This is a genomic window from Streptomyces sp. NPDC104307, assembly GCF_055584045.1.
This window is the reverse complement of the sequence record NZ_JBVJMU010000028.1, coordinates 1-41,312: the sequence shown is the minus strand read 5'-3', so window position 1 is coordinate 41,312 and position 41,312 is coordinate 1. Positions and strand designations below refer to the sequence as shown.

The window sequence follows — 41,312 nt, the reverse complement described above, 5'->3', positions numbered from 1 at the left end:
TCTTACAAAGCAGATGTCGGCAGTTCGAAACTGCCCGCGCCCACCAGCACAGAGAGAAACCCCAGGTTCAGGACCGTCTGACCTGGGGTTTCTTTATGCCCACTTCCTAACCCCCTCCTGAGTACGTACTGCCTACGCGGCCAGTACGCAGTGCCGTCCCCTAAATTTCTCCTACGGGACGGGGGAGAACTCGCAGGCCAGGCGCCGGATTCCCCCGTACGACGAAGCGGCCCGCCCCTGATTGGGGGCGGGCCGCTTCCGTGCGTCCTGGGTCAGGCAGCCGACTCCGGAGGCTCGTCGGTCCGGACATCGATCTCCTCCAGCTTCGGCGCCGCCCGCTTCCACGCTTCCAGCGCGGCTTGGATCTCCTCGGGCGTGCCGCCCTCCTTGCCACGGGCGACAACTACGGCTTGGCCACCGCCGGGCAGTTTGATGACCATGGTGGCGAGAAGCTGGCCGGTCGTCAGCTCCTCCGCGACGAGGAGCGGCAGGCCGTCGGGTACGGGCGCGGACTGTTCAGGCGGGGCCGCGTCAGAGGGTGTGGCCAGGGACGGTTCGCCGCCGGCCAGCACGGTGTCGACGCTGTCCTCGGTCCAGCCGACGAGGCGGGCGTACGCCTGGTGTGACGGCGTGACCTTCCCGAACTCCTTGCCGCGCTCGATGTTCTGCACGGTGGCGCGCGAGATGTCGAGGGCGCGCTGCACGTCGTACTGCGTTAGCCGCGGCGAATGCGTGGTGCGTGCCGTCTTGAAGGCCTCGCCTAGACGTACCCAGTCTCCCATGGTCCCTCATCATGCCCCATCGGTAGGCCTAGCGACAGCCCAGCTTTGAGTCTTTGACCTGCACGAAAGTGAGCATATGCGGCTCACACCGGCGCACGAAGTGGCTCATCTGTGCGCCCCCTTGGCTACCGAGTGCCTACATCGATGTGAAGCGGGGCTCAAAAAGTAGGCATCAGGGGTTGCGTGGGTATGCCTTGAGGCCTACTGTTTGAGCTGTGAGACTGCACGGACCCGCACTCAAGGCCCTGCGGAAGGCTCAAGGGATGAGCCTCCGCACCCTTCAGGCCGCCACCGGAATTGACCGCCGCTACCTCTCCCACCTGGAGACAGCGGAGGTCGACGACGTCGAGGCGGAGCGGGCCGACGCGCTCGCCGGCGCCCTCGGGGTGCCGACCGAAGCCATCGCTGATGAAGGAGACACCGTGACCGCCGAGGCCATCGAGGCACCCGTCATCGACCTCGACGACGAGCTCAAGCGCTACACCCCCGAGCAGGTCTACGCACTCGGCTGGCTGCCCTGGTCCGCCCGCAAGATCAAGGAACTGGCGTACGCCCGCGAGATCTACGCCCACCGCGACGGTGGCCGAATCACGCTCACCCGCGAGGACATCCGGCGCACGTCGGCCCTCGGCGCGATCGAGCCCTTCCAGAACCCCGCCGCCTGACCCATCACGCACAACGGGGCCGCCCCGGACGGATCAGGTCCGGACGACCCCTCGGCACCCTCAATCCCTTCAGAAATCGAGGACACCGTGAACGACAACTCTACCCAGCGGAACAGCTTCATGGCCGCACTCTCCCTGGCCGAGCAAATGATCAGCGAGTCGCAGACGCTGCCGACCGAGTTCACGGTCACGGCGCAGCCGTGGTCGCCGGCAGAGCCCAGGCTTTCCTTCTACTTCCACGACGACATTCCGGGGCTGCGCCAGTTCCGTGATGACCAGATGCTGACCGAGTCCATGGAGACGCGGAGCGACGGGTCGGTGTACATCGAGGCGGCCCGTGAGGTTCGCGGCGTGCGGGTGGTGGCGTGGACGCTCATGCCGAAGAGCGCCGCCCCGGTGCAGGTGGTGACCTTGTCCGACGCGGTGGCCCTGCTGGGCGCCCTGCCGATGCCGATCGGTGTCCCGGCCCCGGGTGAGTTGGCCGAGCAGCGGCACCTGATGGACGCGTTGGACCACGTGCTGGAGCACCTCGCGGATGAGCGTCCGGCGGTGCAGCTGTGAGCGCCCTGGCCATGACGTGCCTGGCCGTGGGCATCTACGCGGCGTCGCTGGTCCCGTTCCTTGCGCTGGTCGATGCGGACATGCCGGAGCACCTGCTGCCGCACGTCGTCCGCACCCTGCCCCTCACCCTCGCCGCGCTGCTGATGCTCCTCGGAGGCACCCGTGTCCGCTGACCAGACCGCTCGCCACGAACTGCGCGACTGCTTCCTGAGCGACAGCCGCGACCGCTTCGATGCTGCTGCCGACGCGTACCATCTCGCGGTCATCGCGGTCCGGCCGCCGCTGTCGAAGGGGCCTGACCCGGTCATCGAGCTGAGCGAGGCCGAGCAGCAGTTCCTGCGGTTCGCGCTGGAGCTGGCCGCTGACCGGATGGCCGAGCACGGCGACGAGTTCGACGCCGACGACGATGCCGCGCTGGAGACCCTGCGCCGCCTCACCGGGGAACAGGAGCAGGCGACCCCGGCGGCCGACTTCTACCAGCCCGGCTACACGTACACGGACACGGACCCCGAGTGGCGGTTCCGCTGCGACACGGTCACCACTCACCCCGAGGACGGCGAGCGCACCGCGCTGGGCTGGCGGCGCTTCCGGGGCGAGTGGGACGCCATCGCTTACGGCGAGGACGACTGGGACCTGGCCAAGTTCGACGGCCGCGCCACGACGGGGGCACCCCGTGGCTGACCGCGACAGCACGTTCGCAGGTACATGGCGGCGCCCCCGGCAGGACGGCATGGGCCACTCCCTCCGCGAGATCCAGGACCGCCGCAGCTTCGACCAGGAGCCCGCGTCCGGCGTGTCCTGCGCCATCACCCTCCCCATCGCACTCGCCGCCTCCGGTGGTCTGTGGTGGGCCCTGTACGAGGGCGGCACCGCCCTGATCGGAGCCATCGCATGACCGACGTCATCGACCTTGAGGCCCGCGTGGCCGAGCTGGAAGAAGAGCGGGATGCGCTCACGGACCAGGTGAAGGGCCTCAAGGAAGAGGCCGACGACCTGACCCGAGAGAACGAAGCGCTGACCGAGAAGATCGCCGACGCCGAACACCTGGCGCAGGAACTCGTTCGGGAGCTGACCCGCCGATGACCGACACCGCGCTGGCCGGGGCTCAGGCCCCGGCCGCCGGACCCACCGTCCTCGGATGGTTCGAGCCCGGCAGCACCGACTGGCACACCGCCCGCGCGGCCGGCATCGGCGGGTCCGAGATCGCCGCCGTCCTCGGGATCAGCCCGTACGAGTCCCGGTTCTCCCTCTGGCACCGCAAGCAGGGGCTCCTCGCCCCCGTCGAGGAGTCCGAGGAGATGTACTGGGGGAAGGTCCACGAACCCGGCATCTGCGCCCGGTTCGAGCAGCTGCACCCCGAGCTGGTCATCGACTCGTCGCCGACGTACTCGCACTCGGCCCGGCCGTGGCAGATCGCAAATCCGGACCGGCTGATCGTCACCGACCTGGCCACCGCCCTGCCCACCGCGATCATCGAGGCGAAGACCGCCCGTGATGAGCACGGCTGGGGCAAACCCGGCACGGACGAGATCCCTGTCCACTACCGAGCGCAGTGCCTCTGGTACCTCGACGTCCTCGGACTCACCACCTGCCACGTCGCGGTGCTGATCGCCGGGTCCGAGTACCGCGAGTACACCGTCGAGCACGACAAGGCCGAGGCGCTGCTGATGCGCGAGGCCGGCGCCGAGTTCATGCGCACGGTCCGGCAGCACGAGCGCCCCGACATCGACGGCCACACCGCCACCTATGCGGCGATCAAGGCCCTGCCCGAGGGCCAGGACGACATCGACATCGAGGTCAGCGCCGAGCGTCGCGACCGGTACTTCGCCGCGCTCGCGGCCGCCAAGCAGGCGGACGAGGAGAAGCGCGCCGCGGCCGGTCTCCTCCTCGACGAGATCGGGACCGGCCGGCGCGCGGTGTGCGAGCGCCGCACGATCGCGACCCGCACCGTTCGCGACGGCCGCACCTACTCCCTTCAGCCCGCCCGGAACCGGAGCACCTCATGACCAACACCACCGTGTCCACCGCTGTCGCCGTACAGGAGTCCGGGCCCGGCGCCCTCGTCGCCCAGTGCCGCGGTGACATCGAGCTCGTCATGCCGTCGCACATGCAGAAGCGCGTCGGTGCCTGGATCCGCACCACGCAGGGCCTGCTCCGCCGGGACCCGAAGCTGCTGAAGGCAGCACAAAACGACGTCGGCCAGTTCATGTCCGTCCTCCTTGACGCCGCGCGTCTCGGCCTGGAGCCGGGCACCGAGCAGTACTACCTCGTCCCCCGCTGGAGCAAGGCCAAGCGGTGCACCGAGGTCACCGGAGTCCGGGGCTACCAGGGCGAGATCGAGCTCATGTACCGGGCCGGTGCCGTCTCCTCCGTGATCGTCGAAGTGGTCTACAGCAACGACCAGTTCACGTACCGGCCGGGCCACGACGAACGCCCGCTGCACGAGATCGACTGGGATGCCGACGACCGCGGCGAACTCCGACTGGCCTACGCGTACGCCGTGATGAAGGACGGCGCCACGTCGAAGGTCGTCGTACTGAACAAGGGCCACATCGCGAAGGCCCGCGCCAAGTCCGACGCCGCGGACAAGGACTGGTCGCCGTGGAACACGGACACCGAGGCGATGTGGTTGAAGACGGCCGCGCACCGGCTGACGAAGTGGGTGCCCACGTCGGCCGAGTACATCCGCGAGCAGCTGCGCGCACACGCCGATGTCGCAGCCGAGCAGGCGCCGGCCGTGCTCGCCCCGCTGCCTCAGCCGCTCGACCGCGGCGACGAGGACGAGGCGATCGACGCCGAGTTCGTCGACGAGGAGGCGTGACCATGTTCATCCTCCGCAGCACGCACGCCGCGCTCCAGGCCCAGTACGAGCGGGTGGTGGAGCAGCGCGACGCCGCCCGCCGCGAGGCCCGCACCGCGCTCACCACCACCCGCACCACGGCCGGCCAGTACACCAGCGCCGACACGATCCTGGCCCGGGTGCGTATGGCCCGGCTCATGGACGCGGTTCGGTACGGCGACCGCATCGACCGCCTGCTGCGGGCGGTCGTCCGCCTCCGGGCCGAGAACGCCCGACTGGTCCGCACCGTGGCCCGGTTGCAGGCCGGGTACGACAGCGCGACCGGCCTCGACAACCCGGCCCTGGACGAGGGCAGGCACTGGCAGCAGCGTCGCAGTGACCGGCCCGTCCCGAAGGCGGTGGAGTCGTGAAGCTCCCCGCGTTCCTGCGCCCGCGCGGCCAGCACCGCGCCCCGGCCACCGCGACGTTCACCCCGCACGGCGTCCTCGACGGCGCCCGCTGGCTGGTCTGCGAAACCACCACGTGCGCCCACCTCACCACCCGCCACCAGCCCGCACACCCCGGCTGGACCTGCACCGAATGCCACACCCTGAAGGGGGACCAGTGAAGCGTCTCGGAATCCTCAGCAACCTGACCCCGCAGACCCCCGACGGCCTACAGCCCGGCGACAACTGGCGCACCGCGGCCGCGTGCAAGGCGGCCACCGACCCGGAGGTCTTCTTCCCTGTCGGTGAAGGGCCGGCCGCTCAGCAGCAGACCGCCGACGCCAAGCGGATCTGCCACACCTGCCCCGTCATGGACACGTGCCTGCGTTGGGCGATCGACGAGCGGCAGGACGTCGGGATCTGGGGCGGGCTCGACGAGCGGGAGCGGCGCCGCATCCACAAGCGCAAGCCGAAGACCGGCGACGCCACCCCGAAGCCGGTCCGTACCCCTGCCAGCGTCCTCGCCGACAAGTCCGCCCCGCTACCCGGCGGACACGTCACCTGGACCGGCAGCAGCCCCGTCATCGTCCACGGCGAGGAGTACACGGCCCCGCAGTTGGCTTGGTTCGTCGCGTACGGCGAGCGCCCCGCAGGGCACCTCACCCGCTCGTGCTCCCAGCGCGGATGCATCACGCCCGAGCACCGTCTCGATGCGGCCGGCCGGAAGGCGCTGCACGGGTCCCGGGCCGGGTACCTGGCGCATCGCCGCCGGGGTGAGAAGGCGTGCGATGAGTGCCTGGCCGCGAACCGGGCTGAGCAGCCGCGCCGCAAGACGAAGGTGCCCGAGTGCGGGACCCGGTCCGGCTACCAGGCCCACCGCAAGGCGGGCAAGACCGTGTGCACCCCGTGCCGCGAAGCGAACGCCCACGCGGACTGGCTCCTCCGCAACACCGGCACCGCGAAGTCACGCACCGCCGCCTGACCCGCCCGGCCCGGGGCCGTGCGCCCCGGGCCACCACGACCGTACGGAAGAAGGACCATGGGCTACGAGCTCCGCCGGCAGATGCGCGAAGAACTGGGACCGGACATCACTGGTCTTCAGCGTGCGGTCGCCCTGGAGATCGCCGACGACGCGAACGAGACGACCCGTGAAAGCTGGGCCACCCTCGAAGCGCTCGCCCGGTGGACCGCGGCCAAGGATGCCAGCGTCGTACGGAACGCCCTCAAGCGGTTGTCCGCAGCGGGCTGGGAGTTCCGGGTTCCAATCGGTAAGGGCAAGGACGGACGGGTCCTGTACGCGGTGCCTGGTACCCGGATGACGTTCCTCGTTCCGCCCCTCCAAGGGGGAGCCACGGCTACCCCTTTGGGGACTCAAGGGGGAGCGGGGGCACCTTCAGAAGGAGCGGGGGCTACCCCTTCACCCCCACAAGGGGGAGCGGGGGCACCTTCAGAAGGTGCCGGGGCTCCTTCAGAAGGTGCCGGGGCTCCCCCCTTCTCCTCACCCCCTCAGCCACCTCATGTAGTTAAAGACTCTTCTCCGGCCGAGCAGCATCTCGAAGCCTTCGGCGCCTTCTGGCTGATCTACCCGAAGAAGAAAGCCCGCGAAGAAGCACGCAAGGCCTGGACCGCCGCCCTCGAACGCGGCGCCACCCCCGAGCACATCACCACCGCAGCCCAGGCCTACGCCCGCGAACGCGCCCAGCAGGACCCCAAGTACACGAAGTACCCCGCCACCTGGCTGAACAAGGGCTGCTACGACGACGAGCTCGAGCCCACCGGCCGCCCCCAGCTGCGCGCCGTCGGCGACTACCAGCCGTGGACCAACCCCGAAGACCAGTCCGCCTACTACGACTCCCTGTGAAAGGCGCACCCATGGACCTCGCGCCCGCGGTCGACTTCACCCGCGACAACTTCGCCCACCTCCTCGCCGGCCGAAACCTCACCGCCGAACAGGTCAACGTCCGCGACGGCAACCCGTACAGCGAGATGAACCTCATTCGCCGCGGCATCGCTCAGGCCCGCACCACCGTCCCGCACATCTACCGCAACGCCATCGCCGAACTCCCCGAAGCCCTCGGCTGGACGGCCGAGCTGTGCACCACCGCCCGCACCGATCAGGAACGCCGCGACGCGATCATCCCGACCATCGGCCGCGGCCGGTCCCTGCTCCTCCTCGGCCCGACCGGCGTCGGCAAAACCCACCAGGCGTACGGCGCGGTCCGGGCGCTTGCCGTGTCCGGGGTGTCGATGACGTGGGTCGCCACCTCCTCAGCGGACCTGTACGCCGCACTCCGCCCGCGCAACGGCGTCGACTCCGAGACCGAGTTCCGCCGCTACGCCCACGCCCGACTCCTCCTCGTCGATGACCTCGGCGCCGCGAAGTCTTCCGAGTGGACCGAAGAGATCAACTTCCGGCTGGTCAACCACCGGTACGAGAACCAGCTCCCCACCCTCCTCACCTCGAACGTGCTGCCCAAGCAGCTCGCCGACCGGCTCGGCGACCGCGTCGCATCCCGCCTCACCGAGATGTGCGACCGCTCCGTCATCACCGGCACCGACCGCAGGAGAGCCGCATGAGCATCAGCGAGCAGGACATGGCCGCCATCCGCAAGCAGGGCGACCTCAAGGAGTTCCTCAAGCAGGTCCAATCGGACGCGCACGCGGAGAATCGGCGCCGCCGCACCCTCGTCCTCCGGTACCCCGACCTGGCCGAGCAGCTGAAGAAGCCCCCACACCGGCACACCACCCCGCAGGACTGGACCGGGTACATCCCGCCGGCCACCGACTGCACGGGCGCGCTCAACACCACGCCGTGCCGGGCCGCGCTGCTGGCGCTGGTGGCCGAGGCCGAGCGCCGCGAGCAGGAAGGGCGGGCCGCCGCATGAACCCGTTCCCGCCGGCCGCCGCGGCGATTGTCGCCGCCGCCATCGACGACTACCGGCTGATCGTCCCGCCCGAGGAGCAGACCCCGGCCGGGCTGACCGACCGGATCGGCCAGTACCTGCTCAGCTCCGGGTACGCGGTCCGGCCCGACGTGCGGGAGGCGGCGTGACGACCGCTCTGGACCGCACCCGCGCACTCCTCGACCAGCCCCCGCCCGATGTGATCCCCGGACAGCTTGCTGCGCCTCACGGGCCCCGCATCGGCTCGTTCTGCACCGGCTACGGCGGCCTCGACATGGCCGTCGAGACAGTGTTCGGCGGGTCGCCGGCGTGGGTGTCGGACATCGACCCCGGGGCCTCGCGGATCCTCGCCCACCACTGGCCGGACGTCCCGAACCTCGGCGACCTCACTACCACCGATTGGTCCACTGTCGAGCCCGTCGACATCGTGTGCGGCGGCTACCCCTGCCAGCCCTTCAGCAACGCCGGCAAGCGGAAAGGAACCAACGATGACCGCCACATCTGGCCCGACATTGCCCGTGCCCTTGGGGTTCTACGACCCCGAGTCGCAGTCTTTGAGAACGTCGGCGGACACCTTCGACTCGGATTCGACATCGTCCTCCGTGACCTTGCCGAGCTCGGGTTCGATGTTGAGTGGGACGTTGTACGCGCGTCGGAGGTCGGCGCTCCCCACCCCCGCCGCCGGCTCATCATCCTCGCCACTGCTCAAGACGCCGACCGCCAACCTCGCGGTGAACGGTGGGAGTCAGCACCCGGAGAAGCGGAAGTCGGGCGGGCACGGACCGACGCTGGCCGACGAGGTGGAGCACCTGCTACCCACGCCGACCGCGACGCCGTACGGCAACAACCAGTCGCCGAGCCCCGGCGCCGCAGTACGACCGTCGCTGAACTCTCTCGCGCCGTCGCTGCTGCCGACACCGGTCGTGGCCGACTCGGCGAACACGGCGAACTTCCGGCCGGACGGGACGCCCTACGGCGAGGGGTACGGACCGACGCTCCTCGATGCGGCACGGACACTGCTGCCGATGAAGCTGCTTCCCACTCCGGACACCGGAACGAGCCCCAACGGGCATGGACGGCGGGGCGGGCGGAAGGGCAACGGGCACCAGTCGGGCGCCTCGCTGGACGTGGTCACAGCATCTCTGACTGGGGCGCCTACACCCCCGCCATCCGACGGTGGGAAGCCGTCCTCGGACGACCCGCCCCATGGGCAACTGACGATCGAAACCGCCTAAGCCCCGACTTCGTCGAGTGGCTCATGGGCCTGCCCTCCGGTCACGTCACCGCCGTCCCCGGACTCACCCGCACCCAGCAGCTCCACGCCCTCGGCAACGGGGTTGTACCCCAGCAGGCCGAGGCCGCGCTGCGGCTGCTCGCCGCACGGGCCGGCATCACCACCCCGCACCCCGCATGAACACGGCTGCGCCCGCCGGCTCGACCCCGGCGGGCGCCCTCCCAGCATCGCATCCGGCACCACCCCACCCACACCCAGGAGCAACCATGACCGACCAGCCCGCCGCCGACCGCAACGGCCTCGCCGCGCTGCTCGCCCACCACGCCGACGTCCTCGCCGCCCGCTGGTACGCCGTCGCCCCCGGGCCGGGAGCCTGGGAGGTCGCTGCCGCACTGGCTCTCCGTGACCACGCCGCCGACCTGACTGCCGAGGAGGAGACCCCGTTCGTCCGGGAGTTCCTGGATTCGGTCCTGGCGTTCGAGGCCGAGCGGTCCCCGGCCCGGCTGGTCCTCGGCACCCCGGCCGACACCCGCGACCGGGCGGCCGAGGTGTCCGACCTGAGCGCCGAGGTGGACAAGCTGATCCGCTGGCACAAGGAAGACGGAGCGCAGGCCGTCAAGGCGCAGACCACCATCGCGCGTCTGCGCGCCGAGCGCACCGAGCTCAACCGCCGTCTGACCTGCCTCCAGGGAGACATGCGGGACATGGAGACCCACGTGCGGGAGCAGGACGCCGAGGTCGAGCAGCTGCGGGCCGAGGTGGAGCGGCTGCGCGCCAACCGGGAGTGGTGGAAGCGGCAGGCACATACCGCCCTGTCGCACCCCGCAGACGCCGACCGGGCCACCGTGCTCCGGGAGGCCGCCGACGCGATCGAGACCACGCAGCACCAGCGCGACGACGAAGCGGCCGAGCAGTACGGCGCGCTGGAGCCCGATGACGAGGCCGAGCACCGCGCCGTTCACCGCGCTGCCGCCGAGCTCCGCCGCCTGGCCGACGAGGCGCAGCAGCCCGACACGGTCGACACCGAGGAGCCGACCCGATGAGCGACACCGGGCTGAACGGTCGTCGGACCGCCGCCCTCCGCTCCCTTGCGCAACGACCCGCCATCCGACCCGCCCAATTCCCCGGCGAAACTCCGCCTGGCGGTGACCTCCCAGACGATCCGGAGCAGGCCGCCCGCTACCTCAATGCCCGCTACCTAGGCCTGCCGTTCTCAGAGGAGCCGACCCGATGAGCGACCGCGAACAGCTGCTCCACCTCGCCGACCGGGCCCGACGCGGCGTCGCACTTCCCGCCGAACACGACGCGCTGGGCGCCGGAATCACCGCCATGGCCGAGCGCCTGAACCTCCTTCAGCGTGGCGCCATCGAGCGGTCCGCCCTCCTCGAAGAAGCCCGCGACGCACTGGAGACAGCCGGGATCACCGAGGCCCACGGCGGTGACTCCTGGCCCCGGCTCGTGCCCGCGATCGAGGAACTGGCACAGCGCGCCGATCGGGCCGAGGCCGCCATCGAACGCGTGCGGGCCCTACACCGCGACGCCTACCCCGACCACCCCGGACGCAGCTGCACCGCAGGCTGCGGCACCTGGCCCTGCCCCACCAACCGAGCCCTCGACCAGCAGCAGCCCAACACCTGACCCCGTCGGCCGCCCGGACCCCACCCGGGCGGCCACCCCCGCACCCCATGACCACCGCACGCCCGCAAGGAGCCACCGTGAACGCCGCTGCTGACCTCCGACAGATCGCCACAACGTGGGCCGACCTCAACGACGCCCTCGGGGCACCCCCCGTCATCGCCGGATTCGGGCGCGGCCTACGCGGCTACCTCGCCGCCATCGAGGACACCGACCCCACCACCGCCGCCGAACTCCGTGCCCTGGAACGGGACCCGGCGCAGCTCGGCGCCCGCCCCATCCCGATCCGGCTCCAGGTGTACGGCGTCATGCGCACCGTCGAAGCCGCACTCCTCGGCTGCGCCGGGGCGGTCGCCGAGCACGTTCAGCGCCCCCCGATCCCCATGCCAGCCCCGCGCCGCGCAGCCCACGCCAAGACGCGCGCCGAGCGCCTCGTGTGGGAGGACCATGCACGCCGCGTCCAAGCCGTCCAGGACGATGCCGCAGACCCCCGCCGATGGAAGTGGACCGGAGCACAGCCCAGCGCCCCGTACACGGCCCTGTGGCTCCTCGGACGGGTCACCGGCAGCCCCGGGCCCTTCCGGCCGCTGGAGGCTGGCCAGCAGCAGCACATCACCCACGTGGCCGCTGAGGCCCGGCACCGCATCGAGCAGGTCCTCGACACCGGGGCCGAGGAAGCGACGCTGTCCGTGCCCTGCCCGCGGATGATTCACCAGGTGTTCCCCTGCGGCGGCACCATCACCGTGTACGGCGGGGCCGGCGCGAGCCCCCTCGCCAACTGCTCGTCCTGCGGCGGGGTGTGGACCGAACTCGGGGCAGCCGCCTGACCGTTGACATAGAACCCTGGGTTAGATACAGTTCTCCCCGTGAACGCGATCCCATGGCGGGACCGGGTCCACGGGGAGGACCAGCTGGTGGAACAGCTCCAACTCCTCGTCTCCGAATCCGCCAAACGAAGAGCGCTCGCCCTGCTCGACGGTGTAGCCGAACTCGGAACCGTGGCCAACGTGGCTCGCGATCTCGGGAAGAGCTGGAACGCCGTCGACGCGGCGATCAAGAAGAACGGGCCAGGCCCGACAACCACATAGAGCAGGGCCGGACGGCAGCTCCCGGGTGGTGGAACACCCGAGGCGCGCGCGCCGCCCGACCCCAGACCGGAACCATCCTGATCTACCCAGGAGGCTCGGCCATGGCCGATCTTTTCACGCCCGCCCCCGTGCGCGAACCCCTCACCCCGGACACGCCCACGGCGCTGCGGCAACGCGTCCATGAGCAGCACTGCACCCGGTGCCGCACCCTCACCGCCGACGCCGACGCCCGTGCCGCTGCGAACGGCGCCTCGATGGCCCGCCGCAACCGTCAGCAGCTCGACCTCCGCACCTGCCGTACGGCGGTGGCCTGATGCCGCGCTGGCCCCACGTCTCCCCGCTCGTCTACCCGGCCGCCACGCTCTCCGCCGCATCCCTCGCCTGGACCACCTGGTCCCTCGTCGACCTCCTCGGCACCGGCGCGATCGGCCTGACCGTCGCCGCCGGCGCGGACGTCGTGTGGGCGTCCGTCATCGTCGCCGAGGCCCGCGGCCTCCACGTCGACGTCAAGGGCCGGAACATCGTGCCCGGCATCGGCTGGGCCGCGCTCCTCGCCGTCGCTGGACTCCTCGTCTGGCACGGCCTGCTCGACGGCAGCGTCCCCATGGCCGCAGCCGGGCCGCTCCTGCCCCTCGGCGCGAAGGTCGTATGGCTCCTCGCCCTCGTCGACGGCCGCGACCCCGCCGCGCTCACCGACGACGAGCAAGCCGTGATCGCCTCCATGGAGCGCGGCATGGCGTTCGAGGAGGAGCAGCACCGGATCGAGATGCGGCGCCGCGAGATGGCCGCCGAACGCGCGCTCGCCGAGGTCGACGTCGACTTCCGCATCGAGATCAGCCGCCAGGACAAGGGCCGCGAACTCGCCCGCCGAGCACGGATCGCGATCAGCCCGATCACCCCCGAGCAGCCCCCGAGCGCCGCGAGCATGCCCCCGATCGCCCCGCCACCCGCACCGGCCCCGACCAGCGCGAGCATTGCCGATCTCGCCCGCGAACACGTCGCGATCACCCCGAACAACTCCGACGCCGTCGACGCGATCCTCGCCCGCCGACCTGACGCCGACCGGCCCTCCGTCGCAGCAGCTGTTCGCCGTGCTCGCCGCACTGCCGACGGCATGGCAGGCGGCTACGGATGACTGCCCTCTGCTGGTTCTTCCCGATCGCCGCCGCGGGCGCCCTGCTCGTCCTCTGCGTCCTCGCCGCGCACGACGTCCCACCCATCACCGGGACCGTCGCCCTCGTGCTCACCCTCGCCGCCCTCGGGCTGGCCATCCTCCACTGAGGACCCCTCGTGACCGATCGCCCGATCACCACCCCGACCCGCATCATCCCGGCCGGGGCCCCGCTCCCAGGACGCCCGCCGCTGCCCGGTGAGCTGCCTCCGTGGTGGGAGAAGACCGCACCGCCCGCGCCGCCCGCTCAGCCCCCGGTCGTGCCCCCGTCGCCCGCACCCGAGCCCCCCCCGCTTCCCGCCCCGCAGGTGCATGTCCACGTCGTCATGCCCTGGGAGCCCGAGCCCGAGCCGACCCGGCGGGAACGCCTCTGGGCCTGGGTGCGGACCATCGGCCGGCCCTGGCAGATCAGCGGCGCCCTGCTCCTGGCCGTGCTCCCCATCCCCGGCACCGGCTACAGCGCCGCCACCACCTGGGCCAGCGCCGTCACCGAGACCCGCGACACCTGGGGCCAGAGCGCCGGATACGCCCTCGCGCTCGCCCCGCTCACCATCGCCGTGACCCGCATCGTCACCAGCGGCGGCACCCTCCGCCGCCTCCTGCTCCTCACCATCTCCCTCGTCGGCGTCACCGGGGCCATCCACCTCTACGACCCCGTCACCTGGATCACCGGAGTGCACCCGTCATGATCACCACCCAGACCGGCGCCACCCTCGCCGCGTGCGCCATCGCCATCGCCATCCTCGGCCTCCAGCTCCGCAAGTGGTGGATCGGCGGGCGCGCCTGGAAAGACCTGCTGCACACCGTCCAGGGCTTCATCACCGGCGCGCTGGGTACCGCGTGCGCTGGTGGTCTCCTCGGCTGGCTCGCCGGATGCACCCGACAGGTCGCCAACGGCGGTGGCGGGAAGGCCGTCACCGGGGTCACCGGCACCGACTCCAGCGCCCCCATTGCCACCGGCTCCATCGGTCAACTCAGCGAAGAGGGCGGTGTCGTCGTCTTCCTGATCGCGGTCATCCTCTTCGCCACGTACAAGGCCGTCGGCAAGGACGAGAAGGGCAAGCTCCTCGGCGCCATGGTCGCCGGATTCATCCTCTGCGCCACGGCGGGGGTCGCCGGGATGCTCCACGGCCTTCCCGAGCTCGTCAACGGGCTCGGTCTCAGCGGGAAGAACATCCTCGGGGGCGACGTCTGATGAGCGGCACCAAGACCACGGCCATGCAGCGTCGCGCCCGCACCCTCACCGCCGGGCAGCGCATCCTCGCCCGGCACCTCACCGCCCGCGCCGCCGCCTGGGTGCGCGCCGGCCGCCGTACCGATCTCGACGGGGTCGCGGCGATCCTCGGCTGCATCCTCCGCCTGATCCTGCTCGCCGCCGGGGCCTACGCGGTGTGGTGGCTGATCCGGCGCTGGCCCGTCATCCTCTGGGCCGTCGTACCGCTCTGGTGCTGGGCCGCGATCCGCGCCCTCGGCACCGACGACGAGCAGGCACCCGAGGAGCCCCCCGCGCTGCCTTCCCGCGACGCAGTGATCCTGCTCCTTCACGAGGTCCTCGGAGACCGCCCCGCCGTACACCTCTCCGAGGTCCTCACCCACCTCCAGTCCAAGGGCCAGGCGAAGGGCTGGACGGTGGCCGACCTCCGGGCCCGGCTGGAGGCCCTCGGCATCCCCGTCGAGCTGAAGGTGAAGGTGGGTCGGAAGGGGCCGACCAGAGGCATCGTCAAGGCCGCTCTTCCGCCCCTCTCCCAGCCCGAGGAGACCGAGCCGTCTCCCGTCCCGTCTCCCACCGTCTGACCTGCACGTCTACCACGCCGTCTACCGGCATCTACCCACGTCTCCCGGCAGATCTGCCGCCGGTCTACCCGCCCCCGAGAGGACCCGATGAGCGCCGAATACGACGAGATGACCACCGCCGACGTGATGAGCGACGAAGAGATGCGCGAGTACGAGCAAGCCGCCGAAGCCCTGCTCGACGCGCAGGACGAGGAGCGGTGGGCCGCCGAGGAAGCGGCCGCGGCCGAGACGGCGCAGCCCGGCGACGACGAGCCGTGGGAAGGCCTCGCCGACGGCGAGGAGCGCTGACCCCAAGACCAACCCCGGAGCGGCCGACTCACTGCCAGGCGACCGGCCGCCCCGGGTCCGTCCCCATCACAGAGACAGGCCCCGATCATGGCACTCACGAAGACGATCAGCATCAAGGATCTCGCACAGAAGAACGAGCGGTCACAGGCGAAGCGGGCCGAGGAGAAGGCCTCCACCGACACCGCCAAGAAGGGATGATGGCGCCCATGGAGACCCTGGACGGCACCTTCGCCGCCATCATCAACCGCGACCAGTCCGACGAATGCCGAGCCCACCCCGGCGCCGTCCCCGCCGCCCACTGCCTGTCCTTCGAGACACCGGAGGGCACCCACCTCGTCCAGCTCGACAGCATCGGCATGCTCCCGATTCCGGAACAGGGAGAGACCATCGTGCTCCACGACCAGCCCGTCATTGTGGACCGGGTCGAGACCGCTTACACCCGCACCGAAGACGGCCGCCCACAGATCTACACGCAGCTCGTCGTCATCCCCGTACAGGGCTGACACCAGACATCTGTCAGTCGCGGTCCGTACCGTGGAGACCACAACATCCGCTGGACTGTGAGCTGGCTGCCACACCCGACGGAGGACTCGAAGCCCCGACCATCACGGTCGGGGCTTCGTCGTGAACTACAGCTGTAGTTGCACAACCCCCAGGCCATGCCCCATAGTGGGCGGCAGATCCGGCGTGCCCGGAAACAGACAGCCCGCCCGACGTGGCGGGCCTTCGCATTTCCTTCACGCGGCACACACCCCCATGACACGATCCCCCCACACAGCATCCCTGGGGGGAATCATGCGCATCCGTACCGCCACCGCACTCGCCGCCGGCCTCCTGCTCGCCCTCACCGGTTGCAGCAGCGACAGCACCCACTACACCGCCGACGACTGCGCCGCCGCCATCACCGCCACGTCGACCAAGACGGACCGGCCCGCCGAATGCGCCGACACCTCCGACGAGGACTACGAGCTGCTGATCACGGCGTACATCATCAAGCAGTCACGCACCGGGAGTTGACGGAGGTGGCGCCCGTGGCCGGCAACCCCCGCAACGGCAGCCGCTACCGCTCGCTCTGCGTCCGGCAACGCGCCCTCGGGCTCCCGTGCTGGCTCTGCGGCCACGACATCCGGTACGACATCCGCGGCCCCGACGCTGGCAAAGACCCCGATGCGTTCACCCTCGACCACCTCGTGCCGCTCAGCAAGGGCGGCTCGCTCCTGGACCCCGCGAACGCCCGATCAGCACACCGACGCTGCAACTCGGCTCGCGGCAACCGCACCTCGGTCAAGCAGCGGCGCGCCTCGCGAAGGTGGTGAGTCCGTGCTCTACGTGATCACGGGACCGCCAGGCGCCGGCAAGTCCAGCTACATTCGGGCACACGCCAAGGCCACCGACATCGTCATCGACCTCGACCTCATCGCGCTCGCCATGGCCGGACCCGGCGCGGACCACCACAACCACAGCCCCGAGCTGCTCCGCGTGGTCCACCGGGCCCGCAGCGCAGCCGTGTTCGAGGCCGAGCAGCTGGCCAACAGGGTCGACGTCTACCTCATCCACACGATGCCGCAGGCGAAGGCTCGCGCACGGTACAAGCGCCTCGGAGCACAGATCATCACCATTGATCCAGGCGAGGCCATCGTCAGGCAGCGCGTCAAGGACATGCGGCAACCAGCCATGGAAGCCGTCGTGACCAGGTGGTATCGCGACCGACGCAAGGGCGGATCACGCCCCGTCACCACCCAGGCATCACGCACCTGGTGACCGCCCCGGGGCACTCAACGGCTCGCTCATCCGAGCGCCGATGGGCCGTGCCGGGGGAGAGTGAGTCAAAAGTCGAGCGCAAGGGGCGGCGACCCAAACGCCCCTGTCGCCGTGATTTTTGCGCGGCCATTCTCAAAGCCGATCTTGACTCGAATCCCAACACTGACCCCAAGATCACCATCACCCTCCGTGATGTAACCCTGCGTGATGGGAGTGCGTGATCATGATCGAAGATGAGATTCGAGATGAGCTTGACAAACTCGGTGTGACCTCGGTGTCTCCGGGCATGTCGGCCGTCGCAATCAAGCTCGCTGCCGCTCTCGACGCCATCGATTCTGGTGACGCTCCGACAGCTCAAGCCGTCGTCGCGGACAAGTTGGCCACGGTCATGACCAAGCTCCGCGCCCTTGCACCACCGGCTGTGACGGGAGACGCTGTCGATGACCTCACTGATCGACGGGCCAAGCGCCGTGGCGCCTGAAGAAACCCCAGGTCAGTACGGTGTGCAGCGGCCGAGGGTGTTCACCGCTCCTCCTTACACGTCGTCAGCGGGGCAGGAAGCTGTTGAACTGGCCGCGCATGCCGGGCTGGTGCTTGACGACTGGCAGCAGCACGCGATGCACGTGGGCCTTGCCGAGCGGTCGGACGGCTCGTGGGCGGCGTTCGAGGTCGCAGTGAACGTCCCTCGCCAGAATGGCAAGGGCGGGATCATCGAGGCCCGGGAGCTGTGGGGCCTGTTCATCGGTGGCGAGCGCCTGATCCTGCACTCGGCGCACGAGTTCAAGACGTCGATCGAGGCGTTCCGGCGGATCGTTGCGTTGGTCACGAACTGTGACAGCCTGCGGAAGCGCGTCAAGGCGGTCCGTCGGACGACCGGCGAGGAAGCCATCGAGCTGCTCACCGGGCAGCGGCTGCGGTTCCTGGCCCGCTCCGGTGGCAGCGGTCGCGGGTTCACCGGCAACACGAACATCTTCGACGAGGACATGATCCTGGGCGATGACGCCATGGGCGCGCTGATGCCGACCATGGCCGCGGTGAAGGATCCGCAGGTCTGGTATTTCGGCAGCGCTGGGATCGGTTCGCCGTCGCAGCAGCTGGCCCGGTTGCGGCGCCGTGCGCTCCTGGCGCTGGAGCGGGGCGAGCCTGACCCGTCGTTGGCGTACATGGAGTGGTCGATTGACCCTCACCTGAAGGAGTGTCCGACCGGGTGCACCGATCACGACGACCCGCGGTCGCCACTGTCGGTGGCGAAAGCCAACCCGGCGCTGGGCTACCGGCTGACGTTGGAGCACACGGAGCGGGAGCGGCTGACCATGTCCGATGAGATCTTCGCCCGCGAGCGGCTCGGCGTCGGCGACTACCCGTCCGACGGCGAGGACACGTGGCGGGTCATCGACGAGGACGTGTGGCGGGCCCTGGCAGACGGCACTTCGTCGATGTCGGACCCGGTGGCGTTCGCCCTCGACACGACGCCGGAGCGCTCGCATACGGCGATCTGCGGGGCCGGGGCGAACGGCGACGCCCGGCATGTGGAGGTCATCGACCATCGACCCGGTACTGGGTGGGCGCCGGAGCGCCTGGCCGAGCTGGTCGTGAGGTGGAAGCCGTGCGCTGTCGTCATCGATGAGGGCGGCCCCGCTGGGTCCCTGGTCCCCGCTGTACGCAAGGCGTTGCGGGACGTCGGGCTGACCGAGGACGAGGTCGACGTCCTGCTGCTCATCCCGAAGACGCGGCAGGTCGCTGCGGCGGCGGGCCAGTTCTTCGACGGGGTGGCCGAGCAGACCATCGTGCACCTGGACCAGGCGCCACTGTCCACCGCCCTAGCGGGCGCGGACAAGCGCCCGATCGGTGATGGGTGGGGCTGGGCCCGGCGCGGCTTGTCGGTGGACATCAGCCCGTTGGTGGGCTGCACGCTCGCCGCGTGGGGCCACGCAGAGCGGGCGGATGCAGAGCCGGAAGGGGCGCCGAACCTGTGGTGATTCTGATGGTGGAGGTGCTGTTCCTGCTGGTCGCTCTCGTCGGTGTGGCGTTGTGGTCGGTGCCGGCCGCGCTGGTGCTGGGCGGAGTGCTGGGTGTGCTGGCGGTTGAGCGGGCGCAGGCCCAACGGAAGGGGACGGCATGAGCCTCTTCGGGCTGTTCGAGGGGCGGGCGTCGCTGGAGAATCCGGCGGTGCCGCTGACGGATCAGTCGCTGGCTGAGTGGATGGGCGGGCCCCAGACGGACTCTGGGGTGCCGGTGTCCGAGACGTCGGCTCTGCACATGCCCGCGGTGTGGCGGTCGGTGGCGGTCATCGCCGGGGTGTCGGCGGCGCTGCCGCTCCATACGTACAAGGCCGGTACGAAGGACCGGACGGACTCGCCTCTGCTTGACGATCCGCACCCGGAGTTGACTCCGCTGGAGCTGTGGCGTCTGGCGTACGTGCACCGGGTTCTGTGGGGGAATGCGTACCTGCAGAAGCTGCGCGCGCCGACCGGGGCGGTCAAGGAGCTGTGGCCGATCAGCCCGTCGCGTGTGCAGGTGGAGCGGGTGCGGCCGACGGCGGACAACCCGGCGGGCAAGGTCTTCTACATCACGGACGACTTCGACCAGTTCCACGCTCTGACCAGCCGTGATGTCCTGCACATTCCGGGGCTGGGGTACGACGGGCTGACGGGGTGCTCGCCGGTGCGTGCGGCGTCGCAGGGCATCGGCCTGGCGCAGGCGGCGGAGAAGGGTGCGGCCAAGCTGTTCGGGTCGGGCAACCTCGTGTCGGGTGTGCTGCAGACCGAGCAGCGGCTGACGGCCGAGCAGGCGAAGGCGCTCAAGTCCAACTGGCAGGCGAAGGTCGGCGGGATCGAGAACGCGCAGCAGGTTGCCGTGCTCGACTCCGGGGCATCGTTTCAGCCGGTAACGATGCCGCTGAAGGACTCCCAGTTCCTGGAGTCCCGCGAGTTTCAGATCACTGAGATTGCCCGCATGTTCGGGGTGCCCCTCTTCCTCCTGATGGAGTCCTCGAAGAGCACGTCGTGGGGTACGGGTCTGGAGCAGCAGGCGCAGGGCTGGGTGACGTTCGACCTCGGTCCGACGTGGTTGGGGCCGACGGAGCAGCGCATCACGAAGGAATTGCTGCCCAAGGGCGAGTACGCGCACTACGCGCTGCAGGGGCTGCTCCGCGGCGACTCGTCCAGCCGGGCGACGTTCTACCGGGCGATGCGCGACACCGGCGTCATGTCGGCAAACGACATCCGCTATCTCGAAGAGCTACCCCCGATCCCCGGGCCCGAAGGCGACACGTACCTGCAGCCGACGTACATGGCCCCGCTGGGGTCCAACCCACTGGCCAACGACGGTGGGGCAGTCCCCGCCCGCGCGGCCGCTCTGATGGCCGAGGCGCGGCGCCTGCTGGCCCAGCATGCTGATGAAGGAGGCGAGGATGCCCACGACACTGACCGGAGCTGAGACGCGGCGCCTGGCCCTGGCGGACGCCGGGGTGCAGGTCCGCGCCGACGACGGGACGGCCCGGTTCTCCGGGTATGCCTCCGTGTTCAACAGCAGGACCGCGATTGGGAACCCGCTGCGCTGGGGGTTCTACGAGGAGATCGCCCCCGGCGCGTTCACCAAAACCCTGTCCGAGGGCGACGCCCGGATGCTCATCGACCACGATTCGTACTACGTCGTCAGCCGCTCGTCGGCCGGCACGCTGGCCCTGTCCGAGGATGAGCGTGGTCTCGCGGTCGACTCGGCCCTCGACCCGGAGCTGTCGTACGTGCGGGACCTGACGGCGAATCTCCGCAACGGCAACGTGTCGGGGATGAGCTTCGGGTTCTACGTCATCAAGGACGAGTGGAATCAGGAGGACGTAGAGATCGAGGGCGCCGACCCGGTGCAGGTCGACGTTCGGGTCATCCGCGAGGTCCGCCTTATCGAGGTGTCCGCGGTGACGTTCCCTGCCTACCCCGACACCGAGGCCGAGGTGAAGGCCGTAGCCCGTGCCCTCGACCACCGCGGCGACCTCGCCGCCCTCGAAGCACGGGCGCACTTCCGGCCCGAGCTGCTTGACCTCGTACACATCGACCGCGAGCCGGGTGGGTCCACTCGCGAGACGGATCCTGCTGAGCCGGCCGTGTCCACTCAGCCGACAGGCATCCCGCTCGATGTGCGCATGAAGGCGCTGGCTGCCCGCTACGGGCTCCCGCGCTGACCCACTCATCCCCTGCAGCCCTGGCATCGGCCGGGGCTGTTTGGCGTGCCGTGAAAGGACACCAACGCCATGACCACTCTTCTTCAGCGCGCCATCGACAGGCGTGCGTCCACCTGGTCCCAGATGCAGGAGATCCAGGCCCGAGCCGAGGGCGAGAGCCGCGACCTGACCGCCGAGGAGCGGGCATCGTGGGACGCGGCCGAGACGGACCTGACCGCCGCGTCGCAGGACGTGGAGCGGTTCGAGCGGCAGGCCCGCCTCGACACCGTTCAGCGCGACGCTGTCGTCGTCGCCGGGGCCGAACGGCCGGCCGAGACCGCCGAGGACCGGCAGGCCTCGGCCGAGGTCGCGTACCGGGACGCGTTCAGCGCGTTCACCCGCCGCGGCATGAGCGGCCTGACCAACGAGCAGCGCCAGCTGCTCATGTCGAACCAGGCCGAGGTCCGCGCCGGTGCCACGTCGCCCGGCTCGGCCGGCGGGTACTTCATCCCGACGGACACGCTCGCGCGGATCACCGAGACGATGAAGGCGTACGGCGGTCTGCTCGGTGCGGCGAACGTCATCACCACGGCGTCCGGGAACCCGCTGAACTGGCCGACGAACGACGACACCGCGAACGTCGGCGCGATCCTCGCCGAGAACGCGCAGATCACCGAGCAGGACGTCACCCTGGGGCAGAAGACCCTCGGGGCATACACCTACACCTCCAAGCTGGTGCGCTTGTCCCTGCAGCTGCTGCAGGACAACGCGTTCAACATGGACTCGTGGCTGGTCCAGAAGCTGGGTGAGCGCATCGGCCGGGCCGTGGCCGCGCACCTCGCGACCGGCACCGGCAGCAGCCAACCCGAGGGCCTGTTCACCAACGCCACCGCTGGCAAGACCGGTGCGGCCGGGCAGGTCACCGCGGTCACGTACGACGACCTGATCGACCTGCAGCACAGCATCGATCCGGCGTACCGGGCGTCGGCTCAGTGGGCCATGTCCGACAGCGCGCTGAAGACCGTGCGGAAGCTGAAGGACGGCGACGGTCGCCCGCTGTGGGAGCCGTCGGTGCAGATCGGTGTTCCGTCGTCGCTGCTCGGAGCGGCGGTGCTCATCGACAACGGCATTCCGGTTCCGGCCGCGTCCGCCAAGTCGATCGGGTACGGCGACATCAATGCCGCCTACGTCGTCCGGCAGGTCGCGGGCGGCCAGATGATGCGGCTGGAGGAGCGATACGCGGACTACCTGCAGGTCGGATTCTTCGGGTTCATGCGCCTCGACGCGAAGCCCGACGACGCGTCCGCGTTCCGCGTGTACGCGCACCCGGCGACCTGATCCACCTGTGCGGCCCCCGGCTTCTGCTGGGGGCCGCCCTCATCGGAAAGGGGGCGCGGGATGCCGCGCATCCGAGTTCTGCAGTCGATCGCCGGAGCCGACTTCTCGTGGGCGCCCGGTGACGTGATCGAGGTCGACGGGGCGGCGGCGTCCGCGTGGGCCGACGGAGAACGGGCCGAACTCGTCACCGAGAAGGCCGCACCGGAGAAGGCGACGCCGCGGTCGCGCGGCGGCGGGCGCGGTTCCCGGGCCGAGACCCGCAGCACGTGAGGAGTTGGCCGTGGCGCTGCTGACCCTGACCGAGGCGAAAGCCCAGCTCGACATCGAGACCACGGCCGACGACACCGAGCTGCAGGCGTACATCGATTCGCTGACCGCGGTCATCGAGGGGTACATCGGGCCGGTGGAGGACCGGGAGGTGGCCGAGACCGTTGACGGCCGCGGCACCCTGCTTGCCCTCCTGCACCCGCCCATCGTGTCCATGACGTCGATGACACCGGTCCTCGACGGCGGGCAGCCCGTGGATGTGACCCGTCTGCACATCGACGGCCCGTCCGGAACGGTGCGGCGCCTCGATGGCGGATCATTCTCCGGCGGCCCGTGGACCGTCGTCTACACGGCCGGCCGCGGCACCGTCGCGCCCACCATCAACCTCGCCGCCCGCATCCTGCTGCAACACCTGTGGCGGACGCAGAACGGGGGGGCCCGCGGCGGAGCCCGAGCCGATGACTTCGACGTCACAGAGCCCGTGGTCGGCTTCGGGTACGCGGTACCGAACCGCGTGCTTCAACTCCTGGAGTCGTTCAAGCAACCGCCTGGGATCGCGTGATGGGCACCTCTGCGGTACCCGCCGCGGTCGACGCCCTGCTCGCGATCCTGCGCGCCGCCCCCGCCCTGGCCGACGTGCGGATCGTGGACGGGCCCCCGCCGTCCACGAACCTCACCGAGCGGCACCGCATCTACGTCGGCTGGTCCCCCGGGTCCGAGCAGGCCGTCGACATCGAGCAGGACTTTGCGTATGCCGGCGCCCGACGCCGCGACGAGGAGGCCTCGGTGTCCTGCTACGCAGAATCGCGGGCGGGCGACACGGACATGTCTCTCCGCCGGGCCCGGGTGTTCGCGCTGCTGGCGGCCGTGGAGGACGCGCTCCGTGCGACCGATGCGGCCCCAGACGCGCCGACCTTGAACGGGACGGTGCTGTGGTCGCAACTGTCCGCTGGCGCTCTGGTGCAGGAGCAGAACCCTGACGGGTCGCTGGCCGGCCTCGCCTTCACGGTGCGCCTGCGCGCCCGCATCTGATCACCCCATCTCACCCGAGGAGTACGCCATGGCGCGAGTGCGCTACATCGGCGCCGAGCCGGTCACCGTGCCGGAGCTCGGCAGGACCGTCCAGCCGGACGAGCTGGTCGAAGTACCCGACAACCGGTTCGACGGCTACGTGTGCCAGCCCGGTACGTGGGAGGCGGCCGAGGAGCCGAAGACGGCTGCGGCCGGCCCGAAGAAGTCCACCCCTGCGGCGAAGCCCGCGACCACCTCGAAGGAGGGCTGACCCATGGCGATCGGCTCGGGCCTGGGCGCCCAGATGGGGATCGCGGCAGAGTCGTCCTACGGGACGTTCGCCACGCCCACCAAGTTCATCGAGTTCACGAAGGAATCCCTTCAGCTCAAGAAGACCACCGCTCAGTCCGCCGGGATCGCGGCTGGCCGTCTGGTCGCTCGCTCCGATCGGCGTGTGCTGACGCAGCGGCAGGGGTCCGGCAGCCTGGACATGGAGGTCACCAACCGGGCGATGGGCGTTCTGCTCCAGAGCCTCATGGGCACCACGGTGACACCGGAGCAGCAGGCGGAGACGGAGGCGTATCTCCAGACGCACATCCTCGCGGACACCGCCGGGAAGTCCCTCACTGTCCAGAAGGGCGTGCCGCTCACGACCGGCGTCGTGACGGACAAGACGTTCCTCGGGTGCAAGGTTGTCAGCGCAGAGTTCTCGTGCGAGGTCGGCGGCATGCTGATGGCGACGTTTGAGCTCGACGCGAAGGACTGCGTCGAGAACCAGACGCTGGCCGTCGCCACGTACCCGGCCATGAGCCCCTTCCACTTCATGCAGATGTCGGTGAAGACCGGCACCTACAGCAGCGAAACCGCGCTCGACGGCATCCGCAAGGTGTCCCTCAAGATCGAGCGCCCCCAGGCCACCGAGCGGTTCTACGCCGGGGCAGCAGGCCTGAAGGCGGAGCCCATCAGCAACGACCAGGTGAAGATCACCGGGTCGCTGGAGGGCGACTATGTCAGCACCGCCCTGGACGACCTGCACACCTCGGACGCAGCGACCAGCTTCGTTTGGGATTTCACCGGGCCGGTCATCGAGGGCTCGAACAACGAGCGCATCACGTTCAAGGTTCCGGCGATCCGCTTGGACGAGGCGCCGCCCACCGTTGAGGGGTTCGACGTCATCAAGCCCACGTTCAACTTCACCGGGTTGGACGACGGGGCGAACCCGATCGCGATCGAGTACATGTCCACCGACGCCACCCTCTGACGATGGCTGTCGGCTCGGTCAGGATTCTCGGGACCGGCCAGCTCCTGGAGCTCCAACGGAAGCTTCGGGCGGCCGGTCACGAGAACATCAGGTCGTCGATGCAGCGGCGTATCCGGCGCGCAGCTGAGCCCCTGCGCAACGACTTGCAGGACACCATGCGCGGCCTGTCGATTCAGTCGGCCGGCCGCGGCTCTGGGAAGCGCGGTGGGACGTCGCCGACGACTCGGCCGCTCAGGGAGACGATCGCTTCAGCGATCCGGATCAGCGTCCGTACCTCGGGCACGCCGGGGGCCCGTGTGTGGGTCGACAAGGGCCTGTTGCCGCGCGACCTGAAGAACATGCCGCAGACCATCAACGTAGGCCGGATCCGGCATCCGGTGTACGGGAACCGGCGTCGGTGGGCGACGCAGACCACCACCCCGTTGTGGTGGGACAAGACCGTGCAGCGGCACAAGTCCCGTATGGAATCCGAGGTGGCGCGCGTCGTGGATGACGTGCGGCGCCGACTCGAATAGGAGCAACCGTGATCATCGTCTTCACCCCTGCTGGTGGCGCGCCAGAGCGGTACGACGCCCGCACGCTGCTGTCGTCGGAGGCGAGCATCGTCGCCCGGACCATCGACCTGAAGTGGCCGCAGGTCAAAGAGGGGTTGGCGGACGAGGACCTGGAGGCAATGCGCGCTGTCGTCTGGGTCCTGAAGAAGCGGCATGCGCCGACGTTGCGGTTCGGGGACTTCGATCCCGGTGTCGACGAGATGGTCACCCGCCACGACAAGACCGAGCTGGAGAGCTGGGTCGACAACGCTTTCGAGGTGCTGGCCGCCGAACCGGAGATGACTCCCGAGCGGATCGCGCACGCGCTGCGGAAGGCGCCCGAGGCATCCGTCGATCCCGAGCACGCCCGCGCGTACATCGCGAAGGTCACCGCCGAGGCCGAGGGAAAAGGCCGCGCCCCGGCCGAGGAAGCAGCGGAGGCCGTAGCCGAGCTGACGACATCTTCGACCGCGACGTCTGCGATCTCCGAGCCGAGTACATCGGACTCTTCGCCCACCTCCTGAACATGCCACCCGACGTCGTCGACCGGCAGCTGGTCGAGGACTTCTACGGGCTCACCGTGTGGATCGACGCCCACCAGCAGGCACAGCAATCCGGAGGTGAGTGACCGTGGCCAGTCGGATGAACTTCATCCTCGACGGGCGGGACCTGCTGTCACGGGTCCTGGACCGGGCCGGGGACAACGCTGACCGGCTCGGACGGCGCCTGCTGGCCGCGTCCATCAACGGCGACGCCGCAGTGCGTCGGATGGCCAACAACACGACGACGTCGATGGCGTCGATGCAGCGGGACACCGACATCGGCGCGAAGGCGGCCGAAGCGCTGACCGGCTCGCTGCTGTCCCTGGCCCCGGCCGCGATCCCGGCTGCTGCGTCGCTGGCGCCGATCGCGGCCGGGGCTGGTGCGGTTGCGGTTGCCACGCTGGCGTTTACGGGCGCCCTGATCCCGCAGATCTCTGCGCTGTCGGAGGCGTCGGAGGCTGAGAAGAAGTACGACGACGCGGTCAAGAAGTCCGGCAAGACCTCTGCGGAGGCGGTGACCGCGCAGCGGGAGCACCAGCAGGCGATGGCGGCTCTGCCGCCGGAGACGCGCAAGGCCGCGGTGGCGCTGGGGCTGTTGAAGGACTCGGCGAAGGCCTGGTCCGACAGCCTGTCAGGCGACACGATGCCGGTGTTCACCAAGGGCCTGGCCATTGCGAATACCCTGCTGCCGAAGACGACCGGGCTGGTCAAGGGCGCCAGCGCCGAGCTGGACCGGATGATGACGGTCGTCGGCGGCGGCATGGAGTCGCCGGGCCTGGACCGCCTGAACCAGAAGTTCACCGGCTTTGCGAACACCACCTTGCGCAAGGTCAACGACGAGCTGATTCACCTGATGCGTGTTGCTGATGGTGGGCAGATCGGCGGCGGGCTGTCGGAGTTCATGGACTACGCCCGTGCGCAGGGGCCGGTCGTCGCGGACACCCTCGGCAACGTGGGCGAGGCGCTCGGCAACATCGTCATGGGCGCGTCCGAGGTTGGCGTGTCGATGCTCGACGTCGTCAACGGGCTCAGCGGCATCGTGGCTGCTGTGCCGCCCGATGCGATCAGTACGCTCTTGCAGCTGTACGCCGCGCTCAAGCTCGCGAAGGCCGCGGCCGTCGGGATGGGCGCGGCCCGGACTGCGGTGGCCGCATTCGGTACACAGCTCGTGGCAATGCAGACGGCTGCTGCTGCGGCTCCTGGCCGTCTGACCGCCGTGACCGCGGCGATCGGGGCCATGTCGCGGGGGGCGAAAATCGCCCTGGCCGGGGCCGGTATTGGCCTCCTCATCATCGGTCTGACTGAGCTACAGAAGATGGGCAAGGCGGCGCCGCCGGACATCGACAAGCTGACGTCCAGCATGGGGCAATTCGCGGACAGCGGGAAGGCGGCGGGCGAGGCAGCCCGGGTCTTCGGCAAGGACCTGAGCGGCCTCATGGCCAGCCTCAACCTGATGTCGACGAAGGACCCGGATACATTCTTCAAGCGGTTCCGCGACAACCCCGTCTCGCTGAAGGATGCGAAGAAGGAAGTCGAGGCGCTCGACGAGAGTCTCGCCGGGCTCGTGACGGGCGGCAAGGCCGACTTGGCGGCGGCGGCCCTGGCCCGGATCAAGAAGCAGATGGGCGAGGCGGGGTACGCCACGTCCGGACTACAGACGAAGCTCACGGAGTACAAGGAAGCTCTGGCGGACAAGGCGTTCGAGGAGCAGCTTGCCGCTCAGTCGCTGGGGCTGTTCGGTGCGCAGTCGCAGCAGGTGCAGCAGAAGCTCGACGCTCAGAAGGCCAGCGCGGACGGGCTGCGGCAGTCGATCCAGGCCCTCAACGATGTGAACAGGGCCGGGCTCGGCGGGATGATCGGGTTCGAGGCGGCCATCGACGCCGCAGCGAAGGCGGCCCGGGACAACGCCGGATCGCTCGACATGAGCAACGGAAAGCTCAACCTCAACTCGGAGAATGCGAGAAACGCAGCCACCGCGCTCAACGACTTGGCCAGCAAGACCGACGAGGCGACCGCGTCCGCGCGGGAGTCAGGTGCGTCTTGGAACACGGTCAACGGGATCTACTCTCGGGGCCGGGAGAAGCTGCTCGCGTCGGCGCAGGCAATGGGGCTGACGAAGTCCGAGGCGCAGAAGCTCGCAGCCCAGATCCTGAAGACCCCAGACAAGACCGCCAAGCTCAAGGGGAACCTGGAGGATCTCCAGGCGAAGCTGGCGGACGCGAAGAAGCGCCTGGCCGCTGCGCCGTCGTCGAAGACGGCGAAGATCCGGGGCGAGATCTCCGACCTGCGGGCGAAGATCTCGCAGGCCAAGTACGCCCTGGACTCGGTCCACTCCAAGACCGTCAGCGTCATGGTGCAGTACCGCAGCAACAAGAACCCGTCGTCGTTCGCCGCGAGCATCGGCGGGTACGCCTCGGGCGGCAAGCCGCGCCCGGGTGAGCTCGCCTGGGTTGGTGAGCAGGGCCCCGAGCTGATGCGGTTCGGCGGCGGTGGGACGGAGGTCTACTCCCACAACGACAGCATGGCGATGGTGTCGGATGCGGCATCGGCCGGCCGGGATGCTGGGCTGGGGCTGCGATCGGGCATGTTCATGTCGACCGGTGCGGTGCAGGCTGGTGGCTCGGCGATGGGTGCCGCGATCCTGACCGGTATCCGGGATGAGCTGGAGATCCGGTCTCCGTCGAAGAAGACGAAGGCGCTTGCGGCCGACGCGGGCAAGGGCCTGATCATCGGGCTGACCGGGTCCAAGGGCAAGATCTCCGCCGTCTCGAAGGACTTGGTCCGGGATATCTGGGCTGCGTGGAGGGGCTCGCGCACGACGAAGGACTCTCGGCTGGTCGCGATGGTCACCCGCGACACGAAGCGTCTGCAAGTCCTGGCCAAGAAGCGGGACGACATTGCCGCGACGATCGCGACGGCGAAGAAGTACGCGAGCACCGTCACCGCGTCGGCGCGTCAGGAGTCGACGCTGGGGCAGCTCGGCATCGAGGACGGCAAGGTCACGGCGGGCAGCATCCAGGGCGGGCTGACGGACAAGCTCGCGCAGATCAAGACCTTCACGTCCTACATCGGCACCCTCGCCAAGCGGGGCCTGTCGAAGACCCTCATCCGGCAGATTCTCGACATGGGCCCGGAGCAGGGGTACGCGTACGCGTCGGCTCTGGCTGGTGCGTCGTCGTCCACGCTGAAGTCCATCAACTCCACGCAGACCGCTCTCAACTCGGCCACGACGTCGTTGGGTCTTGCAGGGGCTGACGCCATGTACGACTCGGGGACACAGGCAGGGAAGGGGTTCCTGAGAGGGCTGACGTCACAGCAGGACGCGATCGAGAAGCAGATGACGACGATCGCGAAGGGCATGCAGAAGGCCATCAAGAAGGCGTTGGGCATCAACAGCCCGAGCCGGGTCATGGCGGTTCCCGGCCGACACAGCACGGAAGGGCTGGCCGTTGGTCTGGTCGAGGGTCTGCCCGCGGTCGACCGTGCGCTCGGCGTGGTGACCGGCCGGATTGCGTCCGCGAGCCCGGTGCTCGGCAGGCCCGCTGTTGTGGGCGGCGGGGCCGGTGCGGGGATCACCATCAACATCGATGCGCGCGGGGCGATGGACCCTGTCGCGGTCGGCCGGGAGGTGGAGAAGATCATGGTCCGGTTCGGTCGGTCGCAGGGTCTGGCAGTGGCGGTGAGCCGCTGATGCCGATCCTCGTAGAGATGGGGTGGGGCGGCCAGATCCAGACACCGGACGAGATCCTGTGGACGGACATCACGCCCCGGGTCGACATGATGCAGGGGGTGCGGATTGACCGGGGCGCCTCCGACGAGCTGTCGGAGACGCAACCGGGCAGCTGCACCATGACCCTGGACAACGCGGACGGGGCACTGACCCCCGGCAATCCGGACTCGCCGTTCTACCCGCACGTGCGGCGCAACGCCCCGGTCAGGGTCAGTCAGGCCGTGATGCCGGTCCGTGGCGGGGCGGCGCCGTACCCGCTGGCCATGCTCGGTGACGCCTTCGACGATGGGACGGTGGACGCCGCCCTGTGGCCCGCCTCCTACGGGGGCGTGACCGAGGTCGGCGGGCGGGCCCGCATCCCGCTGGTGCCAGGTTCGTCCGCGAGCTACCAGTCCGCCCGGACATGGGTGCTCGCCGGGAGCCACATTGCGGTCAAGGTCGCGAAGCTCCCGGCTGCGGGCGGGTCTTCGGCGGCCGCAGCCCGGTTCATGGTCAACGCCCCGACGAGCGGGACCCGCGTCGGGTTCACGTACAACGCGATCACCGGGACCCTGCGGTGCGTGTCCGAGACGGCGTTCTCCGACGGGGCCGGGGTCACCCTCACTTACAACAGCATCGATCACCTGTGGCTGCGGCTCCGCGAGTTCTCCGGGGTGCTCGTGTGGGAGACATCGCCGGACGGGTGGGACTGGACGGTGCGGCGCACGCTGGCCACCCCGGCGTGGGTGACGACCGGGCAGGTTGTGGTTGACCTGCCCGCCAGCCGGACGGGTGGGGCCGCGGACTACGTGGAGTGGGACCTGCTCGGTGCCCGGGTCCGGCCGCGCTTCTACGGCATGGTGAATGAGTGGCCGGTCCAGTGGGAGGGGCTCTTGTCGTCCGTCTCCATCTCCGCGACGGATCTGTTCAAGCGCCTCAACCGGCAGCCGGAGTTGCGGTCGATGCTGGGCATGGAGGTGCTGACCTGCGACACCGTGACCGGGAGATTCAGCTTTCCCGCCGCGTACTTCCCGCTGTCCGAGCCAGTCAACTCGTCGGCCGCCGGATCGGTCGTCGGGTCCGGGATCGGCGCCCTGGCCTCAACCCAGGTCGGGTCAGGCGGAAGCGTGGTGTTCGGCGGGGATGGTGTCCCCGAAACCGACGAAGCCGCGCCCACGTTCACGCCCGCGTCAGCGACGGCCGGTCGGTACCTGGTCGGGGATCTCGGCCCGCAGATGGCAGCGGACGCAACGACGTGGGCGATCAACATTCAGGTGTGGATCAAGACATCGACGCCGGGCCGGGCGATCCTCGGCCTGCGCGACCCGCTGCTGGTCTCGCAGCTGGTGCTCTCCCTGAATGGCAGCGGTGTCCTGACCGTGGAGTCCACGCAGGACGGCTCCGCGCTGGTCGTCGGCACCAGCAGCAGCGGCAACCTTGCCGATGGAGCCTGGCATCACATCGTGTACGACGGGTCTGGGAAGCGCGTCTACGTCGACGGCGCGCTGGTCAGTGGTGTGCTGCTTGCGACGTCGTCACCGGACCTGCGGACCATCAACGTAGGCGGCTACCGCGCTGGCCGCCTGTTCTCCGGGCAGATCGCGCACCTGTCCCTCCACCTTGCGAACGGACCGGTCGGCTCGGTCTACGCCGTGACGTCTGACGCCCGGACCGGTTTCAGCGGGGAGTCGTCGGACTGGCGGGTCGAGCGCCTGGCCCGGTACGCGGGCCTGGACTCGGTGACCGTCCTCGGGTCCACGTTCGACCCCGTCGCGTCGCAGGGCCCGGCCGGGTCAGGGGTTGTGGCCCGGCTGCGGGAAGTTGAGACCACGGAGAGCGGCAAGCTCTACGCCGAGCGGGACTACTACGGGTTGGCGTATCAGTCCCGTGACCTGCGGTACAACCCGAGCTCCTCGGCCGAGGTCTTCGCGATCTCGTACGCAGATGTCGAGCCCGGCATCCAACTCGCTGACGACGATCAGAAGCTGTGCAATCGGGTCGAGGCGTCCCGCCCGAACGGGGCGACGCAGATCGTCACCGACGCGGTGTCCGTCGACGAGTTCGGCGTGTACGAGCAGCAGATCACCGTGCTGAAAACCTCGGATGCCTCGGTCACGGATGCCGCGTCGTGGCTGGTGTCCCGGTACGCCGACCCCGCCCCCGAGCTGCGCGAGGTACCGATTGAGGCAGCCACCATGGGCGGCGCCTTCCTGAACATCCTCGACGCCGACATCTCCAGCTACTTCACGGTGTACGACCTGCCCGCCCAGGCTTCGGCGTCGGAGATGCGCGTCACCGTCGAGGGCTACACCGAGACGATCAAAGAGCAGTCGCATCTGATCACCTTCCGTACGAGCGCCAGCGCCCGTGACTCGGTCTGGATTCTCGACGACCCGGACTACTCGCAGCTCAACCAGACAACCCGCCTCGCCTACTGACGGAGAACCCATGGCTGCAACCGCCCTGCCCGCTGACGCGATCGTGCAGGCCGAGACGTACTACCTGCCACCGGCCCCGCGCCGGGGACAGCCCGCACAGGACTGGTCGCAGGTCCCTGGTGCCGAACTGCTCTACCGGTGGGTGGAGAGCCGGTTCGGGTGGCGGGTGTCGCTGCCCACCGAGTTCATCCCCGACGACCCTGGCCTGTACGCGCGGATCGACGACGGCCGGTGGGTCGCCGAGTGCGGGTGCGGCGCCGCCTGGGTCGTGTCGGTCATCGACGCCAGGTTCGGGTGCGCGCAGTGTCGGCGCGACTGGGTACCGCTGATCGTGCCCGACGACATCGCCGCCGCTGAGGCCGAGGCCCTGGCCCTGGAGCATCGGTTCTGGTTTCACCCCGATGATCCCCGCAACCCGTCGCCGCCCATCGAGGAGCCCGAGCCTCCGGCCGAGCCCGACCCGGAGGAGCAGCCGTGACATTCGGACCGAAGACCTGGGTGGTCGGGGAGACCGTGACGGCCGCCCTGCTCAACGAGCAGATCCGCGACCAGTTCAACAGCATGTTCGGGGGGTGGACGCCGTACACCCCGGTGTGGACGGCGACCGGCACCAACCCGTCCATCGGCAACGGAACCCTGGGCGGCCAGTACATGAAGGTCGGCCGCATGTGCACGGTCGTGATTCTGCTGTCGTACGGCAGCACCACGACCTACGGCACGGGCAGCTGGCGGCTGTCCCTGCCGTTCCAGGCCGCGTCCATTCCGTCCGGCACCCCTGGCGTCCTCAACTGGGTGTACAACACGACCGCCGCCAGCAACTTCATGATGGGCGCCGAGCCGCTGAGTAACTCGTCGACGGGCAACGAGAACATCTGGATGCCGAACCAGTCTCTCGTTGGTGACTGGAACGCGGTGACCGAGTCATCGCCGGTCACCCCTGCGGCCGGGTACTCGCTGCGGGGCTACGGCACCTACCAGACCGCCAGCTGACTGCCCTTTCCCCTCACCCGCCCCGTGCCGACCGGCCCGGGGCTTCGTCATGTCTGGAGAACCCATGGCCGAGCAACAGCCGTCCGTCGGACGGATCGTTCACTACCGCAGCTACGGCACCCCCGGAGATGAGTACGGGTCAGAGTGCCGGGCCGCCATCGTCACAGCCGTGGACGATCAGGACCCTAGGTTCGTCCACCTGGCCGTGCTCAACCCGACCGGCGTGTTCTTCAACGAGTGCCAGCAGGACGAGGACGTTCACCGGGGCGGCACCTGGCACTGGCCGGAGCGTGTCTGATGGCCGGAACCGCAGCCGACGTTGCCCGTATCGCGAAGGCCGAGGTCGGCTACCGCGAGGGCTTCGCGAACGGGCACTGGAACAACAAGCAGAAGTACTCCGGTGCCGTCCCGGGCCTGGAGTGGTCGGACTATCAGGCGTGGTGCTGCACCTTCACCTCCTGGGCGTTTCAGCAGGCTGGGATCGCGAAGGGCTCGTATCCGGTGACGGCGTCGTGCGCGATGGCGACGACGTGGTGGAAGCAGGCCGGGCGCTGGAGCGAGTACCCGGCGATCGGGGCGCAGGTGATGTTCGGGCCCGGCGGCGGGTCGCACACCGGGATCGTCATCGGCTACGACGCGACGACGATCACCACCATCGAGGGCAACACCAACACCAGCGGCTCGGCCGAGGGCGACGGGGTGTACCGCAAGGTGCGGCAGCGCCGTGACGCCTACGTGTACGGCTACGGCTACCCCTCGTACCCCGGCGGCATCAAGTCCGCCGACCCCGACTGGAAGAACCCGACCACCATCGAGGAGGACCCCATGGCGGGCATGACCAAGCAGGACGTGTTCGACGCGGTGTGGAAGACGGACGCCATCGCGGCACCGACGGACGCCGCCGACATCAAGACCAACAAGAACTGGCAGCCGCAGAGCATCCTTCGCGATCTCCAGGGGCGCATCCGCTCGATGGACAAGCGCCTCGCCGCACAGACCGCAGCCATCACCGCGCTGGCGAAGCTGGCCGGCGGCGGCGCGGACACCAAGGCGATCGTCGCCGCGGTGGAGAAGGCCATCGAAAACGCCGTCATCGAGGTCAACATCAACACCAACCCGGAGGCGTGATCATGGCTGCACCGATCGAGTCCAAGGTGACGGCCGCAACCGTCATGACGTTCGTCGTCGGCCTGGCCGCCGCTGTTCTCAACGCCGTGCAGGCGGACAGTTCGCTGCTCGGCCCGCTGCCCGCGTGGCTGCAAGCCCCGCTCCTCTCCCTCGTTCCGGCGGGGCTGGCGTTCCTTGCCGGGTGGAAGGCGAAGCACACGCCGCGCGATGTCGCTGACCCGCTCGCCAAGGGCGTCTGAGCTGCCCACCGAGCACCACGGGAGTACGTATGGACGCTGCCATGGTCGGGGCGCTGGCCGCTGTGCTGGCCTCGCTATTCGCCGCGGCAGCGGCCGCCTACGGGTCCCGGGGCGCCACGAGAGCGGCCCGGGAGGGCGGAGCGTTGACCGGATACAACAGTCTGACCGACCAGTTGCAGGAGGAGCGGACCGAGCTGCGCTCCGACGTCGCGACCCTGCGCGCGGAACTGGCGGCTGAGAAGGCAGAGTCCGCGCGGCTGCGGCTGCTCGTGACGCAGCTCGGGGGGTCGCCGTGACGCGGACGGAGCGCATTCTGTACCGGCGCCGCCGCGGCCTCTGGGTCACGGCGGCGCTGCTGTTCCTGGGCGGGGGGCTGGCCGTGGCGTTCCTGTTGATCGGCCGTGCCGAGTCGCGCGGGGATCAGCTGGCGGCGGAGGCGGACCGGCGGGGTACTGCGGTCACCACCCTGGCGACGGATGTGCGGACCTTGCGCGCGCAGGTCCAGGCGCGCGGCGGGACCCCGGCGGCACCCGACCCGGAGCAGGCGGTCGAGGATCTGCCGGCGCGGGCCGAGGTGCCGGTGCCGATCCCGGGGCCGCCGGGACCACGCGGCGAGAAGGGCGCCCGCGGCACCCGAGGCGCGACCGGTGCGGCGGGTACTCCGTCACCGGGCCCGTCCGGTGCTGCCGGTGCGGCCGGGCGCGCGGGCACGGACTCCACCATCCCAGGCCCCGCTGGTCCGGCCGGTCCGGCTGGCGAGCAGGGACCGGCCGGGGCTCCCGGGCCTGCGGGGAAGGACGGCGCCGCCGGGAAGGACGGGCATGACGGCGCGTCCGGCCAGACCTGCCCCAGCGGGTACAGTCTCCAGCCGCCGCCCGGCGACCCGGATGCGCTGGTGTGCCGGCGCGACGGGGCACCTGCCGTACCGGAACCGACGACGTCTCCGGCTGCGTATGCGCTGCTCGACCGGCGCCGCCACTGAACAACGCCCCCTGCCCCGGCTTCGGCCGGTGGCGGGGGGCGCTTCGTCGTGTCCAGGGTGCGCGAAGGCCCCATCGCCGCAGGGGTGATGGGGCCTTCGAAGGTACCGACCAAGCGCATGGCGGGTACCGTTCCAGATGTCGAGTCAGGAACGGAGACCAGTATGCACGCTCTACCCCATGACCACACCGGCGCACGCATCAAGCGGCTGCGCCTCGAACGCCACCTCACCCAACGAGCCCTGTGCGACCTGTCGCAGGTCGCGTACAGCACCCTCACGAAGACCGAGCAGGGCATCCTCCCCGCGTCACCGCACCTCATCGCAGCGGTGGCCCGCGCAATGCGGGTCGATGTCGCCACAGTGACCGGCCAGCCGTACGCCACCGAGCTGCGCGCGGATGAGCTGGACATACTGATCCAGCCGATCCGCGAAGCCCTCGACGTCTACGACCTCGGCTCCGATCCGGACATCACACCCCGCCCGCAGCAGCTTCTCCTCGACGACGCCGAGACGCTGCTCGTCGCGGTCCGCGCCGCCGAGATCAAGCAGACCGCCACCCAACTGCCGGGGCTCATCGTCGAGGCGACAACCGCCGCGCACCTGGCCGCCACCTCGGAGGGGTGGCTGCTCCTCGCGTCGTACTACCGGACCGCGTACGACGTCGCGTCGAAACTGGGGTACCCCGACCTGGCGACGATCGCCCTGTCGCGTATGGAGTGGGCGGCTGAACGCGGGTCGAGCGCGGTCGTCGGCGGCATGTACCGGTACATGCGCGCCCTCACGTACCTCCGGGCCGGGCAGTACCGCACTGGCGACCGGCTGATCCGCATGGGCCTGGGGATCCTGGAGCAGGCCGACCCGGGCCGGGAGCGGGACGTGCTCACCGGGCAGCTCCACCTCGGAGCTGCGGTCATGGCGGGACGCGCACGGAACGGGGACGCGGCCGACGGGCACCTCGACGAGGCCGAGCGCATCGCCCGCACGACCGGGGATGCCTCGGATGTCCACTGGCTGTCCTTCGGCCCGACGAACGTTTCCGTGCACCGGGTGTCGGTGCTGGCCGAGCTGGACGAGTACGGGCAGGCCGCGCAGGTCGGTGCCACGATCACCGTGCCGCAGGCGTGGCCGGCGTCGCGGAAGAGCCATCACTACGCCGAGCTTGCGCGGGCGCAGATGTGGGACGGGAGTCTGGACGACGCGTTCGCCAACCTGCTGCGGGCGCGGAAGGCGGCGCCGCAGCAGGCCCGGTACCACCAGACCGTCCGGGAGACGTACGCCGGGCTGGAGGCGGCGAAGCGGCAACTACCCGACAGCTTCCTGTCGTACGGCTCCTGGCTGGGCGCCTGACACACGGTCACCCTCTGGCCCCGGCTATCACCATTTCGTGATAGTCGGGGCCTTGCCGTACCCGCACCATGGCATCACCAGCCAGTGACGGCGTGATGACCAGGGGCGATCCCATGATGACGATCAAGGTGTACGAGGTGAACCGGGCGGGGATCACCCGCGTCTTACGGCCGGAGGCCGAGGTCGTCCCGGTCACGGTCGTGGATCCCACGGCCGCATTCCCGGACTGTGAGTGCCCACGCCACCGCCCGGCCGGCACCGACGCCGCGTACCGCGTCTTCCTTGGGCACACCGCTCAGTGCGCCACCTGCCGCGCCGGAGCACCTTGCTCCACGGCCGCACGCCTCGGCCGGGCCTGGCGGGAGGTCCGCCGATGACCCGGTCGGTGATGCGGTTCGTGGAGTGGACGATCGGCGCTCCCCGCGGCGAGGCGCCGAAGCCGGTCATCCTGATCCGCTGCCTCGCCCCCGGGTGCACCGAGGAGTCCGAGCCGAGCGCCTCGCACATCGACCCGGACCTGTGGGCACTGAAGCACGCCGGCCGGACCCATCACACCGAGTACGAAGAGGTGGCGCGCTGCCGCCTCGTCGCCACACCGAAGGAGGCCCGGTGATCTGCGACCGCTGCAACCAGCTGATGCGCCCGGACGAGGCCAAGCCGATCGACATCCACGCGGCCACCGGCCCCGGGACCACGATCTACGTCCACAGGGTGTTGTGTACCCGGTCGCGGGCACATCCGGTGTCGTACCCGGAGCGCCGGGCCCGCCGCTGATCTTCCGCGGGCGGGTGTCATCCACTGCACCCGCCAGGCGGACTCCGTCCGCGTGATCATCCACGCGGACGGGACAGGAGCCCCGGCCATTACGTGGCTTGGCCGGGGCTCCCCATACTCCCGCCCGAACCCGAGGCCGTCGGCGGCCGGGGTGCGGGCGGGCCCGAGCCCCGGCCTCGCGTGGCCGGGGCTCACTCCCGTACGAGGTCGGCGAGGTGGATGTCTAGGGCCCGCGCGATCCGTAGCAGGTCGCTGAGGCGGGGGTTGTTGGTTGCGCGCTCGATGCGCTGAACCGTCTCGCGAGAGATGCCCGCGTCCTCGGCCAGCGCCTCCTGGCTGAGGTTGCACCACAGCCGTCTCTCTCGCACGCGGTCGCCGATGCGGCGACGCTCATCGAGCAGCCACGGCGGATGATCATGGTGGGGCACTCGACAAACGGTGCGACCTGCATACCCTGGTGTCAGTGGCTAACTAGACGCTTTTTTGGATCTTGTACGGCGCGGCTGATCCCGGACATTCGCGCAGAGGGGAGGGGCTGGTGCTACGGCAGGTCCCGATCCCGGCTGGTCGCCCACCACACCATCACCTGGTACAGCGTCCGCATCCCCAGTGCGGCCCGCAGCGCAGACAGCTCTCCGGTCACCGTGCGCTCGCTGACCTCCAGCCGGCGCGCGGACTGGGTCTTGGTGTACCCCGCCTCCAACTCCATGAGGATCTGTCGCTGCCGCCCGGTCGTCATGGTGGTCACCTCGGAGGCGACCACCGTCCAGCGGGCGGCCCGATCCCACAGCGCGTCGAACACGCTCGTGGCCCAGGCCACGCACCCGCGATCGGTGACATGCCAGCCCGCGTCGGTGTCGGCGCCCGCGATGATGTGGTTCTCCACGAACAGGTGCCGACGGTCCACGATCATCATGCGCGGAAATCCACCGGACAGCGTGCGGACCTGGGCCCCGCCGTCGATGATCTGCCGCACGTACGTCGCGGTCTGAGTGTGACTCACGGCGGCGCTGGTGTAGAGGCTGCGGACGTCGGCCCCGGCGTCCAGCGTTTCGATCACGCGCTGCGCTCCGAGGGCCACGACGCGCGGGTCCCGGTCTGCTGGCGCTCCGGGCTGGGCGGTGAGTACGGATGTCGAGGCGGTGCTGGACACGTCGCCTATGCGCCCGTTCATTGCGGCCCGGGTCGGCAGGTATTCGCTGGCCGGTCCGCCGTACATCCGGTGCGGGTCGTAGTCGGCGGCGAGAGCTTCGAGGGTGGGGATCTCGTGTATGCGGGTGACGAGGTCGCGGAGCTCTGTGAGGGCGGTTCCCATGAGTCCGTGGGCTACGGCGCGCGGGTCGTGTGCGATCCACGCTCCATCGTGGTGGCGCCGCTCGACCAGGCCGAGGGAGGTCAGTCGGTCGGTGGAAGGACCGGGATCCGGGTGGTCGCCCGCGGCTATCGCCCGGTATGCGGAGACCTCTGCCGCGCTCAATGTTTTGCCCAACATCCTTACACCCTCCGCGAGTTGTAATGCCTCTTCACGCACTTGCCCATTCTGGCATGTCGGGTCCCTTGGTTCACTCCTCAATCACATGTAACGATGTCCTCACAGCACGTGACTCGCTCACATGTTCGAGTCATATCTGCGTGAAGGAGCATCATGAGGATTCGCCTCACCGCCGCTGGCATCGCCCTTGCAGCAGCACTCTTCATCCCCGCCATCCCCGCCTCAGCCGACGACCCCAGCACCCCCACACTCACCCCCACACCCACCGCCCCCGACGACCTCGGATGGGGCCGCACCGCACCCTCCACGCCTGCGCCCACACCCACAGCGCAGGTTGCCGGAGACCTCGGCTGGGGCTGAACACCAGCTGCACAACAGCACACCAACGGGGAAATGAGCTGAACATGTGCGTCCACGTACACCTCGCCACCGGGCTCCCGGCCGGCGTACTCACCTGGGTCATCCTGCAGCCGGCGCACACGCTGGTGTACGCGGACGCCACCCTCGCCCGCAGCGGTCGCCTGACCGCTGCGGGCAGGGCTGCTGTGGATGAGGCGCTCGCCGCCGTCTGCGGTCAGACGCTCGCCGCCGCCGCTACACCCTGCCAGCTCCGCCTCGCGAGCTGAGGCCCGGCATGGCATACGCCGAGAAGGTCTACAAGGTCCGGAACGGGAAGACCACGAAGATGTTCACGTGGCGAGCGCGGTTCAAGGCGCCAGACGGCTCCTGGCCGAGCGAGCCCGGCTTTCCCACCAAGCGGCTGGCCGAGGAGTACGGCGAGCAGCAAGAGGCCGCCGTCCGGGCCGGACGGTGGACAGACCCGGCCCTGGCGCAGACCGCGTTCGGCGCGTGGGCGCGTGAGTGGATGGCGGCCAAGTCGCCGCGCGGCCGCACAGTCACAACGCGGTGGGCCCGCCTGGAGGCGCACGTCCTGCCGAAGTGGGAGCACACCCCGATTCGCGGGATCACCTGGTTCGACGCCGAGCAGTGGGCGAACGGCCTGACCTGCGACGACGTCACGGCAACGCACTGCCTGACGCTGATGTCGCAGATCCTCACGGGCGCAGTCGACAAGGGAATGATCCCCGCGAACCCGCTCTTCGGCCGCCGTCGCTCCCGCACCGCCGCCGCGAAGGAAGACCAGGCCGCGCGCGAAGAGGACAAGCTGTGGGCCTCGGCCGATGTGGTGCTCCGCATCGCGCGCCGGGCCGGGCCGCTCGACGGACTGCACATCCTCACGACCGCCTTCACCGGCGTCCGCTGGGGTGAGAGCCTGGCACTCCGCCCCTCATCGCTCGGCAAGCGCAGCGAGGGCGACTTCGCCTGTCCCACCCTGTTCGTCGTGGAAGAGGTCGCCGAGTACGCGAAGCGCGGCCCGGCGGGGGAGCGGCTGGGCATGGTGCTGGACCTGGAGCCGGTCAAGACGAAGGAGTCGAAGCGTCGCATCGACCTGCCGCCCTTCCTCGCCAAGCTGCTGACAGAGCACGCTGCCGGCAGGAAGGGCGAGTTCCTGTTCGCACCACGTGGGGGCGGGCACTGGCGCCGCGGGAACTTCGGCCGGCAGGTGATGCGCCCCTGCGCGGACGGGCGGAAGGCCGTGACGAAGGTGCGCGGGCGAGCGGAGCAGCCCGCTGTCGAACCCATCATGAAGGGGCTGACGATGCGGGCGCTGCGACACACGCACGATACGTACCAGGAGCAGATCGGCGTGAAGCCTGCCCTCGCCTTCGAGCAGGCCGGGCATCGGCGGCCGGGCATCAAAGCCGTGTACCAGCACCCGACTCCGGACATGCGGCGCGATAGACTGGACGGGTTGCAGGAGATCTACGAGGGCGCGATGTCGGCGCTGGGGTGGACGAGAGTGTGGGAGTAGACCCCGTCCCCCAAATATCTCCTAAATGATCTCCAATCTGCGGTGCGTTGCAGGTCAGAGAGATATTAGATCCGTTCTTACAAAGCAGATGTCGGCAGTTCGAAACTGCCCGCGCCCACCAG

General features: G+C 69.7%; 63 protein-coding genes and 1 pseudogene. 60 read left to right on the top strand and 4 right to left on the bottom strand.

The window, feature by feature from the left end; all coding sequences use genetic code 11:
* Nucleotides 1–272 precede the first annotated feature (272 nt).
* A complete protein-coding gene (locus ACZ601_RS38285; RefSeq protein ID WP_469546666.1) occupies nucleotides 273–782 on the bottom strand; it encodes a helix-turn-helix domain-containing protein in 510 nt (169 codons plus the stop codon).
* A 215-nt stretch (nucleotides 783–997) separates the two neighbouring features.
* On the opposite strand from ACZ601_RS38285, the gene ACZ601_RS38280 reads away from it, so the two are divergent.
* From ACZ601_RS38280 to ACZ601_RS38010, 55 genes and pseudogenes are all read left to right on the top strand, one after another.
* Nucleotides 998–1,447 (top strand): helix-turn-helix domain-containing protein, encoded by a 450-nt coding sequence (locus tag ACZ601_RS38280; protein WP_469546664.1) that lies wholly within the window; start codon nucleotides 998–1,000, stop codon nucleotides 1,445–1,447.
* Between the two features lie 87 nt (nucleotides 1,448–1,534).
* Nucleotides 1,535–2,008, top strand: coding sequence for a hypothetical protein (locus tag ACZ601_RS38275; protein WP_469546661.1), 474 nt, complete (start codon nucleotides 1,535–1,537; stop codon nucleotides 2,006–2,008).
* Nucleotides 2,005–2,181, top strand: coding sequence for a hypothetical protein (locus ACZ601_RS38270; protein ID WP_469546658.1), 177 nt, complete (start codon nucleotides 2,005–2,007; stop codon nucleotides 2,179–2,181). The genes ACZ601_RS38275 and ACZ601_RS38270 overlap by 4 nt, the downstream gene beginning before the upstream one ends.
* Entirely contained in the window at nucleotides 2,171–2,689 is a 519-nt protein-coding gene (locus tag ACZ601_RS38265; RefSeq protein ID WP_469546656.1) for a hypothetical protein, read from the top strand. The genes ACZ601_RS38270 and ACZ601_RS38265 overlap by 11 nt, the downstream gene beginning before the upstream one ends.
* Nucleotides 2,682–2,903, top strand: a complete 222-nt coding sequence (locus tag ACZ601_RS38260; protein WP_469546654.1) for a hypothetical protein — start codon at nucleotides 2,682–2,684, stop codon at nucleotides 2,901–2,903. Before ACZ601_RS38265 ends, ACZ601_RS38260 begins: the two co-directional genes overlap by 8 nt.
* Nucleotides 2,900–3,091 (top strand): hypothetical protein, encoded by a 192-nt coding sequence (locus ACZ601_RS38255; RefSeq protein ID WP_469546651.1) that lies wholly within the window; start codon nucleotides 2,900–2,902, stop codon nucleotides 3,089–3,091. The genes ACZ601_RS38260 and ACZ601_RS38255 overlap by 4 nt, the downstream gene beginning before the upstream one ends.
* Nucleotides 3,088–4,014, top strand: coding sequence for a YqaJ viral recombinase family nuclease (locus ACZ601_RS38250; protein ID WP_469546649.1), 927 nt, complete (start codon nucleotides 3,088–3,090; stop codon nucleotides 4,012–4,014). Before ACZ601_RS38255 ends, ACZ601_RS38250 begins: the two co-directional genes overlap by 4 nt.
* Entirely contained in the window at nucleotides 4,011–4,829 is an 819-nt protein-coding gene (locus ACZ601_RS38245) for a recombinase RecT (RefSeq protein WP_469546646.1), read from the top strand. The genes ACZ601_RS38250 and ACZ601_RS38245 overlap by 4 nt, the downstream gene beginning before the upstream one ends.
* A complete protein-coding gene (locus ACZ601_RS38240; protein WP_469546643.1) occupies nucleotides 4,826–5,218 on the top strand; it encodes a hypothetical protein in 393 nt (130 codons plus the stop codon). Before ACZ601_RS38245 ends, ACZ601_RS38240 begins: the two co-directional genes overlap by 4 nt.
* A complete protein-coding gene (locus ACZ601_RS38235; RefSeq protein ID WP_469546640.1) occupies nucleotides 5,215–5,415 on the top strand; it encodes a hypothetical protein in 201 nt (66 codons plus the stop codon). Before ACZ601_RS38240 ends, ACZ601_RS38235 begins: the two co-directional genes overlap by 4 nt.
* Nucleotides 5,412–6,215, top strand: a complete 804-nt coding sequence (locus ACZ601_RS38230) for a WhiB family transcriptional regulator (RefSeq protein WP_469546638.1) — start codon at nucleotides 5,412–5,414, stop codon at nucleotides 6,213–6,215. The genes ACZ601_RS38235 and ACZ601_RS38230 overlap by 4 nt, the downstream gene beginning before the upstream one ends.
* Before the next feature lie 57 nt (nucleotides 6,216–6,272).
* The gene (locus ACZ601_RS38225) at nucleotides 6,273–7,094 is read left to right on the top strand and encodes a hypothetical protein (protein ID WP_469546636.1); all 822 of its coding nucleotides are present in this window, start codon (nucleotides 6,273–6,275) and stop codon (nucleotides 7,092–7,094) included.
* Between the two features lie 11 nt (nucleotides 7,095–7,105).
* Nucleotides 7,106–7,810, top strand: coding sequence for an ATP-binding protein (locus ACZ601_RS38220; RefSeq protein WP_469546633.1), 705 nt, complete (start codon nucleotides 7,106–7,108; stop codon nucleotides 7,808–7,810).
* Nucleotides 7,807–8,118: a hypothetical protein gene (locus ACZ601_RS38215; protein ID WP_469546631.1), complete on the top strand. Its 312-nt coding sequence runs from the start codon at nucleotides 7,807–7,809 to the stop codon at nucleotides 8,116–8,118. Before ACZ601_RS38220 ends, ACZ601_RS38215 begins: the two co-directional genes overlap by 4 nt.
* The gene (locus ACZ601_RS38210; protein WP_469546629.1) at nucleotides 8,115–8,285 is read left to right on the top strand and encodes a hypothetical protein; all 171 of its coding nucleotides are present in this window, start codon (nucleotides 8,115–8,117) and stop codon (nucleotides 8,283–8,285) included. The genes ACZ601_RS38215 and ACZ601_RS38210 overlap by 4 nt, the downstream gene beginning before the upstream one ends.
* 125 nt (nucleotides 8,286–8,410) lie before the next feature.
* Nucleotides 8,411–8,836, top strand: a pseudogene (locus ACZ601_RS38205) (DNA cytosine methyltransferase); the annotation flags it as partial.
* A 558-nt stretch (nucleotides 8,837–9,394) separates the two neighbouring features.
* Nucleotides 9,395–9,550 carry a hypothetical protein gene (locus tag ACZ601_RS38200; RefSeq protein WP_469546668.1) on the top strand — a complete coding sequence of 52 codons (156 nt, stop codon included), beginning with the start codon at nucleotides 9,395–9,397 and terminating at the stop codon, nucleotides 9,548–9,550.
* Nucleotides 9,551–9,636: 86 nt separating this feature from the next.
* Nucleotides 9,637–10,413 (top strand): hypothetical protein, encoded by a 777-nt coding sequence (locus tag ACZ601_RS38195; RefSeq protein ID WP_469546627.1) that lies wholly within the window; start codon nucleotides 9,637–9,639, stop codon nucleotides 10,411–10,413.
* 187 nt (nucleotides 10,414–10,600) lie between these two features.
* Entirely contained in the window at nucleotides 10,601–11,008 is a 408-nt protein-coding gene (locus ACZ601_RS38190; protein ID WP_469546625.1) for a hypothetical protein, read from the top strand.
* Between the two features lie 77 nt (nucleotides 11,009–11,085).
* Entirely contained in the window at nucleotides 11,086–11,832 is a 747-nt protein-coding gene (locus tag ACZ601_RS38185) for a hypothetical protein (protein ID WP_469546623.1), read from the top strand.
* Between the two features lie 39 nt (nucleotides 11,833–11,871).
* Nucleotides 11,872–12,093 (top strand): hypothetical protein, encoded by a 222-nt coding sequence (locus ACZ601_RS38180; RefSeq protein ID WP_469546621.1) that lies wholly within the window; start codon nucleotides 11,872–11,874, stop codon nucleotides 12,091–12,093.
* Nucleotides 12,094–12,194: 101 nt separating this feature from the next.
* A complete protein-coding gene (locus tag ACZ601_RS38175) occupies nucleotides 12,195–12,407 on the top strand; it encodes a hypothetical protein (RefSeq protein WP_469546618.1) in 213 nt (70 codons plus the stop codon).
* Nucleotides 12,407–13,228 (top strand): hypothetical protein, encoded by an 822-nt coding sequence (locus tag ACZ601_RS38170; RefSeq protein ID WP_469546616.1) that lies wholly within the window; start codon nucleotides 12,407–12,409, stop codon nucleotides 13,226–13,228. Before ACZ601_RS38175 ends, ACZ601_RS38170 begins: the two co-directional genes overlap by 1 nt.
* Complete coding sequence (locus ACZ601_RS38165; RefSeq protein ID WP_469546614.1) at nucleotides 13,225–13,374, top strand: hypothetical protein; 150 nt, start codon at nucleotides 13,225–13,227, stop codon at nucleotides 13,372–13,374. The genes ACZ601_RS38170 and ACZ601_RS38165 overlap by 4 nt, the downstream gene beginning before the upstream one ends.
* 9 nt (nucleotides 13,375–13,383) lie before the next feature.
* Nucleotides 13,384–13,953, top strand: coding sequence for a hypothetical protein (locus ACZ601_RS38160; protein WP_469546612.1), 570 nt, complete (start codon nucleotides 13,384–13,386; stop codon nucleotides 13,951–13,953).
* Nucleotides 13,950–14,459 (top strand): hypothetical protein, encoded by a 510-nt coding sequence (locus ACZ601_RS38155; protein WP_469546610.1) that lies wholly within the window; start codon nucleotides 13,950–13,952, stop codon nucleotides 14,457–14,459. Before ACZ601_RS38160 ends, ACZ601_RS38155 begins: the two co-directional genes overlap by 4 nt.
* Complete coding sequence (locus ACZ601_RS38150; protein ID WP_469546608.1) at nucleotides 14,459–15,058, top strand: hypothetical protein; 600 nt, start codon at nucleotides 14,459–14,461, stop codon at nucleotides 15,056–15,058. The genes ACZ601_RS38155 and ACZ601_RS38150 overlap by 1 nt, the downstream gene beginning before the upstream one ends.
* Nucleotides 15,059–15,145: 87 nt before the next feature.
* Nucleotides 15,146–15,346 carry a hypothetical protein gene (locus ACZ601_RS38145; RefSeq protein WP_469546606.1) on the top strand — a complete coding sequence of 67 codons (201 nt, stop codon included), beginning with the start codon at nucleotides 15,146–15,148 and terminating at the stop codon, nucleotides 15,344–15,346.
* A gap of 206 nt (nucleotides 15,347–15,552) precedes the next feature.
* Nucleotides 15,553–15,849: a hypothetical protein gene (locus tag ACZ601_RS38140; RefSeq protein ID WP_469546603.1), complete on the top strand. Its 297-nt coding sequence runs from the start codon at nucleotides 15,553–15,555 to the stop codon at nucleotides 15,847–15,849.
* Nucleotides 15,850–16,141: 292 nt separating this feature from the next.
* Nucleotides 16,142–16,363: a hypothetical protein gene (locus tag ACZ601_RS38135; protein WP_469546599.1), complete on the top strand. Its 222-nt coding sequence runs from the start codon at nucleotides 16,142–16,144 to the stop codon at nucleotides 16,361–16,363.
* Nucleotides 16,364–16,377: 14 nt separating this feature from the next.
* Nucleotides 16,378–16,662 (top strand): HNH endonuclease, encoded by a 285-nt coding sequence (locus ACZ601_RS38130; RefSeq protein ID WP_469546596.1) that lies wholly within the window; start codon nucleotides 16,378–16,380, stop codon nucleotides 16,660–16,662.
* 4 nt (nucleotides 16,663–16,666) lie between these two features.
* A complete protein-coding gene (locus tag ACZ601_RS38125) occupies nucleotides 16,667–17,107 on the top strand; it encodes an AAA family ATPase (protein ID WP_469546594.1) in 441 nt (146 codons plus the stop codon).
* A 223-nt stretch (nucleotides 17,108–17,330) separates the two neighbouring features.
* The gene (locus ACZ601_RS38120) at nucleotides 17,331–17,588 is read left to right on the top strand and encodes a hypothetical protein (RefSeq protein WP_469546592.1); all 258 of its coding nucleotides are present in this window, start codon (nucleotides 17,331–17,333) and stop codon (nucleotides 17,586–17,588) included.
* Nucleotides 17,548–19,086 carry a terminase gene (locus ACZ601_RS38115; protein ID WP_469546589.1) on the top strand — a complete coding sequence of 513 codons (1,539 nt, stop codon included), beginning with the start codon at nucleotides 17,548–17,550 and terminating at the stop codon, nucleotides 19,084–19,086. The genes ACZ601_RS38120 and ACZ601_RS38115 overlap by 41 nt, the downstream gene beginning before the upstream one ends.
* Entirely contained in the window at nucleotides 19,080–19,229 is a 150-nt protein-coding gene (locus tag ACZ601_RS38110; protein WP_469546586.1) for a hypothetical protein, read from the top strand. Before ACZ601_RS38115 ends, ACZ601_RS38110 begins: the two co-directional genes overlap by 7 nt.
* Complete coding sequence (locus ACZ601_RS38105; protein WP_469546584.1) at nucleotides 19,226–20,545, top strand: phage portal protein; 1,320 nt, start codon at nucleotides 19,226–19,228, stop codon at nucleotides 20,543–20,545. The genes ACZ601_RS38110 and ACZ601_RS38105 overlap by 4 nt, the downstream gene beginning before the upstream one ends.
* Nucleotides 20,520–21,287, top strand: a complete 768-nt coding sequence (locus tag ACZ601_RS38100) for an HK97 family phage prohead protease (RefSeq protein ID WP_469546581.1) — start codon at nucleotides 20,520–20,522, stop codon at nucleotides 21,285–21,287. Before ACZ601_RS38105 ends, ACZ601_RS38100 begins: the two co-directional genes overlap by 26 nt.
* Before the next feature lie 69 nt (nucleotides 21,288–21,356).
* Complete coding sequence (locus tag ACZ601_RS38095; protein ID WP_469546578.1) at nucleotides 21,357–22,604, top strand: phage major capsid protein; 1,248 nt, start codon at nucleotides 21,357–21,359, stop codon at nucleotides 22,602–22,604.
* 60 nt (nucleotides 22,605–22,664) lie between these two features.
* Complete coding sequence (locus ACZ601_RS38090) at nucleotides 22,665–22,874, top strand: hypothetical protein (RefSeq protein WP_469546575.1); 210 nt, start codon at nucleotides 22,665–22,667, stop codon at nucleotides 22,872–22,874.
* Nucleotides 22,875–22,884: 10 nt separating this feature from the next.
* On the top strand, nucleotides 22,885–23,433 hold the full coding sequence (locus tag ACZ601_RS38085) for a head-tail connector protein (protein WP_469546573.1): 549 nt from the start codon (nucleotides 22,885–22,887) through the stop codon (nucleotides 23,431–23,433).
* Nucleotides 23,433–23,903 (top strand): hypothetical protein, encoded by a 471-nt coding sequence (locus tag ACZ601_RS38080; protein WP_469546570.1) that lies wholly within the window; start codon nucleotides 23,433–23,435, stop codon nucleotides 23,901–23,903. The genes ACZ601_RS38085 and ACZ601_RS38080 overlap by 1 nt, the downstream gene beginning before the upstream one ends.
* A 28-nt stretch (nucleotides 23,904–23,931) precedes the next feature.
* On the top strand, nucleotides 23,932–24,153 hold the full coding sequence (locus ACZ601_RS38075; RefSeq protein WP_469546567.1) for a hypothetical protein: 222 nt from the start codon (nucleotides 23,932–23,934) through the stop codon (nucleotides 24,151–24,153).
* Nucleotides 24,154–24,156: 3 nt separating this feature from the next.
* Nucleotides 24,157–25,143: a phage tail tube protein gene (locus ACZ601_RS38070; RefSeq protein WP_469546565.1), complete on the top strand. Its 987-nt coding sequence runs from the start codon at nucleotides 24,157–24,159 to the stop codon at nucleotides 25,141–25,143.
* 2 nt (nucleotides 25,144–25,145) lie between these two features.
* Nucleotides 25,146–25,658: a hypothetical protein gene (locus tag ACZ601_RS38065; protein ID WP_469546562.1), complete on the top strand. Its 513-nt coding sequence runs from the start codon at nucleotides 25,146–25,148 to the stop codon at nucleotides 25,656–25,658.
* Between the two features lie 8 nt (nucleotides 25,659–25,666).
* Nucleotides 25,667–26,200, top strand: a complete 534-nt coding sequence (locus ACZ601_RS38060; protein ID WP_469546560.1) for a hypothetical protein — start codon at nucleotides 25,667–25,669, stop codon at nucleotides 26,198–26,200.
* Nucleotides 26,201–26,306: 106 nt separating this feature from the next.
* Nucleotides 26,307–29,909 (top strand): hypothetical protein, encoded by a 3,603-nt coding sequence (locus ACZ601_RS38055; RefSeq protein WP_469546558.1) that lies wholly within the window; start codon nucleotides 26,307–26,309, stop codon nucleotides 29,907–29,909.
* Entirely contained in the window at nucleotides 29,909–32,365 is a 2,457-nt protein-coding gene (locus tag ACZ601_RS38050) for a LamG-like jellyroll fold domain-containing protein (protein ID WP_469546557.1), read from the top strand. Before ACZ601_RS38055 ends, ACZ601_RS38050 begins: the two co-directional genes overlap by 1 nt.
* A gap of 10 nt (nucleotides 32,366–32,375) precedes the next feature.
* The gene (locus ACZ601_RS38045; RefSeq protein WP_469546554.1) at nucleotides 32,376–32,843 is read left to right on the top strand and encodes a hypothetical protein; all 468 of its coding nucleotides are present in this window, start codon (nucleotides 32,376–32,378) and stop codon (nucleotides 32,841–32,843) included.
* Nucleotides 32,840–33,355: a hypothetical protein gene (locus ACZ601_RS38040; protein ID WP_469546551.1), complete on the top strand. Its 516-nt coding sequence runs from the start codon at nucleotides 32,840–32,842 to the stop codon at nucleotides 33,353–33,355. The genes ACZ601_RS38045 and ACZ601_RS38040 overlap by 4 nt, the downstream gene beginning before the upstream one ends.
* A 64-nt stretch (nucleotides 33,356–33,419) precedes the next feature.
* Nucleotides 33,420–33,653, top strand: coding sequence for a hypothetical protein (locus ACZ601_RS38035; RefSeq protein WP_469546549.1), 234 nt, complete (start codon nucleotides 33,420–33,422; stop codon nucleotides 33,651–33,653).
* A complete protein-coding gene (locus ACZ601_RS38030; RefSeq protein WP_469546547.1) occupies nucleotides 33,653–34,483 on the top strand; it encodes a CHAP domain-containing protein in 831 nt (276 codons plus the stop codon). The genes ACZ601_RS38035 and ACZ601_RS38030 overlap by 1 nt, the downstream gene beginning before the upstream one ends.
* Nucleotides 34,484–34,485: 2 nt before the next feature.
* Entirely contained in the window at nucleotides 34,486–34,722 is a 237-nt protein-coding gene (locus ACZ601_RS38025; RefSeq protein ID WP_123526186.1) for a holin, read from the top strand.
* 29 nt (nucleotides 34,723–34,751) lie between these two features.
* Nucleotides 34,752–35,018, top strand: coding sequence for a hypothetical protein (locus ACZ601_RS38020; protein WP_469546543.1), 267 nt, complete (start codon nucleotides 34,752–34,754; stop codon nucleotides 35,016–35,018).
* Nucleotides 35,015–35,704 carry a collagen-like domain-containing protein gene (locus tag ACZ601_RS38015; RefSeq protein WP_469546541.1) on the top strand — a complete coding sequence of 230 codons (690 nt, stop codon included), beginning with the start codon at nucleotides 35,015–35,017 and terminating at the stop codon, nucleotides 35,702–35,704. The genes ACZ601_RS38020 and ACZ601_RS38015 overlap by 4 nt, the downstream gene beginning before the upstream one ends.
* 162 nt (nucleotides 35,705–35,866) lie before the next feature.
* A complete protein-coding gene (locus ACZ601_RS38010; RefSeq protein ID WP_469546539.1) occupies nucleotides 35,867–37,051 on the top strand; it encodes a helix-turn-helix domain-containing protein in 1,185 nt (394 codons plus the stop codon).
* Nucleotides 37,052–37,058: 7 nt separating this feature from the next.
* Here the strand turns inward: ACZ601_RS38010 and ACZ601_RS38005 are convergent, their stop codons facing one another.
* Nucleotides 37,059–37,262: a hypothetical protein gene (locus tag ACZ601_RS38005; protein WP_469546537.1), complete on the bottom strand. Its 204-nt coding sequence runs from the start codon at nucleotides 37,260–37,262 to the stop codon at nucleotides 37,059–37,061.
* Nucleotides 37,263–37,424: 162 nt separating this feature from the next.
* On the opposite strand from ACZ601_RS38005, the gene ACZ601_RS38000 reads away from it, so the two are divergent.
* The gene (locus ACZ601_RS38000) at nucleotides 37,425–37,664 is read left to right on the top strand and encodes a DUF7848 domain-containing protein (protein ID WP_469546535.1); all 240 of its coding nucleotides are present in this window, start codon (nucleotides 37,425–37,427) and stop codon (nucleotides 37,662–37,664) included.
* Nucleotides 37,661–37,825, top strand: coding sequence for a hypothetical protein (locus ACZ601_RS37995; protein WP_469546533.1), 165 nt, complete (start codon nucleotides 37,661–37,663; stop codon nucleotides 37,823–37,825). The genes ACZ601_RS38000 and ACZ601_RS37995 overlap by 4 nt, the downstream gene beginning before the upstream one ends.
* A gap of 191 nt (nucleotides 37,826–38,016) precedes the next feature.
* Here ACZ601_RS37995 and ACZ601_RS37990 read toward each other — a convergent pair whose 3' ends face one another.
* Nucleotides 38,017–38,253, bottom strand: a complete 237-nt coding sequence (locus ACZ601_RS37990; protein WP_469546531.1) for a helix-turn-helix transcriptional regulator — start codon at nucleotides 38,251–38,253, stop codon at nucleotides 38,017–38,019.
* 113 nt (nucleotides 38,254–38,366) lie between these two features.
* Nucleotides 38,367–39,317, bottom strand: coding sequence for a hypothetical protein (locus tag ACZ601_RS37985; RefSeq protein WP_469546529.1), 951 nt, complete (start codon nucleotides 39,315–39,317; stop codon nucleotides 38,367–38,369).
* A gap of 153 nt (nucleotides 39,318–39,470) precedes the next feature.
* On the opposite strand from ACZ601_RS37985, the gene ACZ601_RS37980 reads away from it, so the two are divergent.
* Genes ACZ601_RS37980 through ACZ601_RS37970 form a run of 3 tightly spaced genes read left to right on the top strand, consistent with a single transcriptional unit; the run spans nucleotide 39,471 to nucleotide 41,190 of the window.
* Entirely contained in the window at nucleotides 39,471–39,677 is a 207-nt protein-coding gene (locus tag ACZ601_RS37980; protein ID WP_469546527.1) for a hypothetical protein, read from the top strand.
* A 44-nt stretch (nucleotides 39,678–39,721) separates the two neighbouring features.
* Nucleotides 39,722–39,943, top strand: a complete 222-nt coding sequence (locus ACZ601_RS37975; protein ID WP_469546524.1) for a hypothetical protein — start codon at nucleotides 39,722–39,724, stop codon at nucleotides 39,941–39,943.
* An 8-nt stretch (nucleotides 39,944–39,951) separates the two neighbouring features.
* Nucleotides 39,952–41,190 (top strand): hypothetical protein, encoded by a 1,239-nt coding sequence (locus tag ACZ601_RS37970; protein WP_469546522.1) that lies wholly within the window; start codon nucleotides 39,952–39,954, stop codon nucleotides 41,188–41,190.
* Nucleotides 41,191–41,312 lie beyond the last annotated feature (122 nt).

Excerpts from the sequence above, each read along its gene's own strand:
- ACZ601_RS38285 (WP_469546666.1), bottom strand. The coding sequence starts at position 782 with ATGGGAGACTGGGTACGTCTAGGCGAGGCCTTCAAGACGGCACGCACC.
- ACZ601_RS38255 (WP_469546651.1), top strand. The coding sequence starts at position 2,900 with ATGACCGACGTCATCGACCTTGAGGCCCGCGTGGCCGAGCTGGAAGAA.
- ACZ601_RS38250 (WP_469546649.1), top strand. The coding sequence starts at position 3,088 with ATGACCGACACCGCGCTGGCCGGGGCTCAGGCCCCGGCCGCCGGACCC.
- ACZ601_RS38245 (WP_469546646.1), top strand. The coding sequence starts at position 4,011 with ATGACCAACACCACCGTGTCCACCGCTGTCGCCGTACAGGAGTCCGGG.
- ACZ601_RS38225 (WP_469546636.1), top strand. The coding sequence starts at position 6,273 with ATGGGCTACGAGCTCCGCCGGCAGATGCGCGAAGAACTGGGACCGGAC.
- ACZ601_RS38220 (WP_469546633.1), top strand. The coding sequence starts at position 7,106 with ATGGACCTCGCGCCCGCGGTCGACTTCACCCGCGACAACTTCGCCCAC.
- ACZ601_RS38215 (WP_469546631.1), top strand. The coding sequence starts at position 7,807 with ATGAGCATCAGCGAGCAGGACATGGCCGCCATCCGCAAGCAGGGCGAC.
- ACZ601_RS38210 (WP_469546629.1), top strand. The coding sequence starts at position 8,115 with ATGAACCCGTTCCCGCCGGCCGCCGCGGCGATTGTCGCCGCCGCCATC.
- ACZ601_RS38200 (WP_469546668.1), top strand. The coding sequence starts at position 9,395 with ATGGGCCTGCCCTCCGGTCACGTCACCGCCGTCCCCGGACTCACCCGC.
- ACZ601_RS38195 (WP_469546627.1), top strand. The coding sequence starts at position 9,637 with ATGACCGACCAGCCCGCCGCCGACCGCAACGGCCTCGCCGCGCTGCTC.
- ACZ601_RS38190 (WP_469546625.1), top strand. The coding sequence starts at position 10,601 with ATGAGCGACCGCGAACAGCTGCTCCACCTCGCCGACCGGGCCCGACGC.
- ACZ601_RS38175 (WP_469546618.1), top strand. The coding sequence starts at position 12,195 with ATGGCCGATCTTTTCACGCCCGCCCCCGTGCGCGAACCCCTCACCCCG.
- ACZ601_RS38170 (WP_469546616.1), top strand. The coding sequence starts at position 12,407 with ATGCCGCGCTGGCCCCACGTCTCCCCGCTCGTCTACCCGGCCGCCACG.
- ACZ601_RS38165 (WP_469546614.1), top strand. The coding sequence starts at position 13,225 with ATGACTGCCCTCTGCTGGTTCTTCCCGATCGCCGCCGCGGGCGCCCTG.
- ACZ601_RS38155 (WP_469546610.1), top strand. The coding sequence starts at position 13,950 with ATGATCACCACCCAGACCGGCGCCACCCTCGCCGCGTGCGCCATCGCC.
- ACZ601_RS38150 (WP_469546608.1), top strand. The coding sequence starts at position 14,459 with ATGAGCGGCACCAAGACCACGGCCATGCAGCGTCGCGCCCGCACCCTC.
- ACZ601_RS38145 (WP_469546606.1), top strand. The coding sequence starts at position 15,146 with ATGAGCGCCGAATACGACGAGATGACCACCGCCGACGTGATGAGCGAC.
- ACZ601_RS38140 (WP_469546603.1), top strand. The coding sequence starts at position 15,553 with ATGGAGACCCTGGACGGCACCTTCGCCGCCATCATCAACCGCGACCAG.
- ACZ601_RS38135 (WP_469546599.1), top strand. The coding sequence starts at position 16,142 with ATGCGCATCCGTACCGCCACCGCACTCGCCGCCGGCCTCCTGCTCGCC.
- ACZ601_RS38120 (WP_469546592.1), top strand. The coding sequence starts at position 17,331 with ATGATCGAAGATGAGATTCGAGATGAGCTTGACAAACTCGGTGTGACC.
- ACZ601_RS38115 (WP_469546589.1), top strand. The coding sequence starts at position 17,548 with ATGACCTCACTGATCGACGGGCCAAGCGCCGTGGCGCCTGAAGAAACC.
- ACZ601_RS38105 (WP_469546584.1), top strand. The coding sequence starts at position 19,226 with ATGAGCCTCTTCGGGCTGTTCGAGGGGCGGGCGTCGCTGGAGAATCCG.
- ACZ601_RS38100 (WP_469546581.1), top strand. The coding sequence starts at position 20,520 with ATGCCCACGACACTGACCGGAGCTGAGACGCGGCGCCTGGCCCTGGCG.
- ACZ601_RS38095 (WP_469546578.1), top strand. The coding sequence starts at position 21,357 with ATGACCACTCTTCTTCAGCGCGCCATCGACAGGCGTGCGTCCACCTGG.
- ACZ601_RS38090 (WP_469546575.1), top strand. The coding sequence starts at position 22,665 with ATGCCGCGCATCCGAGTTCTGCAGTCGATCGCCGGAGCCGACTTCTCG.
- ACZ601_RS38080 (WP_469546570.1), top strand. The coding sequence starts at position 23,433 with ATGGGCACCTCTGCGGTACCCGCCGCGGTCGACGCCCTGCTCGCGATC.
- ACZ601_RS38075 (WP_469546567.1), top strand. The coding sequence starts at position 23,932 with ATGGCGCGAGTGCGCTACATCGGCGCCGAGCCGGTCACCGTGCCGGAG.
- ACZ601_RS38070 (WP_469546565.1), top strand. The coding sequence starts at position 24,157 with ATGGCGATCGGCTCGGGCCTGGGCGCCCAGATGGGGATCGCGGCAGAG.
- ACZ601_RS38065 (WP_469546562.1), top strand. The coding sequence starts at position 25,146 with ATGGCTGTCGGCTCGGTCAGGATTCTCGGGACCGGCCAGCTCCTGGAG.
- ACZ601_RS38050 (WP_469546557.1), top strand. The coding sequence starts at position 29,909 with ATGCCGATCCTCGTAGAGATGGGGTGGGGCGGCCAGATCCAGACACCG.
- ACZ601_RS38045 (WP_469546554.1), top strand. The coding sequence starts at position 32,376 with ATGGCTGCAACCGCCCTGCCCGCTGACGCGATCGTGCAGGCCGAGACG.
- ACZ601_RS38035 (WP_469546549.1), top strand. The coding sequence starts at position 33,420 with ATGGCCGAGCAACAGCCGTCCGTCGGACGGATCGTTCACTACCGCAGC.
- ACZ601_RS38030 (WP_469546547.1), top strand. The coding sequence starts at position 33,653 with ATGGCCGGAACCGCAGCCGACGTTGCCCGTATCGCGAAGGCCGAGGTC.
- ACZ601_RS38025 (WP_123526186.1), top strand. The coding sequence starts at position 34,486 with ATGGCTGCACCGATCGAGTCCAAGGTGACGGCCGCAACCGTCATGACG.
- ACZ601_RS38020 (WP_469546543.1), top strand. The coding sequence starts at position 34,752 with ATGGACGCTGCCATGGTCGGGGCGCTGGCCGCTGTGCTGGCCTCGCTA.
- ACZ601_RS38010 (WP_469546539.1), top strand. The coding sequence starts at position 35,867 with ATGCACGCTCTACCCCATGACCACACCGGCGCACGCATCAAGCGGCTG.
- ACZ601_RS38000 (WP_469546535.1), top strand. The coding sequence starts at position 37,425 with ATGACCCGGTCGGTGATGCGGTTCGTGGAGTGGACGATCGGCGCTCCC.
- ACZ601_RS37985 (WP_469546529.1), bottom strand. The coding sequence starts at position 39,317 with ATGTTGGGCAAAACATTGAGCGCGGCAGAGGTCTCCGCATACCGGGCG.
- ACZ601_RS37980 (WP_469546527.1), top strand. The coding sequence starts at position 39,471 with ATGAGGATTCGCCTCACCGCCGCTGGCATCGCCCTTGCAGCAGCACTC.
- ACZ601_RS37975 (WP_469546524.1), top strand. The coding sequence starts at position 39,722 with ATGTGCGTCCACGTACACCTCGCCACCGGGCTCCCGGCCGGCGTACTC.
- ACZ601_RS37970 (WP_469546522.1), top strand. The coding sequence starts at position 39,952 with ATGGCATACGCCGAGAAGGTCTACAAGGTCCGGAACGGGAAGACCACG.